This is a genomic window from Sphingomonas asaccharolytica NBRC 15499, from assembly GCF_001598355.1.
Taxonomy (GTDB): Bacteria; Pseudomonadota; Alphaproteobacteria; order Sphingomonadales; family Sphingomonadaceae; genus Sphingomonas; species Sphingomonas asaccharolytica.
In genome coordinates, this window is sequence record NZ_BCYU01000001.1 from 20,001 (window position 1) to 77,169 (window position 57,169).

Annotated in this window: 54 protein-coding genes and 1 tRNA gene (2 of these 55 only partly in view); 18 read left to right on the forward strand and 37 right to left on the reverse strand. The window is 62.5% G+C overall.

Annotated features, from left to right (window positions below; all coding sequences use genetic code 11):
• The 4 genes in view from SAS01S_RS00100 to SAS01S_RS00115 are tightly spaced (at most 1 nt apart) and all read left to right on the forward strand, a layout consistent with a single transcriptional unit that may run on beyond the window.
• On the forward strand, positions 1-772 hold the 3' portion of the coding sequence (locus SAS01S_RS00100) for an ABC transporter permease (protein ID WP_066802930.1). Its footprint begins 344 nt before the window's first position; 772 of the gene's 1,116 nt are visible here — the last part of the coding sequence; the start codon falls outside the window, past its left edge; the stop codon is at positions 770-772.
• Complete coding sequence (locus SAS01S_RS00105; RefSeq protein WP_084238358.1) at positions 772-1,575, forward strand: ABC transporter ATP-binding protein; 804 nt, start codon at positions 772-774, stop codon at positions 1,573-1,575. The genes SAS01S_RS00100 and SAS01S_RS00105 overlap by 1 nt, the downstream gene beginning before the upstream one ends.
• Complete coding sequence (locus tag SAS01S_RS00110; RefSeq protein ID WP_066802936.1) at positions 1,575-2,525, forward strand: MlaD family protein; 951 nt, start codon at positions 1,575-1,577, stop codon at positions 2,523-2,525. The genes SAS01S_RS00105 and SAS01S_RS00110 overlap by 1 nt, the downstream gene beginning before the upstream one ends.
• A gap of 1 nt (position 2,526) precedes the next feature.
• Positions 2,527-3,108: an ABC-type transport auxiliary lipoprotein family protein gene (locus SAS01S_RS00115; protein ID WP_066802938.1), complete on the forward strand. Its 582-nt coding sequence runs from the start codon at positions 2,527-2,529 to the stop codon at positions 3,106-3,108.
• Between the two features lie 178 nt (positions 3,109-3,286).
• Here SAS01S_RS00115 and SAS01S_RS00120 read toward each other — a convergent pair whose 3' ends face one another.
• Positions 3,287-3,703: a DUF2147 domain-containing protein gene (locus tag SAS01S_RS00120; RefSeq protein ID WP_066802940.1), complete on the reverse strand. Its 417-nt coding sequence runs from the start codon at positions 3,701-3,703 to the stop codon at positions 3,287-3,289.
• Between the two features lie 131 nt (positions 3,704-3,834).
• Positions 3,835-4,731 (reverse strand): peptidylprolyl isomerase, encoded by an 897-nt coding sequence (locus SAS01S_RS00125; RefSeq protein ID WP_066802943.1) that lies wholly within the window; start codon positions 4,729-4,731, stop codon positions 3,835-3,837.
• 88 nt (positions 4,732-4,819) lie between these two features.
• Here SAS01S_RS00125 and SAS01S_RS00130 point away from each other — a divergent pair.
• From SAS01S_RS00130 to SAS01S_RS00145, 4 genes are all read left to right on the forward strand, one after another.
• Positions 4,820-4,910 (forward strand) — tRNA-Ser (locus tag SAS01S_RS00130).
• A gap of 446 nt (positions 4,911-5,356) precedes the next feature.
• Positions 5,357-5,815, forward strand: a complete 459-nt coding sequence (locus tag SAS01S_RS00135; protein ID WP_157082596.1) for a hypothetical protein — start codon at positions 5,357-5,359, stop codon at positions 5,813-5,815.
• Between the two features lie 85 nt (positions 5,816-5,900).
• Positions 5,901-7,211, forward strand: a complete 1,311-nt coding sequence (locus tag SAS01S_RS00140; protein ID WP_066803150.1) for a site-specific DNA-methyltransferase — start codon at positions 5,901-5,903, stop codon at positions 7,209-7,211.
• Between the two features lie 113 nt (positions 7,212-7,324).
• The gene (locus tag SAS01S_RS00145) at positions 7,325-7,765 is read left to right on the forward strand and encodes a DUF5681 domain-containing protein (RefSeq protein ID WP_066802949.1); all 441 of its coding nucleotides are present in this window, start codon (positions 7,325-7,327) and stop codon (positions 7,763-7,765) included.
• Here the strand turns inward: SAS01S_RS00145 and SAS01S_RS00150 are convergent.
• Together SAS01S_RS00150 and SAS01S_RS00155 are read right to left on the reverse strand one after the other, a co-directional pair.
• Positions 7,737-8,384, reverse strand: coding sequence for a hypothetical protein (locus SAS01S_RS00150; RefSeq protein WP_157082597.1), 648 nt, complete (start codon positions 8,382-8,384; stop codon positions 7,737-7,739). The genes SAS01S_RS00145 and SAS01S_RS00150 overlap by 29 nt on opposite strands.
• Positions 8,381-8,911, reverse strand: coding sequence for a hypothetical protein (locus SAS01S_RS00155; RefSeq protein ID WP_066802955.1), 531 nt, complete (start codon positions 8,909-8,911; stop codon positions 8,381-8,383). The genes SAS01S_RS00150 and SAS01S_RS00155 overlap by 4 nt, the downstream gene beginning before the upstream one ends.
• 537 nt (positions 8,912-9,448) lie before the next feature.
• Here SAS01S_RS00155 and SAS01S_RS00160 point away from each other — a divergent pair.
• From SAS01S_RS00160 to SAS01S_RS00175, 4 genes are all read left to right on the forward strand, one after another.
• The gene (locus SAS01S_RS00160; RefSeq protein WP_218016217.1) at positions 9,449-11,092 is read left to right on the forward strand and encodes an anti-phage dCTP deaminase; all 1,644 of its coding nucleotides are present in this window, start codon (positions 9,449-9,451) and stop codon (positions 11,090-11,092) included.
• Between the two features lies 1 nt (position 11,093).
• Positions 11,094-13,043 (forward strand): toll/interleukin-1 receptor domain-containing protein, encoded by a 1,950-nt coding sequence (locus SAS01S_RS00165; protein WP_157082598.1) that lies wholly within the window; start codon positions 11,094-11,096, stop codon positions 13,041-13,043.
• Positions 13,040-14,545: an argonaute/piwi family protein gene (locus tag SAS01S_RS00170; RefSeq protein WP_084238347.1), complete on the forward strand. Its 1,506-nt coding sequence runs from the start codon at positions 13,040-13,042 to the stop codon at positions 14,543-14,545. Before SAS01S_RS00165 ends, SAS01S_RS00170 begins: the two co-directional genes overlap by 4 nt.
• Before the next feature lie 221 nt (positions 14,546-14,766).
• Positions 14,767-15,636, forward strand: coding sequence for a hypothetical protein (locus SAS01S_RS00175; protein ID WP_157082599.1), 870 nt, complete (start codon positions 14,767-14,769; stop codon positions 15,634-15,636).
• Between the two features lie 239 nt (positions 15,637-15,875).
• Here SAS01S_RS00175 and SAS01S_RS00180 read toward each other — a convergent pair whose 3' ends face one another.
• The 14 genes from SAS01S_RS00180 to SAS01S_RS00245 all read right to left on the reverse strand — a co-directional run bounded on the left by SAS01S_RS00180 (position 15,876) and on the right by SAS01S_RS00245 (position 34,492).
• The gene (locus SAS01S_RS00180; protein WP_066802964.1) at positions 15,876-18,125 is read right to left on the reverse strand and encodes an nSTAND3 domain-containing NTPase; all 2,250 of its coding nucleotides are present in this window, start codon (positions 18,123-18,125) and stop codon (positions 15,876-15,878) included.
• Positions 18,126-19,402: 1,277 nt separating this feature from the next.
• The gene (locus SAS01S_RS00185; RefSeq protein WP_066802966.1) at positions 19,403-19,834 is read right to left on the reverse strand and encodes a PIN domain-containing protein; all 432 of its coding nucleotides are present in this window, start codon (positions 19,832-19,834) and stop codon (positions 19,403-19,405) included.
• A complete protein-coding gene (locus tag SAS01S_RS00190) occupies positions 19,834-20,163 on the reverse strand; it encodes a hypothetical protein (protein WP_066802968.1) in 330 nt (109 codons plus the stop codon). Before SAS01S_RS00190 ends, SAS01S_RS00185 begins: the two co-directional genes overlap by 1 nt.
• A gap of 227 nt (positions 20,164-20,390) precedes the next feature.
• On the reverse strand, positions 20,391-22,052 hold the full coding sequence (locus SAS01S_RS00195) for a recombinase family protein (protein WP_066802975.1): 1,662 nt from the start codon (positions 22,050-22,052) through the stop codon (positions 20,391-20,393).
• On the reverse strand, positions 22,049-22,462 hold the full coding sequence (locus tag SAS01S_RS00200) for a DUF2924 domain-containing protein (RefSeq protein WP_066802978.1): 414 nt from the start codon (positions 22,460-22,462) through the stop codon (positions 22,049-22,051). Before SAS01S_RS00200 ends, SAS01S_RS00195 begins: the two co-directional genes overlap by 4 nt.
• Positions 22,449-22,970: a DUF3489 domain-containing protein gene (locus SAS01S_RS00205; RefSeq protein WP_066802981.1), complete on the reverse strand. Its 522-nt coding sequence runs from the start codon at positions 22,968-22,970 to the stop codon at positions 22,449-22,451. The genes SAS01S_RS00200 and SAS01S_RS00205 overlap by 14 nt, the downstream gene beginning before the upstream one ends.
• A 382-nt stretch (positions 22,971-23,352) precedes the next feature.
• Positions 23,353-24,267 (reverse strand): MBL fold metallo-hydrolase, encoded by a 915-nt coding sequence (locus SAS01S_RS00210; RefSeq protein ID WP_066802983.1) that lies wholly within the window; start codon positions 24,265-24,267, stop codon positions 23,353-23,355.
• A gap of 198 nt (positions 24,268-24,465) precedes the next feature.
• Positions 24,466-26,481: an acetoacetate--CoA ligase gene (locus tag SAS01S_RS00215; protein WP_066803157.1), complete on the reverse strand. Its 2,016-nt coding sequence runs from the start codon at positions 26,479-26,481 to the stop codon at positions 24,466-24,468.
• A 28-nt stretch (positions 26,482-26,509) separates the two neighbouring features.
• A complete protein-coding gene (locus tag SAS01S_RS00220; RefSeq protein WP_084238349.1) occupies positions 26,510-28,990 on the reverse strand; it encodes a TonB-dependent receptor in 2,481 nt (826 codons plus the stop codon).
• Positions 28,991-29,022: 32 nt separating this feature from the next.
• Complete coding sequence (locus SAS01S_RS00225) at positions 29,023-30,066, reverse strand: Rieske 2Fe-2S domain-containing protein (protein ID WP_066802987.1); 1,044 nt, start codon at positions 30,064-30,066, stop codon at positions 29,023-29,025.
• Entirely contained in the window at positions 30,056-31,045 is a 990-nt protein-coding gene (locus tag SAS01S_RS00230) for a fumarylacetoacetate hydrolase family protein (RefSeq protein ID WP_066802989.1), read from the reverse strand. Before SAS01S_RS00230 ends, SAS01S_RS00225 begins: the two co-directional genes overlap by 11 nt.
• A 21-nt stretch (positions 31,046-31,066) precedes the next feature.
• Positions 31,067-32,113, reverse strand: a complete 1,047-nt coding sequence (locus tag SAS01S_RS00235; RefSeq protein ID WP_066802992.1) for a VOC family protein — start codon at positions 32,111-32,113, stop codon at positions 31,067-31,069.
• A complete protein-coding gene (locus SAS01S_RS00240) occupies positions 32,110-33,723 on the reverse strand; it encodes an FAD-dependent oxidoreductase (protein ID WP_245656695.1) in 1,614 nt (537 codons plus the stop codon). Before SAS01S_RS00240 ends, SAS01S_RS00235 begins: the two co-directional genes overlap by 4 nt.
• A gap of 94 nt (positions 33,724-33,817) precedes the next feature.
• Complete coding sequence (locus SAS01S_RS00245; RefSeq protein ID WP_066802996.1) at positions 33,818-34,492, reverse strand: TetR/AcrR family transcriptional regulator; 675 nt, start codon at positions 34,490-34,492, stop codon at positions 33,818-33,820.
• Between the two features lie 203 nt (positions 34,493-34,695).
• Between SAS01S_RS00245 and SAS01S_RS00250 the strand changes: the two genes are divergently transcribed.
• Complete coding sequence (locus SAS01S_RS00250) at positions 34,696-35,634, forward strand: alpha/beta fold hydrolase (RefSeq protein ID WP_245656696.1); 939 nt, start codon at positions 34,696-34,698, stop codon at positions 35,632-35,634.
• Between the two features lie 98 nt (positions 35,635-35,732).
• Here SAS01S_RS00250 and SAS01S_RS00255 read toward each other — a convergent pair whose 3' ends face one another.
• The 10 genes from SAS01S_RS00255 to SAS01S_RS00300 form a co-directional block, all read right to left on the reverse strand.
• Positions 35,733-36,674 carry an alpha/beta hydrolase gene (locus SAS01S_RS00255; RefSeq protein ID WP_066803008.1) on the reverse strand — a complete coding sequence of 314 codons (942 nt, stop codon included), beginning with the start codon at positions 36,672-36,674 and terminating at the stop codon, positions 35,733-35,735.
• 128 nt (positions 36,675-36,802) lie between these two features.
• Complete coding sequence (locus SAS01S_RS00260; RefSeq protein WP_245656697.1) at positions 36,803-37,849, reverse strand: MBL fold metallo-hydrolase; 1,047 nt, start codon at positions 37,847-37,849, stop codon at positions 36,803-36,805.
• 68 nt (positions 37,850-37,917) lie between these two features.
• On the reverse strand, positions 37,918-38,325 hold the full coding sequence (locus SAS01S_RS00265) for a hypothetical protein (protein ID WP_218016218.1): 408 nt from the start codon (positions 38,323-38,325) through the stop codon (positions 37,918-37,920).
• A gap of 236 nt (positions 38,326-38,561) precedes the next feature.
• Entirely contained in the window at positions 38,562-40,511 is a 1,950-nt protein-coding gene (locus tag SAS01S_RS22045; RefSeq protein ID WP_084238351.1) for a ferritin-like domain-containing protein, read from the reverse strand.
• A 46-nt stretch (positions 40,512-40,557) separates the two neighbouring features.
• Entirely contained in the window at positions 40,558-41,346 is a 789-nt protein-coding gene (locus SAS01S_RS00275) for an alpha/beta fold hydrolase (RefSeq protein ID WP_066803011.1), read from the reverse strand.
• A gap of 48 nt (positions 41,347-41,394) precedes the next feature.
• Positions 41,395-42,165 (reverse strand): SDR family oxidoreductase, encoded by a 771-nt coding sequence (locus SAS01S_RS00280; protein WP_066803015.1) that lies wholly within the window; start codon positions 42,163-42,165, stop codon positions 41,395-41,397.
• Positions 42,162-42,791 carry a glutathione binding-like protein gene (locus SAS01S_RS00285; RefSeq protein WP_066803018.1) on the reverse strand — a complete coding sequence of 210 codons (630 nt, stop codon included), beginning with the start codon at positions 42,789-42,791 and terminating at the stop codon, positions 42,162-42,164. Before SAS01S_RS00285 ends, SAS01S_RS00280 begins: the two co-directional genes overlap by 4 nt.
• Positions 42,792-42,796: 5 nt before the next feature.
• Positions 42,797-43,585: a sensor histidine kinase gene (locus SAS01S_RS00290; RefSeq protein WP_157082603.1), complete on the reverse strand. Its 789-nt coding sequence runs from the start codon at positions 43,583-43,585 to the stop codon at positions 42,797-42,799.
• Between the two features lie 67 nt (positions 43,586-43,652).
• On the reverse strand, positions 43,653-44,081 hold the full coding sequence (locus SAS01S_RS00295) for a hypothetical protein (RefSeq protein ID WP_066803024.1): 429 nt from the start codon (positions 44,079-44,081) through the stop codon (positions 43,653-43,655).
• Positions 44,082-44,124: 43 nt separating this feature from the next.
• A complete protein-coding gene (locus tag SAS01S_RS00300; RefSeq protein ID WP_066803028.1) occupies positions 44,125-44,886 on the reverse strand; it encodes an SDR family oxidoreductase in 762 nt (253 codons plus the stop codon).
• Between the two features lie 339 nt (positions 44,887-45,225).
• Here SAS01S_RS00300 and SAS01S_RS00305 point away from each other — a divergent pair, with 339 nt between their 5' ends.
• On the forward strand, positions 45,226-46,047 hold the full coding sequence (locus SAS01S_RS00305; protein ID WP_066803037.1) for an alpha/beta fold hydrolase: 822 nt from the start codon (positions 45,226-45,228) through the stop codon (positions 46,045-46,047).
• A gap of 37 nt (positions 46,048-46,084) precedes the next feature.
• Here SAS01S_RS00305 and SAS01S_RS00310 read toward each other — a convergent pair whose 3' ends face one another.
• The 7 genes from SAS01S_RS00310 to SAS01S_RS00340 form a co-directional block, all read right to left on the reverse strand.
• The gene (locus SAS01S_RS00310) at positions 46,085-47,779 is read right to left on the reverse strand and encodes a PAS domain-containing sensor histidine kinase (protein WP_157082604.1); all 1,695 of its coding nucleotides are present in this window, start codon (positions 47,777-47,779) and stop codon (positions 46,085-46,087) included.
• Positions 47,776-48,132, reverse strand: a complete 357-nt coding sequence (locus SAS01S_RS00315) for a response regulator transcription factor (RefSeq protein WP_066803181.1) — start codon at positions 48,130-48,132, stop codon at positions 47,776-47,778. Before SAS01S_RS00315 ends, SAS01S_RS00310 begins: the two co-directional genes overlap by 4 nt.
• Positions 48,133-48,241: 109 nt before the next feature.
• Positions 48,242-48,889 (reverse strand): response regulator transcription factor, encoded by a 648-nt coding sequence (locus SAS01S_RS00320; RefSeq protein WP_066803041.1) that lies wholly within the window; start codon positions 48,887-48,889, stop codon positions 48,242-48,244.
• Entirely contained in the window at positions 48,886-49,434 is a 549-nt protein-coding gene (locus SAS01S_RS00325; protein WP_066803044.1) for an RrF2 family transcriptional regulator, read from the reverse strand. Before SAS01S_RS00325 ends, SAS01S_RS00320 begins: the two co-directional genes overlap by 4 nt.
• 71 nt (positions 49,435-49,505) lie before the next feature.
• A complete protein-coding gene (locus SAS01S_RS00330; protein WP_066803184.1) occupies positions 49,506-50,762 on the reverse strand; it encodes a cytochrome b in 1,257 nt (418 codons plus the stop codon).
• Between the two features lie 30 nt (positions 50,763-50,792).
• Positions 50,793-51,218: a hypothetical protein gene (locus SAS01S_RS00335; protein WP_066803047.1), complete on the reverse strand. Its 426-nt coding sequence runs from the start codon at positions 51,216-51,218 to the stop codon at positions 50,793-50,795.
• 55 nt (positions 51,219-51,273) lie between these two features.
• Positions 51,274-52,023, reverse strand: coding sequence for a glucose 1-dehydrogenase (locus SAS01S_RS00340; protein ID WP_066803050.1), 750 nt, complete (start codon positions 52,021-52,023; stop codon positions 51,274-51,276).
• A 420-nt stretch (positions 52,024-52,443) separates the two neighbouring features.
• On the opposite strand from SAS01S_RS00340, the gene SAS01S_RS00345 reads away from it, so the two are divergent.
• Together SAS01S_RS00345 and SAS01S_RS00350 are read left to right on the forward strand one after the other, a co-directional pair.
• Positions 52,444-53,409: a hypothetical protein gene (locus SAS01S_RS00345; protein ID WP_218016220.1), complete on the forward strand. Its 966-nt coding sequence runs from the start codon at positions 52,444-52,446 to the stop codon at positions 53,407-53,409.
• An 11-nt stretch (positions 53,410-53,420) separates the two neighbouring features.
• Positions 53,421-53,804, forward strand: coding sequence for a VOC family protein (locus tag SAS01S_RS00350; protein WP_066803053.1), 384 nt, complete (start codon positions 53,421-53,423; stop codon positions 53,802-53,804).
• Positions 53,805-54,300: 496 nt separating this feature from the next.
• On the opposite strand, the gene SAS01S_RS00355 is transcribed toward SAS01S_RS00350, so the two are convergent.
• Together SAS01S_RS00355 and SAS01S_RS00360 are read right to left on the reverse strand one after the other, a co-directional pair.
• Positions 54,301-54,921, reverse strand: coding sequence for a DJ-1/PfpI family protein (locus SAS01S_RS00355; protein WP_066803057.1), 621 nt, complete (start codon positions 54,919-54,921; stop codon positions 54,301-54,303).
• 47 nt (positions 54,922-54,968) lie between these two features.
• On the reverse strand, positions 54,969-55,376 hold the full coding sequence (locus SAS01S_RS00360; protein ID WP_066803187.1) for a hypothetical protein: 408 nt from the start codon (positions 55,374-55,376) through the stop codon (positions 54,969-54,971).
• A gap of 180 nt (positions 55,377-55,556) precedes the next feature.
• Between SAS01S_RS00360 and SAS01S_RS00365 the strand changes: the two genes are divergently transcribed.
• Both SAS01S_RS00365 and SAS01S_RS00370 read left to right on the forward strand, forming a co-directional pair.
• Positions 55,557-56,852, forward strand: coding sequence for an epoxide hydrolase family protein (locus SAS01S_RS00365; protein WP_066803060.1), 1,296 nt, complete (start codon positions 55,557-55,559; stop codon positions 56,850-56,852).
• Positions 56,853-56,934: 82 nt separating this feature from the next.
• Positions 56,935-57,169, forward strand: the 5' portion of a protein-coding gene (locus SAS01S_RS00370; RefSeq protein WP_066803062.1) for an alpha/beta fold hydrolase. It continues 560 nt past the right edge of the window; 235 of the gene's 795 nt are visible here — the first part of the coding sequence; the start codon lies at positions 56,935-56,937; the stop codon falls past the right edge of the window.

Sequence of the window (57,169 nt, forward strand, 5' to 3'; positions counted from 1 at the left end):
GACCTTCAAGACGATGGTCGGCCTGCTCGGCTTTCTCGGTGCAACGACGCTGGCGTTCGGCGCGATCCTCAAGAGCATCTTCGTGCCCCCACGCCGCTTCCGCTTCAACGCGACGGTACAGCGATTCGAGGTGGTCGGCGTCTCGGCGCTCGGCATCATCGGCCTGATGAGCTTCCTGATCGGCATCGTCATCGCGCAGCAAGGCGCAGTGCAGCTGCGTCAGTTCGGCGCCGAGGTTTATACGATCAACCTGGTCGGGCGCCTGTCGATGCGCGAACTCGGCGTATTGATGACCGCGATCATGGTCGCGGGGCGATCGGGATCGTCGTTCGCCGCGCAGATCGGCACGATGAAGCTGACCGAGGAAATCGACGCGATGCGGACGATCGGCGTGTCGCCGATGGAGGCGCTGGTCGTGCCACGTGTGCTCGCCGCGGTGGTGATGATGCCGTTGCTCGGCTTCTATTCGGCGCTCGTTGCAATGATGGGCGGCTGCCTGTTGTGCTGGATCGCGCTCGGCATTCCGCCGGTCACCTATATCCAGCGCATCCGCGAAGTCGTGCCGATCAGCGACGTCTATGTTGGGATGATCAAGGCGCCGGTGTTCGGCGCGATCATTGCGATCGCCGGGTGCTTCCAGGGTATGTTGGTCGAAGCCGATGCCGAACAGGTCGGGCTGCGCACCACCGCCGCGGTGGTCCAGGGCATCTTCCTGGTGATCGTGCTCGACGCCTTCTTCGCGGTGTTCTTCTCGTCGGTCGGATGGATTTGATGGCGGACGACGACATCGTCATCCGCGTGCGCGGTTTGAGGAACAGTTTTGGCGAGCAGGTCGTGCACGAAGGGCTCGACCTCGACGTCCGGCGCGGCGAGATACTGGGCGTGGTCGGCGGGTCGGGCACCGGCAAGTCGGTGCTGATGCGGTCGATCATCGGGCTGCAGATACCCGATGAGGGCGAGATCACCGTGTTCGGCGAAAACACGGTCGATCTTGAGGAAAATGAGGCGATCGAAATCCGCAAGCGCTGGGGCGTGCTGTTCCAGGGCGGCGCTTTATTCTCGACGCTGACCGTCGCCGAGAATGTCGAGGTGCCGATCAAGGAATTTTATCCCAACCTCGACCCCGCGCTGCTCGACGAAATCGCGTCGTACAAGGTGGTGATGACCGGCCTGCCCGCCGATGCCGGGCCAAAATATCCCGCCGAACTGTCGGGTGGCATGCGCAAGCGCGCCGGGCTGGCGCGCGCGCTGGCGCTCGATCCCGAATTGCTGTTTCTCGACGAGCCGACTGCGGGCCTCGACCCGATCGGCGCGGCGGCGTTCGACGAGCTGACGCTCTCGCTGCAGCGGACGATGGGCCTGACCGTGTTCCTGATTACGCACGATCTCGACTCGCTTTACGCGATCTGCGACCGTGTTGCGGTAATCGCCGACAAGAAAGTGATTGCGGTTGGCACGATCGACGAGCTGGTTGCGTTGGATCATCCGTGGATCGAAGAATATTTCAAAGGCCCCCGCGGCCGTGCGGCGGTGGCGACGCAGGAAGCGGGCAAGGGCAAGGCAGGGGCTGACTGATGGAAACGCGTTCCAACCATGTGCTGGTCGGTGGGGTCGTCCTGATCCTTCTCGCCGTGCTCGCCTTGTTCATGGTGTGGATCTCGCACTTCGGCGCCGAGGGCAAGCGCGAGTACGACATCCAGTTCAAGCAATCGGTCGACGGCCTGGCCAAGGGGTCGGCGGTCAATTTCTCCGGCGTGCCGATCGGCCAGGTCAAGGACATCAAGCTCGACGCCAAGTCTCCCGAATTCGTCAGGGTGCGGGTGTCGGTCGACGACAAGACGCCGATCCTGCTCGGCACCACCGCGGCGATCCAGGGCAGCTTCACCGGTCCCTCGACCGTCCAGCTCGACGGCGCCCAGGCCGGCCGGCCGCTGATCGATTGCTCGAATAGCGCCTGCCCGTTGGGCGTACCGCTGATCCCGGCCAAGCCCGGCGGGCTTGGTGCGCTCTTGTCCAACGCGCCGCAATTGCTCGAGCGGCTGACGACGCTGACCGAGCGGCTGACCGCTCTGCTCAGCGATCGCAACCAGGCGTCGATCGCCGGCATCCTCGACAACACCAACAGGCTGAGCAAGGCGCTGTCGGACCGCGGGCCGGAAATCGCAGCAACACTGGCCGAGACGCGCATCGCGATCCAGAAGGCGGGCGTGGCATCGCAGCAGATTGGCGAGCTGGCGGCGACGACCAACGGTCTGCTCGCCAACGACGTCAAGCCGACCCTCGGCAATTTGAACAAGGCGGTCGCGTCGGCGCAGAAGTCGATGGACACGCTCGACGCCGCGATCGGCGATGCCCGGCCGGGGCTGCAAAGTTTCTCGAAACAGACCATTCCCGAGCTCGGCCAGTTGATCCACGATCTGCGCCAGATGTCGCAGTCGCTGTCGTCGGTCGCCGACAAGGTCGATCGCGGCGGCGCCGGGTCGATCGTCGGCAGTCCCAAGCTCCCCGATTACAAGGGCAAGTAAGATGACGAAGCGCTTTCTTCCCCTGTTCCTGGCCCTGCCGCTCGCGGGCTGTCTCAGCTTTGGCGGCAAGCCGCCCAAGGTGTTGTTGACGATCAACTCGACCGCGGCCTTGCCGGTCGGGTCGACGCAGAATTCGGCGAACGCCAAGACCGTGACCATTCAGGTGCCGGTAGTACCGCAATCGCTGGCGGTCGCGCGCGTGCCCGTCCAGACCGGCGACCAGCTTGCTTACGTCACCGATGTCGCCTGGGTCGAAGCACCGCAGCGGCTGTTCGCGCGGCTGATGTCGGACACGATCGCCGCCAAGACCGGCCGCGTCGTGCTGACCCCGGCGCAGTCGTTCAGCGACCCCGGCGCACGCCTGTCGGGCGAGCTGCGGAATTTCGGGATCGACGGCAGCACGCACGAGGCAGTGGTGACGTTCGAGGGCTCGCTGATCCGGAGCGATGCGAGCAAGGTCGAGAAGAAGAAATTCGAGGCACGCGTCCCGGTAACCCAGATCGACGCCAATTCGGTCGGCCCGGCGCTCAACCAGGCCGCCAACCAAGTCGCCGGCGAAGTCGCCGACTGGGTTGGGAGTTAAGTGTTCCCGCGACTTTAAGCCCTCTCCCGCTTGCGGGAGAGGGTTGGGAGAGGGTCTTCTTTCCTCTTTTTCGACGAGTCCGCTTGGAAGAAGAGAGAAGACCCTCACCTTCCCACCGCTCCGCGGCGGGCCCCTCCCTCTCCCGCACGCGGGAGAGGGGATTTACCAACCAGGTGTATCAGCGCGCCGACATCGCCGCCGGGCTCGCGACACGGCGCCAGATCTGCGCCTTGCAGAACAGCCCGCCCAGGATGCAGCCCTTGATGTTGAGCGTCTGGCCATCGACCATGGTGATCGTCGAATAGAAAGCGGATTGCATGTCAGGCACATAGACCTGCCCTGCCCAATGCCCGCGATCGGTCGCGCGATAGCTGCGTAACAGTTCGGTGCCGATCAGTTGGCTCACGCCCTTCTTGCGCGCATCGTCCTGCGCCTTGGGGCTCGCCCAGACGATCCAGCCGCAGATCTTGTCGCCGCACGACCCGGTGCGCACCTGGACCGTTCCCTTGGGATTGGCCCACACGCCATCGACCGATGGCGCTACCGGCGGGGTCTGGTCGGCAAGCGCCAGCGCCATGGTAAGCAGCGACAACATAACGATTTCCTGATTTTCCCGCCTGGCGCGGCTAGCGTGCTTTGCCGCGAATATGGGGCGGCAATGCGGCGCTGCCGATATCGATCATGGCAAGAATTCGTATGCGCGCATCAAGTCTTGCGATGCGCCGGTCAGGTCTTGCGACGTACAGGGACGGGCACGTTGCAGATATCCGCCCCGCCGGCGGGAACGGTGAAGAACGGCGGCTCGCGGTTTTCGCGCGCGTGGAGATAGCGCGCGAAATCGGCACTGGCAGGCGAGAGATATTCGAAACGCGGACGCTCGCCTGCCGGCAAGGCGCTCGCCAGCCGTGCGCTGACGATCGGTGTCGGCTTCTGCCCGTCGCCGTAGAAGCCGAGCTTGCCGGTGCCGCGTTCGAGCGAGGACAGAGCATCGATCCCCTCGATCACGCGCCCGACCAGGGCGATATTGCGATCGAGCGCGCGCGGCGCGTGGCCGATCACCGCGTACAGCTCGGCGCTGCTGCCGATCGATGGCGCGAGGTCGCGGCCGACCCCGACCATCGCATAGCAATGCGTCAGCCAGCTACGCTTGCCGTCGGACGCGACCTGCCAACCGTCGGCGGTGAAGCCTGCGATCGAGGCGAAGCTGTCGGGTCGGGTCATGCGCACCACCGGCAGGCCCCCTGCCCGCGTATATTCGCTGGGCCCTTCATCGGCGACGCCTTCGGGCAGCTTCTTCTTCTCGGTGACGTCGCCCCATTGCGCGACATAATTGTCCTGGATGCGATAGACGCTGGTGTCGTCCCACCATTTCCTGTTGGCGAGAGTCCGCATCCGCGCGACGTGCTGGGGCGCGAAAGCGGGCGCGAGCTGGATGATCACCTTGCGCCCGTTCGCGAGCGTGAAGATCAGGATGTCGTCGTCGGCGATCGTCCGCCACGCGGCGGACGGCGCCTTGTTGGCGATCTCGGTCGGTGACAGCGGCGGCGTGGCCGCGGGCTTTTTTGAAGCGTCGGCGGCGGGCTGGCCGGCGAGCGCGAGGGCGAGCGAGAGCAGGATCGGCATGGACCGAAGCTGCCACACCCCCGCCCGATCCGGCAAGCGCTTGCGTGGACGCGCGGGTATCTCTAGGGGCGACGCTTCCCGGCAATGCGGAGCGGTGGCCGAGTGGTCGAAGGCGCTCGCCTGGAAAGTGAGTATACGTCAAAAGCGTATCGAGGGTTCGAATCCCTCCCGCTCCGCCAGTCGGTCTTTATTTTCGCCGAAGATATAGGAAGAGGCCAAAATCCCGGGCAGTTTCGCGAGTTCTGGCGATAATTGCGTACCGCGGAGAACGAGTGCGGGGCCAGAATGAGAGAAATCTGGCGGCTTTTCTCTACGCCGCGCTGTGACGGTACGGTTTGCGTTCCGCGATCGATTTCCCGGTTCAGGAGAAGAAACAGCGAATTCGCACCTATGACCTATGAGCTCTCACGCGGTAAGCTGCGCTAATAGCGCGTATTTATTGAGTAGTTGCTAGTTCCTACCCGATCTAAACTGGGAATTCATTCCATGCGAAACCGGGAAGCGTCGGCCGAGGAAATCGGATCATTCTGGCCAGAACCGGGAAAAAATTTGCACTGTTCGCCATCTGAAACCTGGGATTGAAGTTTCTGTGCCAGAACAGGGCTCCCCAGCGACCGGAACGAAGATGCACCACCCGCACTCCCTCCATTACCAATTCGACCCCAACAGCCCTGGCTGGCTGCACCGCAAGCACGAGAAAAACAAGCGGCGCAGGAAAGGCGAGAAGGAGGACCCGATCCGCGCCTCCGAGGTGCTGCGCGTCATTGAGTCCGATCCCGCAGCTTTCCTTGATCCGATAGTGCAGCACTATGCGACGCTAGCGCTGAAACGAAAGTTGAAGTCGTCCCGCGGACGCAAGCGTGGCGGAGTCTCGCGCGCCATCAAATTGGCCATTGCGGATGTGATGATCGAGGATCGCGCGGCTGAGATCAGGGCGGAGCGAAAGCGGAGTGGGCAAAAGCACGTTCGCGGCGATCTCGAACCCTGCCGCCAGGCAGCCGAAGAAGTCAGCCGTTTCCTAAGTTTCAATATGACCGGTCCGGCTCTCCTCAACGCGATCTCGAAGGACGCGTTCGTCATCTAAAACCCACGCTATTCCATGAATTCGCCGGCAGCGCAGATCTGACAATCGAACACCTCCTTTATGCATGGAGGCGACTTTGAACGAAATGGTCAGATTGGGCACACGGCAGATTGAGGAGCGCGCCGTCGCTCTCTTGAAGCCCCGGAAGAACAACCCGCGCACACACTCGCCGGCACAGCTCAAGCAAATCGAAGCCAGCATTCAGAAATTCGGCTTCGTGAATCCAGTTCTTGTCGATGAAGGCGACAGGGTGCTTGCAGGGCACGGCCGACTGGCGGCGGCGAAATCCCTAGGCATGCAGTCGGTCCCGGTGGTCCGGATCGAGGGAATGACCGAAGCCGATCGCAAGGCATACGTCATTGCCGACAATCGGCTGGCCGAGCTCGCGGGCTGGGATCAGCAACTGCTCAAGCTTGAGCTGGGCTCGATCATCGAACTCGATCCGGCGTTCGATCTCGCGCTCACCGGTTTTGCGGACGCGGAACTGGAAGGTCTGCTTGCCGCGATCGATGCAGCGGAGCGGCCGTCAGCGGATGAGATTCCGGAGCCTGCGATCGATGGCGCCTCGGTATCAGCACCGGGCCAGCTTTGGACGCTGGGCCGCCACCGGCTGATCTGCGGCGATGCCCGCGATCCCGCGGTCTACGCAAGGCTGCTGGGTGGCGAGCGCGCAGGGATGGTGATCACGGACCCGCCATACAACGTGCCGATCAGTGGCCACGTCTGCGGGCTCGGAAAGGTTCAGCACCGCGAGTTCGCAATGGCGTCGGGGGAAATGAGCGGGGCCGAGTTCGAAGGCTTTCTCAAAGAAGTGCTGCAAAACCTCTCGGACGCCAGTGTCGATGGCTCTATCCACTACGTGTTCATGGATTGGCGGCACATTCGCGAGGTGATGGCGGCAGGGGACGCGGTCTACGATGAGCTCAAGAACCTCATTGTCTGGAACAAAGACAATGGCGGCATGGGGACCTTCTACCGCTCGAAGCACGAACTGGTGTTCGCCTTTAAGAAGGGGACGAGCCCGCACGTCAACAATTTCAAGCTTGGCCAACACGGCCGCTACCGCACGAACGTGTGGGATTACGCCGGGGTCAATTCGCTGAAGGCGGAGCGGGACGAAGAGCTTGCGATGCACCCGACAGTGAAGCCGGTTGCGATGATCGCTGATGCAATCCGCGACTGCTCCAAACGCGGCGGTATCGTGCTGGATGCGTTTTCCGGTTCAGGAACGACGATAATGGCGGCGGAGGAAACCGGCCGGCGCGCATGCGCGGTCGAGATTGACCCTCGCTACGTCGATGTGGCGATACGGCGCTGGCAGACTACCACCGGCGGCAAGGCCATTCTGGATGGAATAGGCTGCACGTTCCAGGACGTCGAGACCGCGCTCGACTGACCTTGGCGGGACCGGCACTTCGGAGCCGGTCCTCATATAAATCAGTCTTCATTTGCAGGAATGCGCGCTGGTCAGGGCGACAGTAATCAAAACGTTTTCGTAACGGAGCAGCCATGGACGACAATGATGATTACGAGGTCGGTTACAAAAGACCGCCCAAAACAACGCGGTTCAAAAAGGGCCAATGTGCCAATCCGACCGGGCGACGTGGCAAAAAGCAGAAGCCAGCCCCACAGGACAATTCGGATCGCGCCATAATCGAGCGGCTTTCCGAGGAACTGATCGAACACAATGGACGGATGATCACTGTTCGTGAGGCCGAATTGCTGGTGATCCGGGCCAAGGCGCTGAAGGGCGATTTGAAGGCCATACAGATGTGGCAGGCTCTTCGCGAGAAACTCGCTCCAAAGAACGAAAAGCGTGGCGGCGTATTGCTGGTTCCATGTTCGGTTCCTCTCGACGAATGGGAAGCATCCACTGCTCGGCAGCAAGCTCCCTTTCGGGAGCAGACTTTCGAAAAGTTCTCTAGCGGCTCGAAGGAGGACGAGAGATAGCGCTGATGCCGCACTGGCCAAGCGCATCTCGGAAGCTCGCATCCAGTGGATATGGCCGCAGACCGTCCTTTGTCAGCCGTCCGGTCATTTGCTCCCTGTCGTCCGGCAATCCATAGCTTGCGGTTAAATTTGCCGAGCGGAACTGGAGAGACGAGCCGGCGATCATCTCATCGAGCATGTCGCGTGCCTTGTCGCTGCTAGCGACCGTGCTCGTGGCCGAGTACGAACGGATCAGGGCAAGCGTCTGGCTCATTGCGCGCGCGGCGGGGTCGTTCGAGGTCGATGCCGCGACAGGGCTATCCGCGGCCTTCAGTTCCCGGAACGGGCGGTCGTCAACCCGCCAGACGATGTCCCCGGTCGGCAGTCTCGCCTTGCCGCCGCTGCTGACGCCGACCAGCAGGCCGAGTTCCGAGTTATTCTCGACGAACGGGTAGATCGAACCTGTCGTAGTAAAGGAGAGGCCGGCGGCATGATCGATGGCAGCGACCACGCAGCTGTTCTTGCCGGTGATCGGATCGCTGGTTCGCATCACCTGCCAGGCAGGAGGCGGAAGCTTTCTTGCGGTAGCGGACGCGACGATTGTCAGGCCAACAAGCGATGCCAGTACGAGGCGCCTCATGCCGCGATCTCCGCGACATTCACCGATCCGAACAGTCGATCGACCAGATCGCCCATTGTCTCGACGCGGTCGAATTGCGAAAGCCGCACAGTCCTGTGATCGGGGCGCTCGGTTCTCGCGCCTCGCGCGTGATAAGCTGGCCGCTCACCCAGCGGTCGGATCGGAAACCCCGGTGGTCCGCCTAGCCAGCGGTAACCCGTCGGCTGCAGCGTCGCGCGGTCATAGACGGTCGCGATAACGCAGGCCGAAGGTCGGGACGTCAGGCCTTGATGGAGCGTGAAGTCGCTACGGCGGCCTCCTTCGCCCAAGCCCTTCAGTTGGATGTGGCGAAGAACGCCGCCAGCCTCGATCACGAGATCGTGGCCACGGGCATCGACATCGGGCCTAAGGATTTCAAAGGGGATGCCGCGCATCAGCAGCATTGCCGTCAGATCGGCGAGGAAGCGATATTCCAGCGCTTTCTCGACCTCGCTCGATTGATGCGTGAACAGGTCGGGAGATGCGACTGGCGCCGTCCTATCCGTCACCCGATCAATTTTTGGCTCCACCGCGTCGCTCCTATGTCCTCTCGGGGCGACGGCCGAAGCCGGATGTTGGAAACCCTGGCAATGCACAGAGCGCATGCGCCTTTACCGGCAAGCCGGCTGGACATGCGCGCATGCCACCCGGCCACCGATATTCGGACGACCGAGATGCATTGCTTCGGGGTTTCCACGCCCCGCCCCCGGCTTTCACGGGAGCGGGACCAAATTGCTCTGTTTGGCCCGACTGGCAAGTCTATTCTGGCTATATGTTCGGCAGATTCTGGGCCGTCTGCTGCCTGTCCGGTTTAGGGCAAAACGCTGAGCTAAGCAGACATTGCAAAGCAATTCAGCGAAGTCTGTAAGCGTGGACAAGGTTATCATCAGTGCCCACTCTCGGTGCGCAAAAGTCCATGCGGTCATTGCCTCCGATACCGACATCATTCGCACCGACCTCATGGGCCCGGGCTGGTAAAAAGCTAGGGCGTACCGATCAAAACGGCTCTTCTTGTAGATAGCTCCGCTCTTGCTAGGTGAGCAGGTGTGCGCGATGACGTCTGGATGGCAACAACATCCACATCCGCTGTCGAGGAAACCCAGCACTCAGCTCTGTCCGCGAAGCCGTCGCGCGAGGTTGTGTTGGAAGCGACGGCGAACGAGCTGATCGTAGCGGTGGTTGGACATGTGGGGTCGGGCACAAGCGAGATTGCGGAAGCCCTTCACAACCTACTTGAAGAAGCTGACCTACCCGGCGGCCCCTACGAAGCCGAGGTCCTGAAAGCGCGCAATGAGATCGAGCAGTGGGCGACGGACGTAGGAGAGGCGCTGCCAACGTCTGACAGAAACGATCTGGAGACCACGAAGAGCCTTCAAGATCTCGGCGACAAGATGCGCGTCGCATCAAACGATGCGTCCGCCGTAGCACGCGCCCTTGTTAAAAGAATACGGTCCACGCGCGCGGAGAAGATCGGGAGTGAGTTGAAGGCGGGCGTGGCCATTGCCCCCGATGGCAAACGTAGAGCCTACATCTTGGACGCGATCCGGAATCCGGCTGAGGTCGATTTGCTGCGACATGTTTATCAGGATGCGTTCGTTCTCATCGGTGTTGTTTGCGATGAAAAGGTCCGCCTCCAGCGAATCATGGAGAAGTATAAGAATGCCGGAAGGACGGACGGCGAGGATTTGATGAAGCGAGATGCGAAGGCCGCTTCAAGGTTCGGCCAGCGAGTCACGGACGCTTTTCATCTCTCGGACTTCTTTATCGATAACACGCCTGATCGAACCACAGATAGCGGCGCCGCAAATCCCGATTGGAACGTGAACGACCATCTGTCCAGGCTGGTCAAAATCGTGAGCCATTCGGAAATCGTCCGGCCGTCGACCGAAGAAACTGCAATGCATCATGCTTATGGCGCGGGGCTGAGAAGCGCGTGCCTCTCTCGACAGGTCGGCGCAGCGCTGGTGGACAGTACGGGGAATGTCGTCTCAACCGGTACGAACGAGGTCCCGCGCGCCGGCGGCGGCGTCTATGGCGAAACATTCGATACCGACCACACGGACCATGTGGACGATCACCGATGTGCCTATCGGAAATTGAATGGGTCTGACCCTTTTTGCAGCAGCACAAGGGAACAGAACTCCCTGATTGAGCGGTTCATTGACGAGATACCGGAACTCAAGGCGGCAGATAGAATACGGAAGCAGAAGCTACTCCTAGAATTGCGTTCTAGCGGTGTTGGGGACCTTCTGGAATTCAGCCGGGCGGTCCATGCGGAAATGGACGCCCTGCTTTCTGCGGGCCGTGAAGGTATAACAACGGTTGGCTGTCGCCTCTTTGTTACGACCTTCCCCTGCCACTATTGTGCTCGACACATTGTCAGCGCCGGCCTGGATGAGGTCCAGTTTATCGAACCTTATCCGAAGAGTCGGGCTATCGATCTGCACGCTGACTCCATTCAGGTTAGCGTCAAGGACTGGTCGCCGCCGAGCCGAGCGGGTAAGCGCGTCCTGTTTCGCCCGTTCGTAGGTGTGGCGCCGCGCATGTATCGGCGGGCCTTTATTAAGGATCGTGACCTTAAAAATTCGATGTTCGGGCAGTTACAGCAGGGCGAACCGGATTGGGGCACGCCATGGCATTTGCGCGCGGTCAGCTATTCCGACCTTGAAGCCAAACTGGCTGAGAGCTGAGTTGTCCAAAACACCCCCGAAACACCTCAGAATTGTCGAGACGGCTCCCCGTCCGGTCGAACATGCGCCCGAAGCCTTTGAACCGATGGCCAGCGAGCGATCGCTATTTGCGCGGGCTGATCCCAATATCCTGATGTTCATCGACTTCACGACCGTCGACGAAGCCGAGCTTTTGTCGCTGATTATTTCATCACAGCCAACGCACGTCATAGATTTGCGCGTCGTCCCGCGCTTTGACATCGGAACGCTCAATCGAAAGCTTGTCTTTTCCATCTTCGAGAAGGCTGGCGCCAAATATCATGATCTGGGCGCCCTTATCGGACCGGCGCACATGAGGCAAAATGCGGGGGCGCCCGAGCCATTGGCGCGGGCGGTGCTGGAGCGCGTCTTCAAAACGGACACCGCTGTAAAAGGCCCAGTCGCGATCCTCCTTGATGCCAAATGCTCGTCTGCCGCCTTCATGGATGCATTCGCCGCCATCTTGGATCAAGCCAACCCAGCCGGTTGGCAGACGATGCGCGTTCCGGCCGTGCGAAGCGCACCGGTGTCGGACAGCAGATCAATCGTCTTCATCAGCCATGCAACGCCGAACGACAATCCCTTTGCGAGCTGGCTTTCGACGCAGCTCACTCTTAGCGGATATGAAGTCTGGACCGATTTCGAGCGCTTGGGCGGCGGCGAGCTGTTTTGGGACACGATAGAAGACATTATCCGAAACCGCGCGGCCAAGGTCATTGTCGCCGCCAGCGGCCTCGCCCAGACGCGGCCGGGTGTGCTCGACGAAATCGCCCTCGCTCTCTCAATCGAACGCAATCTTGGTCTCACCAATTTTGTCATTCCGCTTCGAATTGATGAAACCAATTTTCTTGACTTTCGTGCCAATTTGCAGCGCCGAAACATCCTCGATTTTCACGGAAATTGGGCTGCGGGGCTCGCGCAGTTGCTCAAAGTGCTCGAGAGCGACCGCGTGCCGTCGGACGTGAAGGATATTGCCTCGAATGTGGGCAAGATCATCCACGATCGCCTCCAAAGCAAATTGGGCCTGATCGACAGAGCGGATCCGGTGTCGGTTAATTGGCTCCAAGTGCGGCGCTGGCCGTCGGCGGTCTACGCCTCGACCCTTCCCGTCCCGGCCAATCGGATCGCCGATTATACGAAAACGCTTCAGCTCCCCCATGTGCAGTTCGGAGACCTGCTCCTCTCCTTTGCGCCCACCACGGCGCTATCGGCAACATTGACGGGGGTAAATGCCAGCTCGTCCGGAGCTGTGGCGACGAGCGAGTTTCTCAAAGGCCGATGGAATCAGATCCCGACTCTCAAATCCCATATCGCGCAGCGGATGATCTCCAATCTTGTCCGCCAAGCTTGGGCGCGGACCGCCCAGCAGCGAAATCTCTCTGCCTTTGCATTGGCGTCCGGTGCGAGTTGCTGGTTTCTGAAAAACGGCCAGCTTGAAGGCAACAAAGCGTCGTTCATAGATCGCGAGGGCAAAAAACGAACAAAGTCCCTCGTAGGCTTTAGTCAGAAGCGAGGTGTTTTCTGGCATTTTGCAGCGGAGCTAAGGCCCCTCCCCAACCATCCCGAAACGCTGGTGATCAAGCCGCATGTAATCTTTTCGGAAGATGGGATCACACCGCTCGAAAGCGCGGCTCGCATGCACGCCTTGCGACGCGGTTTCTGCAAGAGCTGGTGGAACGATCGATGGCGCGACCTGATCGCTGCCTTTCTATTCTTCCTGTCAGAAGGTTCTGACGAAATCAGCTTGGATGCCGGCGATGGTGGAATAGGCCTGTCACCCACCATGAGCGATTTCGAATGCCCGGTCTCGCCTCTGGATGCGGAAACAATCTTGATTGAGGAAGCCACGACGGGTGATGAGGAGGATCCGGATATCGATGAAGAGGAGGTCGGCCTTACGCTTGCATTTGACTCGCAGGACCGCGAGCAATGACGGGCCTCTTCGTCGGCCATCATGCCGAGCCGTTCCTCGAATTTGGCTATAGTCAGATATTGGATGACCCGAAACAGGGCTTGTTTCTCTTCGGTCCGCTCGACGCGCGTCGACCGGCGTCGATGCGCGTCGGCGTGGTTGGCACGCCGACTGGCGTCGAGCTCTACAAACAGTGGGTGAAATCCATAAACGGCTTCATTCCGGCGGCCCGCGAGGATGCCCTGCACCAGATTGGCTATCCGGGCTTCGAAGCGGTTTTTCGAACACCATGGCCGCTACAGCCAATGGCCGAACTTCCAATCTCGACCAGCGATATTTCAAGGGCGCTTCGGATCTCGGATCGTCATGTAGGCATTTATGAAGCGGTTTCCCTCTTCGAGAGCGCTATCCGGAAAAAGACTCGTCAAGATGATGTCGATGTAGACCTATGGTTCGTGGTCATCCCAGAAGAAGTCTATGTTTTAGGGCGGCCCCAATCCCGCATCCCCTTCGCGGAAAGAGAGCGCATAGAGAGGCGAATCGACGCGCGGATCGCGCGGCGGCTTCGCTCTCAGCCTTCGCTGTTTTCCGAAGATATGGATGAGGCCAAGGTCTATGCCTATGATCTCGATTTTCATAACCAACTGAAGGCACGGCTCCTCGACACAAAGGCGGTCGTTCAGATCGTTCGCGAAACCTCCCTTGAGGCACCCGCTCTTTTTGCGCGAAACAGCCGCCGCTTGCAGGACCCGGCGACCCTCGCATGGAATCTGACCACGACATCCTATTTTAAGGCCGGCGGACGGCCTTGGAAGCTGCACGCGGTGCGAGAGGGCGTTTGCTATATTGGCATAGTCTACAAGAAGGACGCCCAAGACCCGACGGGCACGAGCGCCTGCTGTGGCGCGCAAATGTTCCTGAACTCCGGCGACGGCCTAGTCTTCAAAGGCGCGATTGGAAAATGGCATCCTGAACGTAGAGAGTTCCATCTCAGTCGCGATGACGCCGCGGAATTGATGAAGTCGGTGCTCGAGGAATATGTTTCAGAGAATGGAAAGCCACCGAAAGAGGTTTTTCTGCATGCCCGAACGCGGTTCAATAACGATGAGTGGGAGGGCTTCACCTCCGCGCTCCCCGACGACGTAAAGTTGGTTGGCGTCCGCATTGCGCGATCGAGCGACGTTAAGCTCTTTCGGTCTGGGCGAACCCCGGTTCTGAGGGGCACGACGCTGCAGGTGGATGAGCGAGCCGCCTATTTGTGGTCATCCGGATTTGTCGCCGCCTTGAATACCTATGCGGGGCGTGAAGTCCCCAACCCGCTGTCGATCGAGATCACACGCGGGGAAGGCGATATCATCCAGGTCTGCAAGGATGTGCTTGGTCTCACTAAAGTGAATTTCAACGCCTGCATTTACGGCGACGGCCTTCCCGTGACGCTCCGTTTTGCTGATTCTGTAGGGGAAATTCTTACTGCAGGCCCGGTCGGGGCGCTGCCGCCGCTTCCCTTCAGACACTATATATAGCAGGTTAAAACCGCTATGCTGCGGCGCAAGCACACAAATTCATCACTCTGCGCTTTGCGACGAGCCTTTCAGATGTTGCAGGGCTAATGTCCATCTCAATAGCAACAGATTTAGGAACGCCAGTTCCGCGGACGTTTAATCGGCTCCCCAGTGCCACGAGTACTTTTTTCGGAGCCGAGCCTTCAAGGACTCCTTACAACCTACCGTCGCGTATCTGGGCGGTGGCCGAGACTCATGCGCATGTAATGGGTGTGACAAGCCCGTCGCTGTTCTCGACGACTTGGGCAGAGATACCCGACGGTGCGGATCCGATTGTTTGCATCAGGAGCAGTTTGCAGCCGACGGCCGAGGACACGGCTTGGACTATCGAACCGATGAACATTCCGCCGGGTCGTTATTTTGCGCGCATGGCGCGACCGAACCACCAGCATCCCGGCGATTTTCCGACGCCATTTTACCGCGGTCTTGATTTTGCCCACGAGCAGGCGAGCGCGAGCATCCAGATTGCCATGTTAGCCGATCGGTTACGAACTTGCTTCCAAGTCGTCGGCCCCTCCGAGCCCAATTTTGGGGTGTTCGGTGGCGAATTTCGTAACATCTTGCTGCTCGCTGCAACCGAGGTAGAGGCGCAATGGAAGGGTATTTTGCGGGCGAACCATTATCAAGCTCATCTGCCCAATCCGCGTTGGTCGACCAATGACTATTTCAAGTTGGAGGCAGCGTTGCGACTTGCTGACTATGCGATCGAATTCCCGGAATATCCTTGGATCAAAGCCATTGCGCCCTTTAACGGCTGGCTTGGTGCGAACCCCACCGAGTCGATCGAATGGTATGCTGCGTACAACGCGGTCAAGCATGACCGCGAGCAGCATGGCAACCGTGCTACACTAATCCGAGCGCTCGAAGCCGTCGCAGCTGTTGTGGTGGTCGGCGTCGCGCAGTTCGGCATCGAATTTGTGCGGCGTGCGGCACGATGGCGCGATCTGTTCCAGATCAATCAGTATCCACGTTGGAGCATTGGGGACACACATGGCCCAATCTTCGTGGAGGGCGACGAGTTCGCCGGCGAAGCGATCGACTACCCCTTTTAGGGCCTTACCGCACCGTCTCGATCATAGAACCAAGGTTGCGATGCTTGGTCGCGCACACTTGCGCTCTGAACCGGTCGACCACTCCTAAGACGAGCAAATCGGTTATCCGCACATAACCACGGCGCTTTAAGCAGAGATCGTGCAGTGGTCCGCGCGGCGCTAGGCGCCACGGCAGGCCGCCAGCGCACACGCCAATCATCCCGCGTTCGTCAGCCGGAGCAGCGCTAGGCGCTCCTCCATCAGAGGAGATCGTCGAAAATTGACCGGCCCGATGCGTCGGTCACGGGGGATGCCGCCTGCCGGCGGTCGCCGCCATAATAGGAACCCGGTCCGCGTCTCTCCTCCAATCCGTTGACTACCCGGTTGATCCGGTACTGCGCGTCCTCGACCGCTTCCTCGATCGTCTCATCCCCGGGAAACAGTTCGGCATGCTCGGAGATCAGGCTCCGGAGATCCTCGAACCACTGATCGGGATCCCAGCTGTGATCGTAATTGCTGCTCTCATTGTCGATCAGCATCTCGAACCGCTCGGCGAGGCCGGTTCGCGCAAGTGCCACGAAATCCGCGCGGTTGGCATCGGTCAGGACCGGATCGAATTCGTCGCCGATGAGGAAGCTGACATCGCCAAATTCCTCGACATGCGTCCGCAGCCGCTCGAGCAAGGTCTCGCGCACCCCGTCGGGCAGACAAGCGTGCCGAGCGGCCTTGACCGCGAGGAGCGCCCAGTCGTCCCGGGCGATTGGGGCTTGGGTGAAGGATCCCTGGGTCAAAAGACCCGGATAGCGGGCGAGAAAGGCGGCAAGAAACGCCGCGCCGCTGCGACGGAGCAGGAAGCGCCGGACGGCTTCGTTGGTGTCGCCGCTTTTGGGCAACCGTGCAAGGACGATCGGGTAGAGGTCGGGCGGTACGAGAATGCCGGCCCGCGCCGACCCGCCGCAGATCGCCTCGTCGAGCAGCTGCGAGACTCTGGCGCCGCGGACATAGAGCGTCACCAGTTCGGTCTCCTGCCCGATCAGGCGAGCATAAGCGTCGCCGATCGTTGGGTGTTTGTAGGACCAGAAGGCGCGGTCGCCTTCGCGCGCGAGGAGCACGAAGCTGCCCTCGAGCGTCTGCAATGCCTGCCGGATTTGCGCGGACGTCACACCGAAAAGGTTCTCGACCAGCGACTGCGCCTCGTCGGCTTCAATCGGCGAGGCAAGCCGGCCGCCGTTGATAAAGACGAGCCCAATCGCGGCGCGCATCTCGTCGGGCAGGTTGGTGAGCGTGTCGAGCAAAAAGGCCTCGGGACGGGCGAAGAAGTCTTTGAGGCCGTCGAGCGTCGGCATGACTCTCGCTGTGTACGCAGGATCGCCAAGCCGCCGGGCGATTTCGGGGCGAAAATTGCCCGCAGAGAGTACGCCGTCGAGATGCGGCCGGATCATCTGCTTGAAGTCGGCGGGCTGCGTCCCGAACCGGAGATGATTGTAGAGGATGCGCTGCTGCTCGGCCTCGCTCAGGCTCTCGACATCGACCACGACATGACCATGGGCGAGTGGCGGGAATGCACCGGTCTTGAGCCCCCGGCGCGCGTCGTTCCAGATGTGCGAGCGTGAGGTCAGGATGAAGCGGTTGCCGCGCTTCATTGCCGCCTGCATGGCGGAGAATGCCTTGTTCCAGGGATCGATCAACGCGGACTCGAGCTTGGTCGCGCCGAAGGCATCGTCGATCCAGAACAACCGGTTGGCGATCTCCGGATTCCAGCTGGCGAGGAATTCGCCCGGATTGCGCACGAACATGACGTCGCAACCCTGCTCGTCGGTCGCGGCGACCGAAAGAGCTGCGGCGATCGACGACTTACCGACGGCGGGATCGCCCAGCAGCAGCACGAAGTGATGCTTGTCGAGTGCGCAGACCGCACGATGATGGGCCGCGGTCGGGACGTAGCAGCGCAGCCCCTCGCCCATCGTGTCGAGAATCGCGATCGCCTGCTTGCGGGCGCGTTCGCTCTCGATCCAGGACAGATCACCCAGGCCGTAAACGCGCGGCGCCAGCGCACGGACCTTGGGATGCTCGAGGATTTTGGCGACCACCCATTCGCGGCCGAACACAAATGGGTTGGCAACCCCTGCCCTTCGGAGCGCCGCGACGATCCTGACGCGCTCGGCTTCGCTCAGGCTCATGCTGCTGACTAGCACGTAGCCGTCGGCGCGGCCCGACGACACCAGAGCGCGCACCGACTCCAGTTCTTCGCCGAGCAAAGCGAGGGTCAGCTTCGTCGTCGACGAGACGCTGTGCTTCGACTGGATAGTCGTCTCGCGCGTGTCGTTCGCGACGACCGGTTCGTCGGGCACGCCATAGAAGGAACCGTCGCGCCCCTGATCCTTGACGCGGGCGACGCGCGTCACCGGACGCGCGAACTCGACCTCGGCGATCGTTACGACCAGATCCTGGAACGCCTGCCAACCGATCGTGTGGAGCGCGAAATCCTTGTCGTAGCCTTGCAATATCATCGCGATCTTTCTTGCCGCGCTCGGCAGGCAGCAAAATAACGCGCCCGGGCGCTGCTGCAAACGCTACGTCAACTAAGCAGCGGACAGTGACACAACCCCAGAGAACCGTCATCGAAATGCGGCGCCGCGGGACGCTTCCGCTAAGGTATTTTCTCAATCCTCGCCGGCAGCCTTCCGCAGTGGTCTCTTCGGCGCGGAGCGCTTCTAACAGACTCGCCAGCGTTTCCTTGCACTGTCGATAGGAATCGAGCGAGTTCGCCGTGAAAGCGCGGCGGTAGGCGCCAGCGTAGGGCAATTCGATGCCCCGTCCGTCCTGAACGACCTAGACCTTTTCCTAGACGCCGTTTCCTAGTGATCGACCCTCCGCCGGTCTGGGGCGGTTCGCGGTTCGTGGCCGCGTCCATGAATCCGTTCGAGATACAGGGTTATAAACTCGCGCCAATGTCGCCATTCCACACGGAAGAACCCGACAGCAGCACGGCGGCGAGGCCTCAACCCCCCGTGTGATCGAAGGAGTGGTAGCATCAATGGCGGCAGGTTTCGGGGTTCAAGATGCCGATAGCGAACGACTGAATTTAGGGCGCTAACTGGCCAATCCGGATATCATCGAAATCGGACGTCCGCAGTTGTCAAACCGCATTTGGCAAATGAATATAGCCAAGTGTCGATCTCTTGTGGTCGCCGCCCGACGTATTTGGCGATTGAACGGACGACCTCGCAAAACTTAGCGTACTCTGCCGCGCTAAATTGTAGATTAGCCGATCGACCAGATAGCAGTCCGAACTCTGACAGCGCTCTCCATGCGTGGCGATCAATAACCGGCCACCGATCGGGAAAACACCAAGAGAGGATCGCGGAGCCGACAGCTACCTGCACTCCTTTTAGATCGAGCAGCGCTCTGATGGCAGCCTCATCAGTTTCCGATTTGAAAGCGATACTTGACGCTGAGCGAACATCGTCGTCGTCGTTCCCTCGAAGGTTTCTTTCGATTCGCGCCGGATCTTGGACTTTGAAGAGCTTTGCGCGGCCAATTTCGATCAGCTCAGTTAGGCCAATTTCCACCCTTGGCTCTGTCCTCCCTAAGCTTGAAATCACGGCTTCAGCTCCACCTGAGGATGCCTGAAAAGTCCGAAAAAGGATGGGCGTGGAGCGTATGCTCTCAGCAATCTCGTGGAGCTTTGTCGTCACGTCAGTTGGCTATCATCGACGACAGCTTTGGGCGACCCTAATTGGACGAAAATGACCGACATTGGGGTGATAGCTCACATGTGCGTGGATCATCCGGGGAGAATGACTATGCCCCGTGGCTGGCAGACGTCCTCGAAATCGCGTTCATTCCAAGTGGCTAAATAATTGATCCGCAGGTTGAGATCGTCGAGCATTAAACGAATGAGACAATCGACCATGCTAAGAGCCCGACCTTCTCTCAATGCTGCCTGGAACGTGAATTCCAAAGCGCTCGCACGATAAGGCCCATCATCAACCCATTCGAGCTTGGTTGATTTCAAACGCCGTTCGAGCGCCTGCATGGGCAGTCGCTTCCTCGCTAGTCTCGTGCGTAACGTTTCGAAACCAACTGGCCAAGGCAAGACAATTGTATGGCCGTGAAGTAGGTCATCGATCGCGTCCACCGTAGCGCGAGGTGCCACGCCGTCGTTCGGGTCGACGAGCGACAGCCAAACCCCGGTATCAATTAGCGTGTTCGGCATCAGCCTTCATCATCATCGACGACTGCACCAGGGGCCATACCTACCCAAGGCGCGGCACGCCGCGAACCAACAATGAAGCGCCCTTTCATATTGTGTGCGTTGTTGCGCCAAATCACGTAAATTCGCGAGCGCTTGTCAAAAGTTACAGACTTTTCGAGATCCGCTTTTAGCTTATCCGGCAGAGTTTTGCCGTCGTGGGCATATTCGAGGAACGCGACTCCGTCGCCACATTCTTTCGCCTTGTGCTGGTCTAACCACGCATACAATCCCTCGAGATCGCCCCGCAGTCCCATGTCGAATGACAGCCATACAATCTGTCTGCTGGGCATGCTCACTCCCCGTGATCTTGAAGTAGAGTCGGCCTCGAAACCCTAACCAAAGCTATCTGTGCAAGCCAGCCGCTTATGACGGAGGGCTTACCGCCGACACTTCACAAGTCGGCATGAGCCTTCGGTGGCTAGGTTGATGTCTCATCGAATAATGTTCGGTTTGCGAACAGCCGCTTTTGGCATCCCACGTCCGTCGCCTGAATGGCCGATTTTAGGGAGCAAAACAGTCACGTCGGCAGCAAGGCGGCCCGCTGCGCAGCCCAAGCCGGATCAATACCTTCCCCAAGTGTAAGCAGCCTTCCATCGACGTACGGCAGCGTGGTGCCAGTCAGAATGGCATCGACCACCGCCGGCGCCAGAAACGCGAGCCGCAACACTCGCGTAAGATAGGACGAATGCACCCCCTCCACGTGGGCTAGCGTTGTGACATCCATCTCCCCTTGCCTCAGCTGCGTCCACCACCGTCGCGCCTTGATCAGCAAGCCGATCAACGAAACATCGGCCCCCTTACTCACCGCAGCGCCGTTGGATTGAACAAGCAGCATCGCCTTCCCGGCCCGAGTCAGCCGGACATCACTGTTTAGCGTCACTAAAAGTGGCCCGCCCTGCTGACGGGACAGCCCCAGCATTTCGGCAATCGCTTCGGTAGAGCATGCAATCTCGATCCTGCCGTCGAGAATGCTTGCGCGGTCCACGAGGCGTCGGATGGCGACCGGCTCCCGCGCCCTGATCGCCAGCTTAATCCGCCCGGCTCGTTCGGCGAGCGCCGCAAGGTCATGCGACGCGAATTCCATCCCCGTCATCGACATCAGCGCCACCGTATTGTCGAACAATTCGCCCAGCCGTTCGACGACCGCAGTCTCAATCTCTCGCGCCGGAATACGCATGCCGATCTTCGCCGTACCGTGTTGAAGCTCGCGGCTGACATAATAGCGATACCGGACCTTGCCCTTACAGGCATGGACGGGAATGAGCGGGATTGCCGCCGCATCGACTACCTTGCCGGCCAGGAGGCTCGGCGTCTCCGCCCCGGCACCGCCGCTACGCCTGCCCTGCAGGTTGTTGGCCAGCACCTTCTGGACCTGTTCCCAAACATCCCGCGTGACGATCGCGTCGTGGGTGCCCTGATAGACCTGTCCCTTGTGGTGCACCTCGCCGACATAGGTCGGGCATTTGAGGATGCCGTAGATCTGGCCGCGGCTGAGCGGCACGCCACCGAACCGAACTCCAGACTTCGCTTTGATGCGAACCGGAGAGACGATGCCATCCCGCGCCAGTTCTTCGGCAACATGCCGGACATTGCCGAGCCGGAGGTAGCGATCGAAGATATCGCGGACCAAGTCGGCATGCGCGTCGACAATCTTGAGGCTGCGCCCTTCGGGCTCGTAGCCAAGCGGCGGGATACCGCCCATCCACATACCTTTTGCCTTGGACGCCGCGATCTTGTCGCGGATGCGCTCGGCGGTCACCTCGCGCTCGAACTGCGCGAACGACAGCAGCATGTTGAGCGTGAGCCGCCCCATGCTGGTCGTGGTGTTGAACGATTGCGTCACCGACACGAACGAGGTGCCCGCCTTGTCGAACGCCTCGACCAGCTTCGAGAAATCGAGCAGCGAGCGGGTCAGCCGATCGACCTTGTAGACGACGATGATATCAATCTTGCCGTCGGCGACGTCGGCTAGAAGGCGTTTTAGGCCGGGCCGCTCAAGCGTACCGCCCGACAGACCGCCATCGTCATACCGGTCGGGAATCTGTGCCCAACCTTCGCTCGCCTGGGAGAGGATGTAGGCCGAACAGGCCTCGCGCTGGGCGTCCAGCGAATTGAAATCCTGCTCCAGTCCCTCCTCACTCGACTTGCGCGTGTAGATCGCGCAGCGCACCTGCTTCATGCCGCGACCTTCTTCTTGAGACCGAAGAAAGCTGGCCCCGACCAGCGCGTGCCAGTGATGGCCCGCGCAACTTCGCTCAGCGAGCGATAGTCGCGACCGTTCCAGCGGATGACCTTGTCCTCACCGACAGTGACGACATGGGCCTTGCCGTTCCACTCGCGCACCAGTCGCATACCGGCGGTGACCGGGCTGGTCTTGGTCTTGGCGGCGGCAAGCTGATCGAGCGTGCGCGTCGTCTCGCGCGACAGGCCGCCATACGCTCTCGCCTGGATTTCCCAGGCGAGAGCAAGCCGCAACAGGCTGGGCGAGATGCGCGGCAGCGGCGTGTTCGTCAGCCGCCGCCATTCGGCCTTGAGCTCGGCCGACGACAGGGTCGGCAGCCGAGCGAGAGCTTCCTCAACCTTCGCCACGATCGGCCTCGGCGACAATGGTATAGCAGGTCTTGCCGTCGACCTTGATGCGCGCGACCTCATGGCCCTTCTTGCGCAGGCCGGTCAATGCGGCGCGTGTGGTGTGCGGGAGCCAGTCGGTCGCGGCGATCAGTTCTTCGAGGCTGGCGCCCTGTTCGCGCTTGAGCAGCTCGACGATCATCGACGCCTTGGTCACGCGCGCGGGTTTCTCGGCGGGCGGGGATGCTGTGGCAGGTGCGCCCTCTCCTGCTCCATCGCCGATACCGATTGCGGCCAGACCTGTGTCGGTCGCGAACAGGCCGTAGCGAACATCACCATCGGTGCGATGCACCGCTGCGGCGCTGACGGTTTCGCGCTCCTCGGCGAGCGCTTTCTCGACCAGGGCCGTGATCGCCTTGGTCGTCCGCGCATTGGCCTGCAGCGTATCGGGCAGCGGATAGAGGCTGAGGTCGTCGCGCTGCGCGGCGGCCGACAGCAGGATCAGCTGGGTATCGTTGAGTTTGGGCATGGTGGTCTCCGTCTCGGACGAGCGGCGACATGCCGCTCCCACCAGCCTCAGCCCCGATGATCGCGTCATCCGGGGCACGTCGCCAGCCCCTCAGGCGGCGACTCGATGCCTGTGCTGTTCGCTCCGTTCGCGAGCGAAGTCGAATGCTTTGTCTAGCTCGCCCTGATTATCGGCTCCATTGCGGCGACAACCGATCTGGTAAACCACTAGGATTGAATCTCGCCAATCCGGCGGATCGATAACAGCAGTTATGTCGATTGCGGTCTGCCACGTCAAAATGGCAGCGGGGCGGTACCGTAATGGTGGCTGTTATTACCTGGGGCGCGTCCTCGTCTAACAACTTGAGAACACGCCCCGATTACCATCCTGATCCAATAATTCGTCAATAATCCCAGAAGGCAGGCACCCAGCGAAAGCGATCGCCGTTGAGGGCGACATGGCCGACCGACGGGAACGGCATATGCGTTGCCACGAGCAATTCACCGGAGGCCGCGGCTTCCTGCAACATGCGAATACGAACGCGGACCGACTCCTCCGGGTCGTGTTCGAACCCGTTGTGCCAGTCGGGATGGTCGAACGCGACGGGGAACACGATGTCACCGGCGAAGGTCAGCCTGTCGCCGCCGGAGGTTACGCGGACCACGCTGTGTCCCGGCGTGTGACCGCCGGTGCGCATGGCGACGACGCCAGGGGCAACTTCATGCTCGTCCTCAAACGTCTGCAGCTTGTTGTGATACTGGTCGAGGAACTGCTTGGCGGTCGACCGGAGTACCTCCGGCACCGGATCCGGCATATCGGTTTGCGAGAAGTCGGGCGCCGCCCAGAAATCGACCTCCGCGGCGGCAACGTGAATCCGCAGGTCCGGACGCAACCGGCTCTTCACGTCGTCGTCAAGCAGCCCGCCGACATGGTCCATGTGCATGTGCGTGAGCACGACGTCGGTCACCGATCCCAGATCGATGCCGGCCGCCTCGATCCGCCGAAGCGACTGGCCGGCACGCGGAAAGCCGTCGAACTGCCCGCCCAGACCGGCGTCAATGAGAATGGTTTGATCGCCGCTGCGCACCACTAGCACGTTCAGCGCCCAGTCGAACGCGTCGGGGCCAAGGAACATGTCCTTGAACCATGCATCGCGCTCGGCGGGATCGACGTTGGTCGACATAGTTTCAGTAGACAGCGGCAGCACGCCGTCGCTGATCACCAGCACCTCGATGTCGCCGATCCGCAGCGCATAGCGTGACGGGACCAGCTCGTCAGACCCCGGTCCGACGGGGTTCGTAATATTGTCCGGCTTCATGTTTCTAACCTCCTGATCACGCTCTCAAGCGCGCCTTGCGTGGCGTCGAGAAGATTAGGTGGCGCCGGGTTTGTGGTCGATTGGGGTCGAGGCAGTGACCGAACCATACGAGGGTATAGGTCCCGCCACCCATAATGCAGTGCGCCGTGAACCGGACACCGCCGACGGATAGTATCGCGACGTCGGACGCGCCGGCGGTCACGTCCGATCGGGAGCGCCAGCTTCCTGACGCAGCGCGCGGAACGCTTCGGCCAAATCGACATAATCGCCAAGGCACTCCGGATTCGCCATGGCGGCGGGGTCGATTACCTCGGTCAGCGACCGTCCCTCGAACAGGCGCTTGATGGGCAATTCCTGCTTTTTCATCGAGAGCGTCCGGGGGATTTGGGGGACGGTATAGACATGGTCCGGGACAAAGCGCGGCGAGAGCGATGTCCGGATCGCTTGAGCTATCCGCGAGGTCAGTTCCGGCTGCGAGGCAGGCGTCGCAGCGACGATGAAGGCAAGCAGTTCGCTTTCACCGGGCTCGGTCCGGACATCGATCACCAGGCTGTCGCCGACGCCGTCCACACGCTCGATCGCATCGTAGATTTCGCTCGTCCCCATCCGGTGGCCGCCGCGATTGATCGTGGCGTCGCTGCGCCCGAAAATCTCACAGCTCCCGTCCGCATTGAGCCGGATCCAGTCGCCGTGCCGCCAGATGCCCGGGAACATGCCGAAATAGGAATCATGGTACCGGCTCCCATCCAGATCACCCCAGAAATAGAGCGGCATCGACGGCATGGGCTTGACGCAGACGAGTTCGCCGACCTCGCCGACAAGCGGCTTACCCTCCGGGCTCCACGCCTCGACCGCCGCGCCGAGCTGGCGGCATTGCATCCGCCCAGGGGCCGGTGCCAGGTCGCGATCGCCGGTACAGAAGACGCCGCAAATGTCGGTTCCGCCCGAACTGTTCAGCCAAAAAGGGTCGACATGGGCCGATGCCGCGAGCCGCTTCGACAGCTCGACCTGGACCTCGGCGGGCAAGTGCGACGCGGTGCTGCCGATCGTCCTGAGCGACGACAGATCGCCGACCGCGGAAAAATCGACGCCGGACCGCAGGCATGTGGTGAAGAATTGGGCACCCGAGCCAAAGAAACTGACCTCGTGCCGCGCCGCGAAACGCCACAAGGTAGACCAATCGACCCGCTCCTTCGGCCCCGATGGGCTGCCGTCGTAAATGCAGATGGTTGTGCCGCTTAGCAGGCCCCCGATTTGGGCATTCCACACCATCCAGCCGGTCGAGCTGAACCAGTGAAAACGCTCGTGCCGGCCGACGGCGCCATAGCTCGGCCGAAGGTCCATGTGGAGCCGCATCGCGGCGGCGTTCAGGATGATCCCGCCATGCCCATGCACGATCGCTTTCGGTTTTCCTGTCGTGCCGCTCGAATATAATATCCACAAAGGATGGTCGAACGGCAGCCATGAAGGCTCGAACAGCCGCACCTCTTCGTCGTCGCGGCTGGTGAGATCCGCAAAGTCCAGCGTGTGTCCGATATGTCCCCGCGAATGACCCGAGCGGACCAGAACGACCTGCTCGAGTGTCGGCAGCGCGGCGGCGATCGATCGTACCGTGTCCGCGAGGTCCCGCCCCTTGCCGGCATAGAATGCCCCGTCGGTTGCGATCAACAGCTTCGGCTCGACCTGGCTGAACCGATCGACAATAGCGGGCGTCCCCATGTCGGGGGCGCAGACCGTCCAGATGACGCCGATCGACGCGCAAGCGAGAAACGCGATCACCGCCTCGACCCGGTTGGGAAGATACGCTGCGACACGGTCGCTCGGCCCCAGCCCGAGCCGCCGCAACTCGCAGGCTAGCGAGAAGGATCGGCGGCGCAGCTCATGCCATCCCAGCGAAACGACCGCGCCGCCTTCGTCTTCCGCGATGATGGCCGGTTGCCCATCGGCGTCGGCGGCATCTGCGTGCCGAAAGACCTGTCGCGCATAATTCACCTCGGCACCGACAAACCACTGCGCGCCCGGCATGCGATCCTCGGTCAGCACCTCGGAATAAGGTGACCGCGACTGAATGCCATCGAAACGCCACAGCGCTTCCCAGAAGTCAGCCGGCTTATCGACCGACCAGCGATGCAACTCCTCGAAGCTCGCAAAGACCAGCCCATGCTCCTCGGCGACACGTGCCTCGAACTCCCGGATAAGCGTCTGCCGGGTCATCATGCGCGCACAGCAATCTGCGCCCATGTCAGTAACGGTAACTGAGCGTAACGCCGTAGGTCGCCGGCCTTCCCGTCAAGCGAACCACCGTGTCGATCACGTCGGTCACGTTGGTGAGGTAGAATTTGTTGGTGACGTTTCGACCCCAGATCTGGGCCTTCCAGCGCGAATCCAGAGCGCCCACGCCGAGCCGGAGATCGAGCGTGGCATATCCCGGTATTTCGAACTCGCTCAGCCCACCGAACGCCGCCTGCGATGACGAGCGATAGCTGATATTGCCGCCCATCGTCAGTTCGACCTTGGCATTCAGCGGCACGCGATAATCTACATCCGCGTTCGCCTGCCATTTCGGCGTGCCCGGGAATGACGCACCCTTGACGTCGATCGTCGTCCCGTTCGGGTCATTGGTCATGAAGCTGCGGTCGATCCGTGTATCGACATAGGTCACGCCGGCATTGAGTCTCAGGCCATCGATGGGCCGCCAGTTCAGGCTGAGCTCCCCGCCCCGCACGGAGGAGCGCGGGATCTGCACCAGGCTCGGCAGATTGCCGAATGCGGTGCCGACATAGCCGGCGATCTGCTTGTCGTTATATTTGTAGTAGAAGCCGGCACCGTCGAGCTGCAGCCGCCGATCGAAGGCGGCAATCTTGAAGCCGGCCTCGAACGCGAGCACCGATTCCTGCGTCACCGGATCGAACTGGGTCGGGAACAGTCCCGGCACCGTGGGGAAACTACCTGCTTTATAGCCTTTGGTCACATTGGCGTAGAGCAGCGTGTCGCGATCCGGCTTCCAGTTCAGCCCGGCGCGCCACGAAAAATTGTCTTCCGACAACCGCTTCGCGACGATCGGGACCGGGACATTGGGCGTTCCATAGCCGACCTCGCCCAGCGTCGCGCAGGCACCCGGCTGGAGCGCCACCACAGGGGCGGCAAAACCGCGCAGCAGGTTGGAAACGAAGCTGAAGACCGTCGAGATGTCGCCATTGCCGCTATCGTAGAGGCAACCGCGGAACCGATTGGTCTGATCATTGTAGCGGCCCGACAATTGCAGGGTCAGGCCATGGACGAATTCATAGTCGATGCTGCCGAACCCGGCCTTCGACTCGATCTTCTGCGCGTTGCCGATGGCGAATTCGCTGTACCGGAGCGGTCCAAACCCGCTGTTGCTGGCCAGGATATTGCCGATTTCCCGGTCGTCGGTCGTGTCATTGCTGTAATTGCCGCCGATCATCCAGCGAAGCGGCCCCTTCGCGCTCGCAATGCGCAGTTCCTGCGAGAAGCTCTTGATCCGCGCATCGATCGTCAGCCGCAAATTTGTCTCGGGAACGCCGTCGGTGTCGACGGGCGCCCATTGCTTGAGGTGCGAATAGGCGCTGATCGACGTCAGCGTGATCGAATCCGACAGATCGATGTCGCCGCGCAGCGAGAATTGATAGAAATGGTCGTTGCGCCTGAGGCTGACGCCAGGGTCCCAATCAGCAATCCGGCTCTTGTCCGGCGCCGGTGCGATGGCAAGCAAGGCCGCCTCGAGATCGGTATAGCCCCCGGCCGACGCCGGAATCTGCGGATCGTAGCGCATGAACTGTCCGGCTTGCGTCTCGCTCTTGTCGATCCATCCGTTGGCGATCAGTTCGAGCCGCAGACCGCTCGTGCTCCAGTCCAGGATCGCGCGGCCGGTCGTGAAATCGCGCCGTCCGAGCCGGTCCGACGGCCGGCTCTGGCTGACCTGCCATCCGTCGGCATATTCATGGCGAACCGCGATGCGTCCCTTCAGATCTCCGGAGATCGGGCCGCTGACGAACCCTTGCGCATCGACCTCATTGAAACGGCCATAGGTAAAGTCAAAGCCCGACGTCAGAGCGTCGGTCGGCTTGGCGGGAATATAGTTGATCGCCCCGCCCGTGGAATTCTGCCCGAACAGCGTGCCTTGCGGCCCCTTCAATATCTCAACGCGCTCGACGTCGAACGACGCGCCCTCGGTCATCGCCAGATAGGGGATCGGCACCTGGTCGCTGTACACGCTGACCGTCGGCGCGACGGCCACCGCGACGTCATAGAATCCGATGCCCCGGATCGTGAGGACCGGCGATCCGTACGTGCTGGGTCTGAAGGTCAGTCCTGGCGCGATCTTTTCAAGATCGGCCGGGCGCGTGATGCCGGCGTTGGCGAGCTGGTCGCCCGATGCCGCGGTGATCGAGAGCGGCACGTCGCTCAATCGCTCGGACCGTTTCTGCGCGGTGACGATGATATCGTCGGGCGCGGAATCGTTCTTGCCGGTGTCGGCCGGCCGCGCGGCCGACGCCACTTGGTCGGTACAAGACAAGCGGCCGTCCCCGGCCGTTGGGCCTGGCGCTGCCATGGATGGCGCGGGCTCCTTGGGAACACATCCCGGCGCGGTGTCCGTCGTTCCGCCTTGCCTCGTGGACGAGAGCGCTTGCTGAACGGCCCAAGCGGGTGTCGACAGGCCAAGCGCGGTCGTGCCCAACAGGATCACAAGATACTGTTTCATTCATCCCTCCCAATTATATATTCTTGTTTTTGTTAGCTTATTTCTCTCTTCGTCAGCGGCTTCTCGATGGCCCGCTTGGCCTGCAGCACAGCGGCGACCACGCGGCGGGCCCGGACGGCGCCTTCGTCAAAGGGCAGTAAAAGGGGCTTCATCTCGTCGAACGTGCGAGCGCCCATCTGCGTCTGGACGGCTTCGAGCATCGGCAGATCCTCATGAAGGAACGCCTGCTCGGTGGCGCTGGTGATGAGGTCGTCCAGCTGAGGATTCTCCTGCCCGAAATCGCGGGTCATCGCCCAGAAATAGTGGGTCCTGGTAGCCGTTTCGGGCGTCAATATGTCGAGCCCGAGGGTGGATATGCCGTCGCTGCGCGGATGCCCGGCCGGCGTGACGCCGACATCGAGCAGCATGTTACCCGGCGGATCCCAGCGCATGTCGAGCCAGTGGTCGACATTCTTGCCATAGTTTCCGAACAAGGCGTCCCATACCGGCGGCGCGGGCGCGTCGGGGCACCAACGATCGGAAAAGATCGTCGTACCGTGCTGCTGGACCCGATGCTTGCCGGTGGCGATGGCGTCGCTGCCGATCCCGTTCTTGTGCAGGAAGGCGACATGCGACAGATCCATCAGATTGTCGGTGATCAGTTCGTAATGCGCGTCGACCGTGAAGACGCCGCCGACGGTGCGCAGGCCGTCATCGACCAAGCAGGAAAAATCGGGAATGAGGTCGGCGTCCGCCTGGTCGGGATCGCCGAACCACAGCCAGATCAGCGAATAGCGCTCGATGACCGGAAAGGACCGGACCCGTGCCGCTTTCGGCGCATGTCCATGCGGGCTATGGACGCACTGCCCCTCGCTCGAGAAGACGAGCCCGTGATAGGGGCACTGGATCCGATCGCCCTCGACGGTCCCGAGGTGAAGCGGCGCGAAGCGATGCGGGCATTGGTCGTGGAGCGCGGCGATCGCGCCATCGCCCTTGCGGTACAGCACGACGGGAATGTCGCACAAACGCCGCGCGAAGGGCTGGTCGGCGACTTCACGCGCCCAGGCAGCGACATACCATGCCTGATCAATGAACATGGGCGGTGTCCTCCACGATCGTGCTCCGCTGGCCGCCAAGACGAAGGCCTCGCCGCGCGTCACGCAGGGTCAGCGAGAGGGTTTCGCCGGGTTGCAGAAAGGCCGGCGCGCCAAGTGCCATGCGGATCTCGTCACGGCGACGGATGTCGTCGACCAGATGTGCGCTCAATATCCCGATCACTTCTGGCGTCCCGCGGGCAATGACGCCGCCCGGCGTTCCGGTGAGAAGCAGGTCGCCGCGCTTAAGGTCCTGAAGTCCCGCGATCTCGGTCAGCGCTTCTTCGGGCGGATAGATGAAGCTTGCGCTGCTCGCCGCCTGGCGCAACTCGCCTTCCCGGCTCAACGCCAGATCGAGCTGACCGATCGTCTCGGCGACATCGCCTTGATCGAGATAATAGAAGACCGGGCCGGTCGGACAGAAGGTGCGGTAGCTCTTGCCGCGATACCATTGCAGGAACGACGCGCCGAACATCGTATCCCGCGCCGACACGTCGTTGCACAGCACGACGCCGGCGACGAACGATCCGATGTTCGAGCGATCGACCACGGCGCCCGACCCCAGCGATCTACGCAGGACAATCCCGATCTCCGCCTCATAGTCGAGCAGCTCGACACCGGCTGGCCGCACGATATCGGCATAGGGACCGCACAGCGAACTGCTCGCCTTGGCGAACAGCAGATTGGCCCTGCGCTGATGATGTCCCGCCTCGGCCGCGTGATCGCGGTAGTTCAATCCCTGGCAGATGAGTGTCGCATCCGCCGTCACCGGGCTGAGGATCGCGCGCGCCGGCACGGCCACCGGGCCCGAGGGCAGCGCCCGCCCCGCATCGAGCTCGGCGACAAGATCGCCGAGGGTGGTGACCTCGGTCGCAAGGTCCTGCGCCTCGACCAGATCGTCAGGATGGATCGGCGCGGCGCCGGTGACGACGGCCCATCGCGCTCCTTGTCCGACATCGTATCCAATGATCATCGAGGCCATTTTTCTCTCCGGTATCTTTTGTCAGCGCAGCCACGGCCGGGGCGGTGTTGCCAGCGCGTCGAACATCGCATGGACAGCGGCGGGTGCGTCGGCCGGCGGCGGCCCCGGCGGCCGCATCGAATCCGGCAAGTCGTCGCCCCAGGCCCAAAGCCCGCCGCGCGTCAGCGGGTGGACACCGGTCGGGTAATCGGACGTCATCACGTCCCCGTCGGCATAATGCTCCCACTCGTCGCCGGCGCCGTCTTTCCAATAATCGAAGATCTGACTGCCAAGGACGTGCCGGCCGATCCCCCAATGATGGCTCCAGCCCTGCGCCCGGAGATGCTGTTGTCCTTGCCCGACGGCGTCGAGATCGATGGTTTCGGTCGAGACATGGAGCATCCGCGCTTCCGGCCCGGCCAGCAAAGCGAGGCTATGGTGATCGGCGGGCTGATCGCCGCGGTCGAGCCGGAAGAAACCCAACACCGGTATGCCATCGGCAATCGTGGCCACATCCGATGCCAGGAAGCCGAACCGCTGGCGGTACCACTCCATCATGTCGGGAAAGGCCTGCGTCTGGAGCACGACATGGCCGATCCTGAAGACCGGCGCGGGCGCCGGATCCGACCGGACCGGCCGGTTGATCCGCGGCGTGGCGTTCGGCAGGTTGACGTCGCTGAGCGCGCTGCGTGCGGGAAGCGCCGGCAGCGGCTCTGCACCCCACAGGAAATCGACCCTGTTGCCGTCCGGATCGACAAGACGCACCCGCTCGCCGCCGCCCGGCCCGTCCACCGGCGCGACGTCGCGGCTTTCGAACCGCGCCAGCTTGTGGAGATCGTCGCGGCTGTGTGCGTTGAGGGCGAAGCCTACAAACGCATCACGCTCGGCCGCGATCACTTCAACGCAGTAGCTGTCGCGTCCATAGCCCCGAAAATACTGCCGGCCGCGGCTGGCCGGGGCCAGCGGGATGAAGCCGAAGTCAGCGAGAAAGCGCGCCATGCCGTCCGGATCGCGGCGCTGGTAGCTGACATGCGCTAGGGCATCGGCACGGACGATCGGATTGATGGGCGGATCGACGGGCGGGATCATTGCGCTGCTCCTCTGATGCGATCGATCACCGCCAGCGGGTCGTCGGGCATGGCGTTACCGCGCCAGGCGACGTGCTGGTCGGGACGGACGAGGACGAAGTCGCGCTCGTAGATCGCGCGGGCATGGTCGTCGCGAATATCGAGCAGCTTGATGGGCACGCCGCGCTGCGCTGCCGCGGACAACAAAGCGTCGGCAGCCTCGTCCGTAAAACGAACGAGCGTGAACCACGGTCCAAAATGATCGAACAGCGCGCTTCCGTCCGCCAGGAACAGGTGCGGCGCACGCGCACCTGGCCAGGTGCTCGGCACATAGGCACGCGGCGTCCATTCAGGTTCGTCGGCTTCGGTGCAGACGATCGGCGAATGGCGGTAGCGATAGCCGAGCTCGACGCCGCGCGCCTCGTTTTCCAGATTGCCGAGCGAGGTGATCAGCTCGCCATATCTCGTTCGGGCGGCGTCCCCGTCCGGCGTCGCTTCATGGATCACCGGATCATAGGCATTGGCGATTTCGAAGCGTACCTGCATATGGCCGCCCGACGCTTCGACGACGCCGGCACCCACCGGCCGGCGCTCGGCTTCGATGCTCGACAACAGCGCCGGGCCGCCCCACCCTGCGAGGACCGCGGCAAATTTCCAGGCGAGATCGACGGCATCAGCGATGCCGGTATTCATCCCATAGCCGCCGGTCGGGATGACCTGGTGCACCGCGTCTCCGGCCAGCCAGACTCGCCCCCGACCATATCCCGTCGCGAGTACCAGGTGCGGCGACCAGGGATTGGCCTGAATCACTTCGAGCGGGAACTCGCGGCCCAGCGCGTCGAAGACGAGCTGCTCGGGCACCACCTCTTCTGCGGCGGCGCCCTCGGGCAGGATGCAGTGCAACGTCCATATCTCGCTGTCGTCTTGCGCAATCAGCGTGGCGCCGCTCGGCGATTGATAGTGCCAGGCGATGCCGAAGCGCTGAAGCAGGTCGCGCGCCTCGGACCTGAAATGCACCATGTAGAAGGGCGCCACATTATGTATCCCCTCCCAGCGAAAGCCGAGCGCCTCGCGCACCAGGCTGCCGCCGCCGTCGCAGCCCGCCAGCAAGGCGCAGCGCTTGGTTTCGCGCCGGCCGGTCGCGACCTCGCGCAAGCTGACCTCGACACCCTCGCCATCATCCGCGAAACTCTCGAACGCCCAGCCAAATCGGACGTCGACCAGCGGGGATTGTTCGAGAAATGCACGTAGCGTCGGCTCGAAAACGACCTGGCTCAGCCGCATATAGGGTTCGAGCGGTTGCGAGCCGTCATTGGTCTCGCGGATTTGATCGCGCCAACTGTCGACGTCAGGATAGGGGAAACGCGCTAGTTCCCATTCGTTGAGCCGCGTTACCCAGACCACGTCCATCGGGCTGCTGCGCGGAACGGCAGCATCGCGGATCGCCTCCGCCAGGCCCATGCGGCGAAACAGCTCCATGCTCCGGCCATTAGTGACATCCATCTTGGGATGGCGCGTCGTTGTCGGGTTCCGCTCGACGAGCAGCACGCGAATACCGCGCGACTGAAGCTCGTATGCGGTCGCGAGACCAACGGGTCCCCCACCTGCAACAATGACAGGAATATCCAACAATGCCCTCTCCATCCCCGGCCGTTCGCCGATGTTGGAGCGAGAGCTAACACAGCCTCCGCAAGAGAGTCCATTAAAATTACACGATCGTGGTGTTTTATTGAAAGACGGCGCGTTCGACCAGCTCCCAATAGCGTTCGACAGCCGCCTCGTCGGTCAGAGAAAACCCTATGGTTTGAGACATTTCGCCGCTCAACGACGATAGAACGGAGGTCATTCCGATCAGCATATAATAGACCAGATCGGGGTCAGCGGCGATCAACTCGCCATCTTTCTGCGCCGCCCGGATCTGCGGCATGATGCGCTCGCGAGTCTTGCGCAGGATATTCTCGATGAGCCACGGGAGTCGCGGACTGGCGCCCTGATTCTCGCGAAGCATGAAATGATGGAACGCGGTGTGGTCGACCGTGAAGCGGAGGAAGCTGCGGAACTCGGTGCGCACCCGGTCGGACGCGCTCATCGTCGAGTCCGGCGGAATGGCTTCGTCCCATTGCGCCTCGATCTGTTCGAAGGCGTATTCGGCGCACGCCTTCCACAGCGCGTCCTTGGTTCGAAAATGATAGGTGATCAGCGTGTAGTCGAGCGCGGCTCGCTCGCCGATGCGGCGGACGCTTGCACCGTCGAAACCGCGCTCGGCAAATTCGATCAACGCTGCGTCCAATATCGCCTTCCGGGTTTCGACCGCCCGCAGTTGCTCGCGCCGGTTGGTCTTGCGGCGTTGACTGGGCTGGGGCGGGGAATTGTCTTTCTGTTCCGCTGGCGTAGACGTCATGATGTTCCTGTTCCCGGCTGGCGAAGATGCCGTAACGCCTATCGACCCTAGTGTGAATGGCGCGGCCCGCAGACGCGCTGCAACACGGCGCCAGGACGTTCCGCCAGGTCGCGACATGCCATCGTGGGGGTAAAACACTGCCTTGGAATAGTTGCCCCGAGGCGGCCGCACCGCACAAAACGGGCCTGCCGGAGGAGATGAGCTTGCCCGATCGCCTTTTGAACAAATTCCCGTTCGCCTTCGTGGCGGCTGCTTTGTTGGCGGTCTCCACACCCGCTCGGGCACAGGAGCTGCCCTATCCCGCCGACTTTCGCACCAGGAACATCGAAGCGCATGGCGTGACGATCCATGTGCGCATTGGCGGCAGCGGACCCGCGGTTGTCCTGATCCACGGCTTTGGCGAAAGTGGTGATATGTGGGCTCCACTGGCTGCAAGCTTGGTCCGAAATCATACCGTCATCGTCCCTGATCTTCGTGGCATGGGTCGATCGTCGAAGCCGGCGGGCGGCTTCTCCAAGATGAGCCAGGCCACCGACATCGCGGAGTTGCTGGACGCGCTGAAGATCGCGCAATCCGACGTCGTCGCGCATGATATCGGCAACATGGTCGCTTTTGCCTTTGCGGAAAAATATCCGACCCGGGTAACCAAGCTCATCGTGATTGATGCGCCGATCCCGGGTATTGGCCCTTGGGACGAGATCGCGAAGAGCCCGGTGACCTGGCATTTCCGTTTTGGCGGCCCCGACATGGAGCGGCTCGTGAAGGGACGCGAGCGCATCTATCTCGATCGCTTCTGGAACGAATTTTCGGCGGACCCAAAGCGCTTCACGGAACGATCGCGACGCCATTATGCCGCGCTTTATGCGCTCCCCGGCGCAATGCACTCTGTGTTCGAGCAATATCGTGCCTTTGATCAGGATGCGGACGATAACCGGGCGTGGCTGGTCGCTCACGGAAAACTGGCGATGCCGGTGCTCGCGTTGGGCGCGGAAAAGGGCCTCGGCATGCAAATGGCGGACATCATGCGCGCCGCTGCTTCCGATGTGACCGCCGGGTTGATCACCAACTCCGGTCACTGGGTCATGCAGGAGAACCCCAATGCGACCGTTCGCCTCGTCCAGGCTTTCATCGATAAGCCCTGAGCAGCCGAACGCTCATCATGCAACCACCCGGCGCACCGCCGCCGGGCGGTTGCGGGGGCCGCTCCCGTCGTCGTCATCGACAGGAGCGCGTCGCCCCCTCACCTCGCGACTTCGGCGATCAGCGCCTTCAATGCCGAGAGTCCGCCATCGATGTCGTCCTTCGCACTGGGAACGCCCCGCGCCAGGCAGATATAACCGTGAACCGTCCCCGCGGCTTCGCGGTAGATGGTCGGAACGCCCGCCGTGACCAGCTTTGCCGCATAGGCACGGCCCTGGTCGCGCAAGGCATCCAGCCCGGCGGTCACGAGTAAAGTCGGCGGGAGACCTTCGGCCGGAAAGTCGAGCGGGGACGCACGGCGATCAGCCGGATCGGCGGCATACAGGCTGTTGAACCAGGTCATGCCATCGACCGACAGCAGATAGCCTTCGGCAAAGTCGCGAAAGCTTTGCCAATCACCCTTCCTCGTCACGACAGGGTAGATCGGATTGATCGCAAGGACCGGCTTCGATGCCGGTTTGTCGCGTAACGCCAGGGCCGTCGTAATGGCCATGTTGCCGCCCGCGCTATCCCCCGAAAGCACGAGCCCGGTGCACGGGAAATGGTCGGCGATCCAGCGCGCGGCGGCCTCGGCGTCGTCGTGCGCCGCGGGGAAAACGTGCTCTGGCGCGCGGCGATAGTCGACCGAGACGACCGGAATGTCGAGCTGCCGGGCAGCCTCGGCGCAATAAGCGTCGTGCGTGTCGAGATCGCAAATCACCCAGCCGCCGCCATGATAGAAGACCATTACCGGTCCGGCTTCCCGATCGGGACGGTTGTCATAGACCCGAAGCTTGAGCTCGCCTCCCGGCCCCGGAACCATGATTTCTTCGACCTTGGCGATATCGCCGCGCGGCGCATCGGCCGCCTGCCCCAGCCCGGCGATCATCGCGCGCGCCGTCTCGGCCCCCAATTCCTCCATCGGCGGCCCTTCCTGCGCGTTCAGGAACCCCAGGAACTCGGCCACGTCCGGCCGTACAAAGTGAGCGGCTTGCTCCGTCATCGATCTTCTCCCTCGCGCCAATCGGCGTTGCGTCCGACTTGATCTGCGCAAGCGCCGCTACCACGCGGCTCGCGCATCTGTCCATAAAATTCTACGAACGTGGTGTTTAATAGAAAAGAGCTGGGAGCCTAATCGACGCGGAGGCTTTGCTCGGTGGCGTAGCACTGCTCCCAGATGAAGGTATCGAAGGCGGCGAGCCGGTTTTTCCACTTGGGCGTCATCGTCGCCACGCACACGCGCGCGACCCGCGCGGTATAGTCGTTGGCCAAGGCCCAGGGATTGCCGAAATCCGCCGGATCGAGGACCTGCCCGTATGGCTGACTCTTGAGCGCCGCACCGGCGGCCGCCTGGATGTCATCATCGAACGCGATCTGCAGCTTCACGTCCGCGTGTGTGCCGATCCGGCTGACATGGCCGCCGACGAACTTCTCGAAGGGATGACGATCGAGATCGCGGACCTGCTGGAAATATCCGGGGATGTCCTGTGCGACACCGAACGCGCGCCACGGCATCCAGCCCGGAAACACGATGTCGACAAACATCAGGGTCTTCTGGGCCGGCGCGTAGATCTCGATATTGCCGGGCTCGTGCCCGTTGCCGGGATAGGACAGCTCGAGCGTCTGCGTGCCCAGCTTGAGGGTATAGTTCCTGTCGAACGTCACCGTCGGCAGCGGTCGCTGCGGGTCGGCGGCGCGGGCGAGCAGCCGCCTGGTCTCTTTCTGGGCGATGATCACGGGGTGGCCACCCAGCGTCGCGGCACCGCCGATATGATCGATGTGCGAGTGACTGTAGATGAGATGGGTGATCGGCTTGTCCGTGATCTCAGCGATCGCCTGGCGGATCTTGCCCGCATAGGATGGCGGCGCGTCGACCACGACGACGCCGGTCCCATAGACCATGAACATCGACTGATAGGCGCCGTCGGTGACCATATAGAGGCCCTCCCCCAGCTTCTCGATCCGGTAGCCCTTGGCGGGGTCGATGGCCGGGCCCTGAGCCGATGCGGGGATCGGGAGATATTTGTCGACGCGCACCCCGATCGGCGCAATGTCCGGCATGGCGGGATAGGGCGTCACCGCCTGCCCTGTGGGCGCGGGGTCTTCGGCCCGGGCAAGGCCGACGACGCAGCACGACACGATCAGCGCAAGGGCGCCATAGGTAGCACTTTTTGCCATCTCTCTTTTCCTTGTTTGAGTGAGCCGCGGCACGACCATGATCCCCGGTGGCCCGGCACTGGAGATCATCACGCGGTCTTCATTGCCCGTCGTTCCCGGACATCGATGGCGATCCCCACGAGCCCCACGACGGCCGGCAGGTAGACGGCATGGCCGTTCTTCAGGATGGTGTCGGCGCCGCAGATGCCGGCGCCGATTTCCCATAGATGGAAGAAGCCGTGCAGACCGAGCCAGGCAGTCGCCGCGGCCCACAGCCAGATCCGCTGGGCGGGGAAGAAGATACCGGTCACATAGCCGGCACCGATCATCACGTAGATGAGGCCGATATCGCGGAGAAAATGCTGATTGAACGGGCCGGTCGCCGGCACCGTCGGCACCGCATAATACCAGAATTCCGGATCGTAGAGCATGATGATGCCGTTCACGAACATGGCGATGCCGAGCAGCGCCATCAGACCCTTGTTGAATTTGCTCATTGAAACCTCCCCGTTGGTGGCATTTGGCGACGACCCGCCTGCGCAACCGCGCAGGCGATCGACCTTCCCTGACCGAGTGGCTCGCGCAGTTTCGTGCGCGAGCCCGTACGGCCCTGACGATCCAGCTCAGCCAAATGTGACATGAGCTAGTATTTTTACACGATCGTAGAATTTTACTCGTGACGAAGGCCGATTGCAAGATGGCGCGACACGCCCAAAGTCAGATCGTCGCTTGATCAGTTGGAAGAACGAAAGCCGATGCGCGCATGCGTACCGTCACAGAACGGCTTGTTGGCGCTCCCCCCACACCGACAGAGCCGGGTGCTCCGAACGCAGGAAACCCGCCGGCCGGTACCGCTGGTGATTTCCAAATTGCCTTGGATCTGCAGCGGCCCGTCGGTCTGCGGCATGACCGACAAGGGACCGTCGCGCACCGCGAGTGCCGGCGTATCCTCGCTGGCCGGCTCGCCGGTCGCGGCGAAGCCGATCCGGAGGTGCGAGTTGTCGCAGAACGGTTTGTTGGCCGACGCGCCGCACCGGCACAATGTCGCCCGAAAGCCGGCTTGCTCACCATCGATCGAGAGACTCGCGCGCACCGCATAGGGCCCGTTCTCGCGCAGCGACAACAGGTTTACCGGCGGCGGCGCCTCGTCATGACCGTCCTTTCGCTGGTAGCTCAACGCCCCCGACGGGCATTGCCGGATCGTGCCGCACAGCAGCTCGGTTTCGGTGGCGTCCGGCTGGACCCACGCGCCCGCCATATTGGCAAGAAAGGTCGCGGGCGCCTGGGTGACGCAGAAGCGGGCGTGGATGCAGCGCTTCTCGTTGAACAGGACCGTGACATCATGTCCCACGATCGTCTCCAGGCCGTCGCTAGCCTTGACTGACGGCGCAGCCGGCGCAGGCGCAGCCGGTGATGCCACAACGGCCGCTGCCTGCGGTGCCGGTGCATTGCGCAGCCGCCCGACTAGATCGTGCAGCACCTTGGCGGCGCGTTGGCCGCGCGGATCGGCCTGGTCGATCGCGTCCGCGGCTGTGCCCAGTTCTTCCATCCGCTCGAGAAAATACCGCCGCGCGCTCGCCCCTGGCGGCAACGACGCGGTATCGCGCAAGGCCGTGAACGAAACGCCGGCATGGCAGTGCGGATTGGACGGCCCGGCCGGCAGGCGCGCGGCGCGCTCCGCGAGCGGCGTGAGCGCCTGCATCAAGCCCACTGCTGTTCCGACATAGAGCAATTTGTCGTCGTCGCTCGACGGCAGAGCATAGACCTCGGCGAGCAGACGCAGCATCAGCGCATAAGCCGCATTTGCCAGGTCGATCGTCGCCACGGCATCGGTATCTTCGATCCAGACGCGCCCTTCGGGCTGTGGCGGGCGCCGCAGCACGGGATTTACAGCGGCGGGATACGCGGGCGAGAAGTCCGGATTCTTGGCTTTGAGCGCCTTATATTCTTCGCGGATCGCGCTGAACCGCTGGAAGTGCGAATTGTCGCGATCGGCCGGCGCGCCTTCGCCTTCGATGATGATGGTCTCGATTGCAGCCAGCGCGCTTTCCAGATGTATGACGGGCCGGGCACCGACCAGACGAATCTCGGCAGGACTGAGCTGAAGGGCGGGATCGCCACAAAACACCGCTGCCTCGCCAATCTGATCGACGAACTGGCGCAAATTGCCGCTGATCTCCCCATAGAATTCGCCGACGGTGCAATAATCATAGCCGGTCGGCGTGAGCCGCAGCCCCGGAATCGCCCGCGTCAAATTGGCCGGGCTTTCGAAGCCCGGACCGTCCGGCTCGTCCGATCCCTCCGGTCGTTCCAGATAGACGAAATGCTGGATCACCGCCTCGTCGAACGGTGCCAGCCGAACGACCAGCCCAGCAGGCAGATAGCCGGGGTCGAGCGGGAAGTTGGCGCGACCAAGATGCGGCGCCCCGCCCAATGCCGCGGTAATGTTCCAGACCGCCACCAAGTGGCTCATTTCGTCGATCGCCACGCCCAGGATCGCACGGCGCCACCGGGCCACCGCCTCCGCTTCTTCCGCCGTCAGCCCCTCGCCTTCGCCGTCGCGCAGGCTGAAGCCGGCGTAGAGGTAGGTGCACATCAGACAATGTTCGATTTCCGCCGCTTCGTAGAAGGCGTGCATGATCTTTTCCCGACTGACCGCCGGCGCGAGACTATCCTGGGGCATTTCTTTTCCTCACGTTCAGAGGCGCATGGTCCGCGGCTCGGCGGACCTATTTCGCGCCGGCGGCTTCCTCGATCATCGCGGCGACTTCGGCGGGGTGCGACACCATCAGCGCGTGCGAGGCGCCGGCAATGGCGACGGTGTCGCGCGCACGGGCGCGCACGGCCATGAACTTCATGACAGCAGCAGGGATGTTGCGGTCCGCCGTGCCGTAGATCACATAGGAGGGCAGCGTCTTCCAGCTGGCAGTCCGCGAAGGTTCGCCAAGTGCAGCGAGCGTGACGGGGCGCTGGCTGGCCGCCATCAACGCTGTCTTTGCCGCCGGCACGTCGGCGGCGAATTGCGCGCGGAATTTGTCGGTCTGGATGTAGAGATCCTCGCCACCATCCGGCAGCGCGACGGTGGTCAGGCTGGCGCCGAGCGTGCTTCCGGGGAATTTTGCCGAGAGCGAAAGGCTGGTCTCACCGACGTCCGGGGCAAAGGCCGCGACATAGACCAGTGCCGTGACATTGGCATTGCCGGCCGCCGCTTCGGTGATCACGGGTCCGCCATAGGAATGGCCGACCAGCACAACCGGCCCATCGACGGATTTGACGATCCGCGACACCGCAGCGGCATCACTGGCAACGCTGCGCAGCGGGTTCGCGGCAGCGATGACCCGATAGCCGTCCTTGTTGAGCCGTGCGACGACCGAGTCCCAGCTCGACGATTCGGCGAACGCGCCGTGTACCAGCACGATGGTCGGCTTTTCCGGCCCGGATTTGTCTCCGGCGGCCGCGATGCCGGGATGAATGAGAGCAACGGCGAACAGAAGAGTGCCGAACAGGGAAATACGCATTGATGCCTCCGGATAAGGGTCGTGATGGTGGAATCGATCCGGTGCCGCTCAGGTCGCGCGGATCGTGGCCCAGGCCGGCTGAAGGCTGTCGCGCAGCCAGTCGTCGAGTCCGTGAGAGGCAATCGACGCACCGGGGCCGGGAAGAAGCGAGCGTTCGCCCAGTTCCGCGCCGAAATATCGCGCATGAACGTCGGCGATGATCCGGCGACCGTCCTCATAGGCGGTGGCGATCTCGACAGCGACTTCATTGAGTCGCAATCGCTCGGCGCCGGCAATTTCCAGCACGGCATTTGCCGGCGCGGATGACAAGGCGGCGGTCAGCGCGCCGGCGACGTCTTCGGCCGCAACCGGCTGAACCAACGCTGGAGATATCGTGATTTCGTTCGCCGTCCCTTCCTGGACGAGATCACGTATAAATTCGAAGAACTGCGTCGATCGCTGGATCGTGAAGGGCAGGCCCGAAGCCCTGATGAGTTGCTCCTGCACCTGCTTTGCGCGAAAATAGCCGCTCTCCAGCCGATCGACACCGACAATCGATAGTGCGACATGGTGCTGCACGCCGGCGGCGCGCGCCGCGGCCAGAAGGTTGCGGCCCGACGTCTCGAAAAATCGTAAGGCGTCAGCCTCCTCGAGCGACGGGGAATTGGAGACGTCGACCACCGCCCCCGCTCCTTCCAACGCCAAGGCCAGCCCGACACCGGTCACCGAGTCGATGCCGAAGGTCGGCGACGCCTCCACGACATCCCAGCCGGTCCGCTGCAACGTCCGCACCAACTTGCAACCGATGCGGCCGCTGGCGCCCAGCACCACGACCTTCATATCAATGCCTCGAAGGACGAGATGTCGATCAGGCTGCGAGCATCGGGCAGGCCTTCTTCCGACAATGCCAGCTGAACCGAAGGACGTTCGGCGACGCGCTCGAAATAGCCGTGCATTTCGGGGGAAACAGGGACGCCATACGCGCCGGCCCAGCGCAGCATTGCAAACAGATAGGCGTCCGCTACCGTGAAGCGCGGCCCGAACAGATAGAGTTCATTGATCCGCTCCGAGATTATCTCGAGAAGCTTCGCGACTACATCAACGGCGTTTGCTCTTTCCGCGGCACGGCTGGAATCCGAGAACGGCCTGAACGCGACATGCAATTCGGTCGACAGCCAGGACAGGATCTCGATCAGCCGGGTTCGCCCCAGCAGACCTCCCGGCGCAAGGCCTGGATCGCGGTCGGCGATAAACTCCAGGACCGCGATGTTTTCGGTGATGGCATTCCCGTCGTCGAGCGCCAACAGGGGAACATAACCCCTGGGATTGATCGAGAGGTAATCATATCCCTGTTCGGTGATCTTCGTCTTCATGTCGACGCGCTCGAACTCGGCGACGATCCCAGCTTCATGAAGCGAGATGCGGCCAGCAAGGCTGCAGGCGCCTGGCGCGTAGTATAGTTTCATCGACGTCACTCAACTCGGGGAGATGTGGGTGCTAGGGATCCGCCGACCGCCAACGGTGCGGCGATCGCCGGCAACCGCAGCGCAATCGTCGTGCCGATGCCGGGCTCGCTGTCGATCGCGATCGTTCCGCCGGCATCGCGGATGAAGCGCTCGACCATCGGCAGTCCGATTCCACCCAGCCCATCGGTCTTCGTCGTGAAGAAGGGATCGAAAACGCGTGCGAGTGTAGCTCGCGACATGCCTATGCCTTCATCCAGGACGCGTAGCTCGACCTCGCCGTGCGCGAGCGCCCGCGCGTCGATCCCGACGATCCCGTTGCCGCCCATGGCGTCGCGGGCATTCAACAAGAGGTTCAGAACTGTCCGCCGCAATCCGACCGGGTCGCAGCGGACCGCCGGCAGATCGGGCGCGATATTCAGGTCGAGAATGAGTCCGGGCTCGTCCATCGCCCCGATCAGCGTCACAACATCGGCAACGCATGCGGCAACGTCGCTTTGCATGGCCGCAATTGCCTGGTCGCGCAGATGACCGACATTCTGCCGGACGATCGCGCCGGCATGCTCCAAACAGAGCCGGGCGCGATCCAGAATCGAGCCGGCATCCGCGGGCGCCATAAGGGGTGAGCGCCCGACGATGTTGATCGCAGCGGACGCGATCTGGATCAGATTCCCGAGATCGTGAACGATACCGGCGGTCGCGATCCAGGCCGGCCCGCTTGCTCCGGCCGCGGGTTCGCCTTCGCCCGAACGGAAATAGTCCGGATTGGCGGGCGCGGACATCTGAAGTGGTTTCACGATCTATGTCCCTTCAAAAAAAATGGCTGCGGGGCGCTAGGGGGGCGAGGCCCCGCAGCCGCGGCGGTCAGGCTGTGGCCGCCGATCCCTTACCCGGATGAACCGCGCGTTCGCTCACCGACCAAAGCGCGAGCACCGCACTGATCAGCGCGGGAAGCGTCACTGCCGCGAAATCGCGGACCAGTGCCGAGGGTCCGCAAATGCCCACAGCGACTTCCCAGAAGTGAAACAGTGCATGGCCGCACAACCACAAGGATGCCGCCGACCAGAGCGCCGCGCGCCACGCCGGCTGCGCGGTTCCGACCAGGAACGCGGTGCCGATGAACAGAAAGATGAGACCGATATCGCGCAGGAAGTGCTGGTTGAACGGACCCGTCGTGGTCACGCCCGGCACCGCGAAATACCAATTCGCCGGCGAGATGAGCATGAATGTACCGTTGGCCAGCGCAGCAACGCCGAGCACGACGGCGGCCCAGAGGCATGTTTGCCGCAGCATCGTTCGATCTCCTGTAAGGTGGGTGGGTGCCGGGAGCGGACGCCTATCGCGCCGGCGGAGGCGGAGCGTGGGTCAGCCACCAGTCGAGACGCGTCGATCCCAGTCGGGCGCCGGCGTCGGGAACCAGCGTGCGATCGCTCACCGCGACCCCGAAATAGGGCGCCGCCGGATCGCTGATCACCTCGTGCGAGTCACCGTCGTGGGCGAGTATTCGGCGGATCGGTTCGTCAAGCGTGAAGACCTCGGGACCGGCGACTTCGATCGTCCCGTTCAGCGGTTCGGCCAACGCCGCGTCGACGATCGCGCTCGCGACATCCTGCGCCGCCATTGGCTGGAACTGGACAGGCGGCAGACGGATAGCACCGTCGACAACCGAGAATTGGGCGATAGAGCGCAGGAATTCGAAGAACTGTGTCGCGTGAACCAGCGTGTACGGAATGGGCGACGCCTTGATCAATTGTTCCTGGGCGAGCTTGGCCCGGAAATAACCGCTCGCTTGCAGCCGCTCGGTGCCGACGACGGACAAGGCGACGTGATGCCGGACACCCGCGGCCGTCTCGGCTGCGGTCAGATTGGCGCCGGCGGTGCGGAAGAAGTCCGTGGCAGCCTGTTCTTCGAACGACGGCGAGTTGGACACGTCCACCACCACGTCCGCCCCGGCCAATGCCTCGGCAAGGCCTTCGCCGGTAATGGTGTTGACGCCAGTGCTTGGCGCGGCGGCGACCGCATCGTGATTCCGCTGTTTCAACAGCTCGACTGCCTTCGAGCCGATCAGGCCCGTGCCGCCGATGACGACTATCTTCATGGTCTTTCCTTCCGCTGTGGCCGGTAACGAGCTGAAGGATCGCCGGGATCTGTTCGACCGGCCATTGTGCGGATGGATGCCCGGGACTCGCTTATGGTCGGGCGACCCTCGCCCTTGGTGCAGGTGCGACGCGCCTCATGGCTGATCCGACGGCGCCTGCGTGCACTTCCCTGACCTGTCGCTGGTCCGCAGCCACGCCGCTGGTCGAGGCCACCTCTTCCCAAGGCGGGGGTCGGGATAGCCGTCCGTGCGATCGTTAGCCCCTTCCCGCGGTCATAGGCGGTCCCTGCCGAAGGCGGCCCGTGGCGGGCCGCCAGGCGCCCAACAGAGGAGGCCCCGATGCCGACGATCACGACCAAGGATGGACATGAAATCTTCTATAAGGACTGGGGCGCCGGCCCCGTGGTGACCTTTTCGCACGGCTGGCCGCTGAATTCGGATGCCTGGAGCATCCAGATGAACTTCCTCGCCCAGAACGGTTTTCGCACGATCGCTCACGACCGCCGCGGCCACGGCAAGTCGGCGCAGACCGCAACGCGCAACGACATGGATGGCTATGCCGACGATCTCGCCGAGCTGATCGAGGCGCTCGACCTGCATGACATCACCATGGTCGGGCACTCGACCGGCGGCGGCGAAGTTGCGCGCTATATCGGCCGGCATGGCACCGGCCGCGTGGCCAAGGCTGTCCTGCTCGGTGCGGTACCGCCGGTGATGGTCAAGAGCGACGCAAATCCGGATGGCTTGCCAATTGACGTGTTCGATGGGCTGCGCCGCGACATCATCGCCAACCGATCCCAGTTTTACAAGGACTTCGCGATTCCGTTCTACAGCGCAAACCGCCCCGGCGCCCAGGTGTTGCAAAGCCTGCTCGATGATTTCTGGCTAATGAGCATGCAGGCCGGCCTGAAGAACGCCCATGATTGCATCAAGGCGTTTTCGGAAACCGACTTCACCGACGACCTCAAGAAGTTCGACGTGCCGACGCTCATCGTCCATGGCGAAGACGATCAGATCGTGCCGATCCACGATTCCGCGCACAAGGCGGTCAAGCTGATCCAGGGCGCACAGACGATCTATTATCCTGGGCTCCCGCACGGCCTTACCGCCACCCACGCCGACCGGTTCAACGCCGACCTGCTTGCTTTTCTAAAGAGCTGACACCGTGTCGCCCGGCACCCACGCCGGGTGCCGGGCATCACTTCTTCCCGGCGGCCGGCAGCGCGAAGCGGAAGATCGCGCCTCCTTTCGGATGGTTCCCGGCAACGATGGTGCCGCCATGCGCGGTGATGATCGACTGGCAGATCGCCAGCCCGATGCCGATCCCTTCTTCCTTGGTGCTGAAGAAGCTGCCGAAAACGCGGCCGAGATTCTCGTTCGCGATGCCCGGTCCGCCGTCATGGATGGTGAGTTGGACGGTCCCGTCGAGCGCCGCCAGCGTGCTGATATCGATCAGGCCCTCTTGCCCGCTCTGGGCCTGAACGCCGTTCAGAAGCAGGTTGACGATCACCTGCTGCAATTGAACGCGGTCCGCCAACACCGACGGCAGCCGGCGGCCGGACTTGACCGAAAGCTTGATCGACCGCGATTCAAGTTCGTGGCGAACGAATTGCAGCGCTTCCTCGACGACTTCGTTGAGGTCCAGCTCGACCCGCTCCGGCGGGCGACGCGCCGCCATGCTGCGGATACGCTGGACGATGTCGCTGGCGTGCCGCGCGCTATCGACGATCCGTGTCGTGAGCTGGTGTACCTTGGGGAGATTGGGCTCGGCGCGCGACAACCAGCGCAGGCTGGTCTCGGCATTGGTCACGATCGCGGAGAGCGGTTGATTGACTTCATGGGCTATCGACGTGGCAAGTTCGCCCAGCATCGAGATCCGCGTCGCGCGGGTATAATCGGCCTGCAACTGGCGCAGTTGTGCCTCGGTGCGGAGCCGGTCGGTAATGTCGATGAGGCTGATGAGAGTCACGTCCACCCGCTCCGGCGGCGTCGGATAGGTGACCGCCATCTCGACATCGCGCACGCGGCCGCCGAGCGTATATATCTTGGTGACTTCAGCATGAGTCCGTTGCTCGGCGAAATGCGCAGCGATCACTCGCTTTGCGGTGTCGACCGAGGCCGCGAACAGGAAATTGACCGGGCCGATCAGATCTTCAACGCGATTGACCCCGAACAGCTTTAGCGCGTCACGGTTCGCGTCGGTGACCTGAACGATGCCTCGCGAATGCCCGACAAGATCAGGATGCGCATCGAGATAGGCGCCGATATCCGTAACGCCATCTTGCCGCAACTTGTCGAATATCGCGGTCATCGGCCGGGAATCGACCTGGAGCAGCGCACCGGGGAGATGGTGGATCAAGGTGCGATACCGCTCCTCGCTGGCGCGGACAGACCAGAAGGAGCGATCATCGGCCACAGTGCCGCCGACCGCAATGAAGACGATGTCGGGATGTGCCTCATCGGTTGAGACCTCGGCCCAGCCGTCATGGAAAGCGATCGACGTAATGGGCCGCGACCGGGGTGCTCCCGGAGGATAGTTAGCGACCGCCGCCAGGATGAATTCGGCGCCGATCTGCCAGCTCTCCGGCGGACAATAACCGGTGAATGGCTGCCCGATCATCCGCGCGCGGCCGCCAGCGCGCCCGAGGAAATGGAGGTTGTTCTCGTCAATGTCGGCGATGGTGACGTCCGCCAGCAGTGCCTCAACCCAATGCGTCGGACCATCGCCGCGCGCTATTGCCGCGATGGTGGCACGGGCAGCCGATACGTCGAGCGCCCACCAGGCCGTTGTTTCGGCGAACAGCGTCGCCCCGTTCCGGGGCGGCACCAATCGCTCTAGGCCCTCGTCGCGCGCCTGAGCAGCCTGGGTGAGCGGGACAGGAGCGATGCTCATCTTCCGGTGTTCCGGCGTTGTAGCGCGGCCCGCAATTCGAGCAACAATTCCGCGTCGGCGACCGGCTTGGTGAACCACGCAACCGCGCCGTCCGACAGCGCTCGCTCGCGTGTGCCTTCATTGACCGAGGAAGTAATGAAGATCACGGGGATGGCCGAGCCCGAGCCGCGCAACCGCCGCTGGAGTTCGAGGCCGTCCATTTCAGGCATCCTGACGTCGGTGACGATGCAACCGAACTCCAGACAATGCGCGTCGGCCAGGAAAGTGGCTCCGTTCTCGAACATCCGCGCAGCCAGGCCTTCGACTTGCAGCAGATCGAAGAGTGCCTCGCGTACTGCCTGGTCGTCGTCCACGATTGCAATCATTGGCGGTTGGGGCAAGCGAACGGGCCTTACTGACGCGGCCGGATTGGCCGCCCCCGCATGTCGCTGAGTCAAGACCAGATTGGAACCATACCATGGTCTAGGTCGCCGTTTCGCGGAGGGCCGCCGGAAGCGTATTCCAGACGCGAATGAGTTCGCCGATCGTCGACACTTCCATCTTCTTCATAACGCTGCTGCGGTGCAATTTGACCGTCACCTCGGTGATGCCGAGGTCGAACGCGACCTGCTTGTTGAGCCTGCCCTGGGCAACGAGGTGGAAGACCTGCCGCTCGCGCGGTGTGAGCGTATTGTGGCGATCGGCATATTCCTTCACCAGCCGCGCATCGGCTCGCTGCGCTACATCGCGTTCGATCCCTATAGTAACGGCGTCGAGCAGCGATTGATCGCGGAACGGCTTGGTCAGGAAATCGACCGCGCCGGCCTTCATTGCCTGCACGGTCATCGGAATGTCGCCATGTCCGGTCAGGAAGACGATAGGCTTGGGATTGCCGGTCGCGGCGAAATGTTGCTGCAGATCCAGTCCGCTCGACCCCGGCATGCGGACATCCAGGACGAGGCAGCCCGGGCGCTCCGGCAAATCGGCCTCGAGCAACTCGCGCGTCGAGCCGAAGCCGGCAGCCTCGATGCCTACCGACAGCATCAGTTCCTCGAGGGAGGTTCGGACGGCTTCGTCATCGTCGACGATCACGACGAGGGGCCGTCCCTCTTCGATGGCTGCATGGTTCATGAAAGGACCTCCTCGCCGGACGACGACGTTGACGGCTTTCCGAGACGCCCGCTCAGCCGCGCGGTGATCCAACCCTCGACATCGGACGAAAAATGGGACGGTGCCTTTTTGGCAACGGTTTGCCCGATATCGGCGAGCGACTGACTCGCCAGAGTGTCGCGCATCGCCTTTTCGGCGCGCAGCATGACGAGGTGGATCGCGCAAACGCCGTCGGTCGCCCATTCAGGCGGCGCGCCGCCGAAAACTGCGCAGCGCCCCCGGATCTCCTGACAATCGAACAGCGGCTTTCGACCTTCGATCGCGTCGACAATCTGCAGGACGCTGATGTCCTCCGGCGCGCGGGCCAGGAGATATCCGCCACGCACACCGCCCGATGCCTGGACGATCCCGGCCTTTTCGAGCTTGGGAAAGATCTTGGCGAGGAAGCTGTGCGAAATACCCTGGAAATCCGCGAGATCGCGGCTGCTGAGCGGTTTGTCGCCGGACCCGGCCAGCCACAAGAGGCAGTGAAGGCCGTATTCCACACTGACCGTTAGATGCGCCATAATGCGGACAATATCAGTCCGCGTTATGGCGCGCAATTCGAAACGGCAACGAACCAGACGGCGAAGCGCCATTAGCCATGGACGGACAGCACAGCCGCAGTGATCGAGGTCGGTACGGGCCGGGGTTTCTCGAACCGCGCGATCAGCGGCAGGATGATCAGAAAGTGCGCGAAATAATAGGCTGCCGCGATCTGCGAGACGATAAGATACAGCGGTTCGGCCGGCGCTCCACCGCAATAGCCGAGCACCAGCACGCACGGCACCAGACCAAACCAGAAGAACTTGCGGAAGACCGGACGATAATGCCCCGATCGCACCGGCGAAGAGTCGAGCCACGGCAAGAAGAAGAGCAGGACGATCGAGGCGAACATCGCCAGCACGCCCCATAATTTTGCCGGCAGGATGAAGTCGACGGTGAACGACCTGAGGATGGCGTAGAACGGCCAGAAATACCATTCGGGCACAATGTGCGCCGGAGTCTGGAGCGGGTTGGCGGGTATGTAATTGTCCGGATGGCCGAACGCATCGGGCCAGAAGAAGACCAGCGCCGCGAACAACGTCATCGCGACGGCAAGGCTGAACCCGTCCTTCGCGGTGTAATAGGGATGAAACGGCACCGTATCCTGCGCCCCTTTGACGTCGACGCCGGTGGGGTTGTTCGATCCGGGAATGTGGATCGCCCAGACGTGGAGGATCGCCACGCCGGCGATGACGAACGGCAGCAAATAGTGGAGCGCGAAGAAGCGGTTCAAGGTCGGATTGTCGGGCGTGTAGCCACCCAGCAGCCATGTCTGGATCGGCTTGCCGACAACCGGGATCGCACCGAACAGTCCCGTGATGACTTGTGCCCCCCAGAAGCTCATCTGCCCCCAGGGGAGGACGTAGCCCATGAACGCGGTGGCCATCAGGAGCAGCAGGATGACCAGTCCCATCAGCCATACCATCTCGAGCGGCGCCTTGTACGACCCGAAAAAGATACCGCGGAACATGTGGATATAGACCGAGATGAAGAAGAGCGACGCTCCGTTCATGTGCGCATAGCGAATGAACCAGCCGCTATTGACGTCGCGCATGACGTGGACGACGCGATCGAAGGCGATGTCGGTGTTCGCCGCATAGTGCATCGCGAGCACGATTCCGGTGACGATCTGAATGAGCAGCACCGCGCCGTTCAGAACGCCGAAATTCCAGAAATAGTTGAGGTTGCGCGGCACCGGATAGCCGACGCCGGTCGCGTTGTAGACGAAACGCGGCAACGGCAGCTTGTCATCGATCCAGCGCATCATCGGGTGCTTCGGCTGATATTGCCTGGCCCAGGGGAAGCTCATGAGCGCGACCAATCCTCTTGAGGTGGTGGGTCAGGCCGCGATCTTGCGCGGCGGCAGAAACGATCCGGCCGCGGCGCCCGGCCATGGCGTCACGGTTTCGCCGCGGACAGCCCAATGTCCGGATTGGTTGCGGAGGCGCAGCTCGTACATCACCGGCGGCGCCTCCGGGCTCATCCGCCGGTAGAGCAATGCGACCGCGTCCTCCCCCTGCTGCTCGACGAACAGGATACGGTATTCGGTGGAGAGCGGCGGTTCGCCGGCGTCGCGGCGTGCGCGGAACTCGGCAAATGCTTCGGCGCGCGTAAACCGCATCACCTCGCCTTCGCCGGTCAGGATCAGAAACGTCTGGTCGGCGGTATACAGCCGCTCCATGCCATCCAGGTCATAAGCGCTGCCGATAGTGACAACGTCGGCGATGAAGTTTTCGATCGCAGGATCGACGATGGGCGTGGCCATGAGAAATTCTCCGTAACAGGCAATTGAACAAGCGATTGGACGGGCAACCGGCGCGTCACAGCAGCGCCATGCCGCCATCGACGCGAAGGTTGATGCCGGTGATGAAGCTGCTGGCGTCGGAAGCGAGAAACAAAGCAGCTTCCGCCAATTCTTCCGGCCGGCCGAACCGGCCGAGCGGGATCGCCGCGGCCATTCCCGCTTCGAATGCCTCGATCTGATCGGGCGGCACGCCGAGCTTGTTGACGATGTCGGTGTCTGTCGGCCCGGGGCTCAGCACATTGACGCGAATGCCGCGCGCCTTGAGCTCGAGTGCCCAACTCCGCGCGAATGCGCCGATCGCCGCCTTCGATCCGGCATAGACAGCATGGCCGTCCAGCACCTTCTCGCTAGCGAGCGAGCCGGTCAGGATGATCGCGCCACCGTCGCGCATGACCGGCAACATTTTCTGCACGCCAAAAAACGTGCCGCGCGCGTTCACCGCGAACTGTGCGTCATATTCCGCTTCCGCCACTTCCGCAGAGTGGCGAATGGTAATGATCCCGGCATTGGCCATGTAAATGTCGAGCGCGCCGAAGTGCACGGCGATCTCTTCCGCGACCCGGTCGCGATGCGCGGCATCCGCGACGTCGCCGACCAGTCCGAGCGTCCCCCATCCTATCTCAGCGGCGGCTTTTTCCACCAGGTCGCCGCGACGGCCCGTGATCGCGACCTGAGCCCCTTCGGCGGCGAAGCGCTTGGCCGTGACCAACCCTATACCGCTGCTTCCGCCGGTGATCAGTGCCGTCTTGCCGGTAAGTATTGCCATTGCCGCGGGGCCTTTCAGGTTGTGTGCACCCGAAAGATAACGGCCGCCGCCCCCGCCAAAACCTATGCGCTGGTCGAGCCTTTCCCCGATAAAGGGTCAGCTCCTTACCTCCCAAAGCGCCAGACCGGACGGCGCGCTCCTGTGAGTGAGCGCCCACGCCCCCCCACTGTCCCATGGTTGGGGCCCACACCTTCCAAGGTCTTGGTTGAACATCCTCCTGTCTAGATGCGCGCGCCGCGCGACCGCGTCACAAGACGGAGCGAGGCTCCGGTCGAAATACTGGAGCAGATTGTGAGCCGCGTTAGTGGGACGTGATAGAGACTACGAGCGCAGGGCTTTTTCCGATCTCACCCTGCGGCCAACGAAATGGTAGTCAAGCGTCCCACCTGTCCGGCTCTTCCAATGCCCAGGGAGAAATCCATGTCGTCACCGATCCGTATCCTGCTCCAGACGACGATCACGGGAATCGCGGACGACTGGAATATCGGCCGCTTCTCGATGCTGCGCGACTATCTCGCCGGACTGACCGATGAAGAGGGAGCGCCGCTCTGTGACGTGACGGCCCGGGATCGCACTGCTCCGGGCAGCCCCGATCCGATACTCTCGACAATCGACCGCTCGGATTTCGACGAGCTCTGGCTGTTCGCTGTCGACACCGGCGACGGGCTCGATCCCGAAGACTGCGCCGCGATCGGCCGGTTTCGCGAGGATGGGCGCGGCCTGCTGGTGACGCGCGACCACATGGACTTGGGCTGCTCGGTCTGCACGCTGGGCGGCGTCGGCGCCGCGCATTTCTTTCACAGCAGCCATCTCGACCCCGATCCCACCCGACACGTGATCGATGATCGTGAGACCAGCTACATCCTCTGGCCCAATTACCATTCCGGCGCGAATGGCGACTTCCAGCAAGTCAGCGTGGTCGATCCGCCCCACCCAGTGCTGCAGGACCGGGGCACGCCGAACGGGCTGATCCGCTATTTCCCCTCACATCCGCACGAAGGAGCGGTCGACGCGCCCGCCGAAGATCCTACCGCGCGCGTCATCGCCACGGGCGTGAGCAGGGTGAGCGGCAGACAGTTCAACCTTGTGGTGGCCTTCGAGCCGACGCCGAACGGTGGGCCCGCGATTGCCCAGTCTACCTTCCACCATTTCGCCGATTACAATTGGGACCCGAACAAGGGTTGCCCGAGCTTCGTCAGCGAGCTGCCGGGCGACGGGCTCGCCCATTCGCCGGAAGCGCGGGCTTCGATCCGAACCTATGTGCGCAACCTGGCGCTATGGTTGGCCGGGCGGCCGACCGAAGGCCGACAAATGCGCCTCGAGCATGAGCTCGATGAGGCGCTCGAGGAAAGCCTTCCGGCCAGCGATCCACCCGCGATCGGCTAACGGCATACGACATGCTCAAAAACTACGCTTCGTCGGCGATCGTACCGTGCACCGATCTCGCCCGGGCCAAGGCCTTCTACGGCGACATACTCGGCCTGCCGCTAATCGCCGATCACGGCAACGGCTTCGTCTTCGGGACCGGTGAGACAAAGCTTAATATCTATCGCAGCGATTTTGCCGGCACCAATCGTGCAGATGCCGTGGTCTGGGCGGTCGGCGATGACATCGAGGCAATCGCCGCCGCCTTGCGCGCTAAGAGCGTGACGCTCGAGGAATATCCCGAGGGTTTCGACAAGGTGGTGGAGGGAGTCCATGTCAGCGGCCAGTTAAGTGTGATCTGGTTCAGAGATCCGGATGGCAACATTCTGCACGTCACCAGCGGCCACGCGAATTAGCGTCACCGGAGCAGGTAATGGCGGCCCGGCGCTTAAAACAGTGGGAGCAGCGCAGTACGTTGCGGCCTCCAAGGCGATGGACGAAACATGCCGGTGCGCGAATAGCCGCTTTTGGACGCCTAGCTGGCGCGAGACGTTACCTCGAAGCCTCATAGCATTGTCTAGAATAGCATCATCTAGAGAGCGGTTCGCGTCAGACGGACAGCACCGCCAAGCAGTCTGTAAACGCAGAGTCCCGCGCTTAAGCGGGCCGAAAGCCGGCAGTTCCTGCCAATTTGCGGCGTAAATCCGTACCGCGGAGACGCGCCCAACCGTACCTTTCGCCGCACTTTCTCTGGAGCCTTGCGGCGCAGTACGCTTTGGCATTCAACGCATCTTGCATCGGCCCGGATCGATAATGCGTCTTACGTCGAGCGGCGGAGTTCAGTCCCTCAGCGTGCCAACGAAGCGCCGATCGCCTCGAAGCGTCCGGCCCACGGACGATGTCGGCATGGACTCACGCAGCGACGGTACCGGCATATCCAGCGAACGGAGCAACGGCAGCGACGGCCTGGCTGACGTACCGCTCTTTCTCACCGACCGGCGCAACGGAGGAAATCGCCTCTTCGGCATCACGCATCGACGCCCCGCGAGCGATCATCCAGGTCGCGAGATATTGCGACGCGAGGCAGCCTCCCGCGGTCGCGACGTTGCCATGAGCGACGAACGGCGCGTCGAGCACTTCGACCCCCGCCTCGATCACCCAGGGCTTGGTCGCGAGATCGGTGCAGGCCGGCAAGTCGCCGATCAGTCCCAACCGGGCGAGCAGGAGAGTCCCCGAACATTGCGCACCGATCAGCTGGCGTAAGGGATCGAGCCTGATCCGCGACAGCAGGTCGGCATCGTCCGCCAACTCGCGGCTTCGAACGCCGCTGCCGATCAGCACCGCATCGGCGTCGGTGGCGAATTCCAGGGGCTTTTGGCGCCGGACGACGACGCCGTTCATCGAGGTAACCTGCCCGGTGGGCGAGGTGATGTACGCCGCCCAACCCCGCTTCTTCATGCGATTGAGGATGGTCGCAGGCACGAAGCAATCCAGTTCGTTGAAACCGTCGAACGTCAAAATCGCAATCTGCATGATCGTCTCTCGAAGCAACTTTCCCAGGATTCGAAATAACGGTCGCGTCAGACCGTCGGATACTCCCAGACATCGGGCGGAAGCTTGTCCTTGAGCGACGCGTACATCGCGTCGCGGAACAGCTTCACCGCCGGGAACGGCCGGAGCGCGATGGTGCGCTCGACGATCAAGCCCCGCTCGTCATCCACGATGACCTCGAAGCTTTCGAGCTTGTGGCCGTCCATGGTTCCTTCCCAGCGCAGGAAGGTGGTGCGGTCGTCGATCTTATATTCTGCCGTATAGGCGCCCGAGCCGCGCGTGGAGCTCGACTGGGCGAAGATCGCCGCGACGGCGTCGCGTCCCTCGACCGACCGTGCCAGGATAGGGCTGTTGAAGACGACGGAGTCGGCAAGCAACTCGCGCACCTGGGCAGGCGTGGCGCCGCCGGACTCCCGTAATTTGCGCAGCGGATGCATGGGGACTTCTCCTGCGGTGAAAGCATCGAAGGCCATGATCTAGGGGCGTTCACCCCGGGCGAGCAGCCGGGCGAAGTGAGAGGCTGCCTTTCGATTTCGCCATCTGCCGGTGCCGGCCAGGGCGCTTCATATTGCTGTCGTGCTTGCCGCCGTCGAAGCGGCTCCCTGGAAAGGCCAGAAATGCGTTCCGATACCAATTTGAACCGGCGCGGATTCATCGTCGCCTCGTCGATCGCTGGTGCGGTCGGTATATTCTCAGAACCGCGCGATGCGATCGCGTCGGGCCGCGCAGCCATCGACTCGGCCGCGATCCGTCCGTTCCGGATCCACGTTCCCGATGCCGCGCTCGCCGACCTGCACCATCGCATCCTGGCGACCCGCTGGCCCGACCGCGAGACCGTGGCCGACACGTCGCAGGGCCTGAAACTCGATACGATGCAGAAGGTCGCGCATTATTGGGCGACCGGTCACGACTGGCGCAAGGCCGAGGCCCAACTCAACGCGCTGCCCAACTTCGTCACCGAGATCGACGGCGTCGACATCCACTTCATCCATGTGAAGTCGAAGCATCCCGGCGCGCTGCCGATGATCGTCACGCATGGCTGGCCGGGATCAATCATCGAGCAACTCAAGATCATCGGGCCGCTGACCGACCCGACCGCTCATGGCGGCACGGCAGCCGATGCGTTCGACGTGGTGATCCCGTCGCTGCCCGGCCACGGCTTTTCGGGCAAGCCACGGCAATTGGGATGGGACCCGATCCGCATCGCCAAGGCCTGGGCCGTGCTGATGCAGCGTCTCGGCTATACCCGCTACGTCGCGCAGGGCGGCGACTGGGGCAATGCGGTGACCGAGCAACTGGCGCTGCTCCAGCCGCCGGGACTGGTCGGCATCCATACCAACATGCCCGCGTCGGTGCCCGACGATATCGCCAAGGCGCTGGCCGCAGGCGGCGCGGCGCCGGCCGGCCTGTCGGCCGACGAGCAGCGTGCCTATGGCCAGCTCGACTGGTTCTACAAGAACGGCCTGGGCTATGCGAACGAGATGGCCCACCGGCCCCAGACGCTCTACGCGCTCGCCGACTCGCCGATCGGCCTCGCCGCCTGGATGTTCGACCATGACGTCCGCAGCATGGAACTGATCACGCGAGTGTTCGACGGCGTCGAGGAAGGCCTGTCGAAACAGGATCTGATCGACAACGTCACGCTCTATTGGCTGACCGACACCGCCGTCTCTTCGGCGCGGCTCTATTGGGAGAGCAAGCTGCCGTTCTTCGCCCCCAAGGGGGTGACGCTGCCGGCGGCGATCAGCGCTTATCCCGACGAAATCTACCAGGCGCCACGGAGCTGGGTGGAAAAAGCCTATCCCCGGCTGATTCACTATAACCGACTGCCCAAAGGTGGCCATTTTGCCGCCTGGGAGCAGCCGGCCTCGTTCGCCCGCGAGATGCGTACCGCGTTCAAGTCGCTCCGCTGACCCCGAGCGGAGCCGGGCGGCGCGCATCGCCCCCTCCCCCAATGCGCGCCGCCCACCCCTTCCCCCTCCAAAGGACCCTCCTATGACCTTCTTCAAATTTGCTGCCATGATGGCCGGCATCATGCTGACCGCCGCCGCCGCACCTGCGGCGCCGACTGAACCGGCCAAGCCGACCGTCGTCCTCGTCCATGGCGCGTTCGCCGATTCGACCAGCTGGAACGGCGTCGTCGCCGAGCTCCGCCGCGACAGCTATCCGGTGGTCTCCGCCGCCAATCCGTTGCGCGGCGCGGCGAGCGACGCCGCCTATGTCGCCTCGA

Coding starts and splice junctions, on each gene's coding strand:
- SAS01S_RS00335 (WP_066803047.1), bottom strand. CDS start 51,218: ATGGCCACGCCCATCGTCGATCCTGCGATCGAAAACTTCATCGCCGAC.
- SAS01S_RS00235 (WP_066802992.1), bottom strand. CDS start 32,113: ATGATCCCGCCCGTCGATCCGCCCATCAATCCGATCGTCCGTGCCGAT.
- SAS01S_RS00365 (WP_066803060.1), top strand. CDS start 55,557: ATGCGTTCCGATACCAATTTGAACCGGCGCGGATTCATCGTCGCCTCG.
- SAS01S_RS22045 (WP_084238351.1), bottom strand. CDS start 40,511: ATGCCCCAGGATAGTCTCGCGCCGGCGGTCAGTCGGGAAAAGATCATG.
- SAS01S_RS00330 (WP_066803184.1), bottom strand. CDS start 50,762: ATGAGCTTCCCCTGGGCCAGGCAATATCAGCCGAAGCACCCGATGATG.
- SAS01S_RS00210 (WP_066802983.1), bottom strand. CDS start 24,267: ATGAAGCCGGACAATATTACGAACCCCGTCGGACCGGGGTCTGACGAG.
- SAS01S_RS00230 (WP_066802989.1), bottom strand. CDS start 31,045: ATGGCCTCGATGATCATTGGATACGATGTCGGACAAGGAGCGCGATGG.
- SAS01S_RS00310 (WP_157082604.1), bottom strand. CDS start 47,779: ATGAGCATCGCTCCTGTCCCGCTCACCCAGGCTGCTCAGGCGCGCGAC.
- SAS01S_RS00135 (WP_157082596.1), top strand. CDS start 5,357: ATGCACCACCCGCACTCCCTCCATTACCAATTCGACCCCAACAGCCCT.
- SAS01S_RS00140 (WP_066803150.1), top strand. CDS start 5,901: ATGGTCAGATTGGGCACACGGCAGATTGAGGAGCGCGCCGTCGCTCTC.
- SAS01S_RS00120 (WP_066802940.1), bottom strand. CDS start 3,703: ATGTTGTCGCTGCTTACCATGGCGCTGGCGCTTGCCGACCAGACCCCG.
- SAS01S_RS00215 (WP_066803157.1), bottom strand. CDS start 26,481: ATGACCCGGCAGACGCTTATCCGGGAGTTCGAGGCACGTGTCGCCGAG.
- SAS01S_RS00110 (WP_066802936.1), top strand. CDS start 1,575: ATGGAAACGCGTTCCAACCATGTGCTGGTCGGTGGGGTCGTCCTGATC.
- SAS01S_RS00350 (WP_066803053.1), top strand. CDS start 53,421: ATGCTCAAAAACTACGCTTCGTCGGCGATCGTACCGTGCACCGATCTC.
- SAS01S_RS00345 (WP_218016220.1), top strand. CDS start 52,444: ATGTCGTCACCGATCCGTATCCTGCTCCAGACGACGATCACGGGAATC.
- SAS01S_RS00295 (WP_066803024.1), bottom strand. CDS start 44,081: ATGCTGCGGCAAACATGCCTCTGGGCCGCCGTCGTGCTCGGCGTTGCT.
- SAS01S_RS00105 (WP_084238358.1), top strand. CDS start 772: ATGGCGGACGACGACATCGTCATCCGCGTGCGCGGTTTGAGGAACAGT.
- SAS01S_RS00225 (WP_066802987.1), bottom strand. CDS start 30,066: ATGTTCATTGATCAGGCATGGTATGTCGCTGCCTGGGCGCGTGAAGTC.
- SAS01S_RS00170 (WP_084238347.1), top strand. CDS start 13,040: ATGACGGGCCTCTTCGTCGGCCATCATGCCGAGCCGTTCCTCGAATTT.
- SAS01S_RS00305 (WP_066803037.1), top strand. CDS start 45,226: ATGCCGACGATCACGACCAAGGATGGACATGAAATCTTCTATAAGGAC.
- SAS01S_RS00320 (WP_066803041.1), bottom strand. CDS start 48,889: ATGAACCATGCAGCCATCGAAGAGGGACGGCCCCTCGTCGTGATCGTC.
- SAS01S_RS00260 (WP_245656697.1), bottom strand. CDS start 37,849: ATGGCAAAAAGTGCTACCTATGGCGCCCTTGCGCTGATCGTGTCGTGC.
- SAS01S_RS00255 (WP_066803008.1), bottom strand. CDS start 36,674: ATGACGGAGCAAGCCGCTCACTTTGTACGGCCGGACGTGGCCGAGTTC.
- SAS01S_RS00145 (WP_066802949.1), top strand. CDS start 7,325: ATGGACGACAATGATGATTACGAGGTCGGTTACAAAAGACCGCCCAAA.
- SAS01S_RS00125 (WP_066802943.1), bottom strand. CDS start 4,731: ATGCCGATCCTGCTCTCGCTCGCCCTCGCGCTCGCCGGCCAGCCCGCC.
- SAS01S_RS00220 (WP_084238349.1), bottom strand. CDS start 28,990: ATGAAACAGTATCTTGTGATCCTGTTGGGCACGACCGCGCTTGGCCTG.
- SAS01S_RS00340 (WP_066803050.1), bottom strand. CDS start 52,023: ATGGCAATACTTACCGGCAAGACGGCACTGATCACCGGCGGAAGCAGC.
- SAS01S_RS00355 (WP_066803057.1), bottom strand. CDS start 54,921: ATGCAGATTGCGATTTTGACGTTCGACGGTTTCAACGAACTGGATTGC.
- SAS01S_RS00300 (WP_066803028.1), bottom strand. CDS start 44,886: ATGAAGATAGTCGTCATCGGCGGCACGGGCCTGATCGGCTCGAAGGCA.
- SAS01S_RS00150 (WP_157082597.1), bottom strand. CDS start 8,384: ATGAGGCGCCTCGTACTGGCATCGCTTGTTGGCCTGACAATCGTCGCG.
- SAS01S_RS00195 (WP_066802975.1), bottom strand. CDS start 22,052: ATGAAGCAGGTGCGCTGCGCGATCTACACGCGCAAGTCGAGTGAGGAG.
- SAS01S_RS00285 (WP_066803018.1), bottom strand. CDS start 42,791: ATGAAACTATACTACGCGCCAGGCGCCTGCAGCCTTGCTGGCCGCATC.
- SAS01S_RS00205 (WP_066802981.1), bottom strand. CDS start 22,970: ATGCCCAAACTCAACGATACCCAGCTGATCCTGCTGTCGGCCGCCGCG.
- SAS01S_RS00245 (WP_066802996.1), bottom strand. CDS start 34,492: ATGACGTCTACGCCAGCGGAACAGAAAGACAATTCCCCGCCCCAGCCC.
- SAS01S_RS00325 (WP_066803044.1), bottom strand. CDS start 49,434: ATGGCGCATCTAACGGTCAGTGTGGAATACGGCCTTCACTGCCTCTTG.
- SAS01S_RS00275 (WP_066803011.1), bottom strand. CDS start 41,346: ATGCGTATTTCCCTGTTCGGCACTCTTCTGTTCGCCGTTGCTCTCATT.
- SAS01S_RS00115 (WP_066802938.1), top strand. CDS start 2,527: ATGACGAAGCGCTTTCTTCCCCTGTTCCTGGCCCTGCCGCTCGCGGGC.
- SAS01S_RS00185 (WP_066802966.1), bottom strand. CDS start 19,834: ATGCCGAACACGCTAATTGATACCGGGGTTTGGCTGTCGCTCGTCGAC.
- SAS01S_RS00280 (WP_066803015.1), bottom strand. CDS start 42,165: ATGAAGGTCGTGGTGCTGGGCGCCAGCGGCCGCATCGGTTGCAAGTTG.
- SAS01S_RS00180 (WP_066802964.1), bottom strand. CDS start 18,125: ATGATATTGCAAGGCTACGACAAGGATTTCGCGCTCCACACGATCGGT.
- SAS01S_RS00360 (WP_066803187.1), bottom strand. CDS start 55,376: ATGCATCCGCTGCGCAAATTACGGGAGTCCGGCGGCGCCACGCCTGCC.
- SAS01S_RS00265 (WP_218016218.1), bottom strand. CDS start 38,325: ATGAGCAAATTCAACAAGGGTCTGATGGCGCTGCTCGGCATCGCCATG.
- SAS01S_RS00190 (WP_066802968.1), bottom strand. CDS start 20,163: ATGCCCAGCAGACAGATTGTATGGCTGTCATTCGACATGGGACTGCGG.